The organism is Methanobrevibacter sp. TMH8 (genome assembly GCF_020148105.1).
Classification (GTDB): Archaea; Methanobacteriota; Methanobacteria; order Methanobacteriales; family Methanobacteriaceae; genus Methanobinarius.
Map to the genome: position 1 here is coordinate 1 of NZ_JAHLZE010000013.1, position 51,313 is coordinate 51,313.

Genomic DNA, 51,313 nt, shown 5'->3' on the forward strand with positions numbered 1-51,313 from the left:
ATAAAATAAATATAAAATGAATTAAAATATTTAAATATTTACTAGTAATTAAACAAATTAATCATAATTATATTCACTAATAACTTCATTTGATACATCAGTGTATTTTGTTTTGATTTCTTTTGAAAAATCCAAACTATCGAATTCTTTATAAATTTCATGCTTTGATTTTATTAAAACATGATAATGAAGCTGATAAATAATAAATAATAAATTCATTGAAGAATTTTTTCTGTATATATTTAATAAAAAGAATTCTTTTAAAAATAATATAAAAAAATATATAATATTAACATTACTTCTTATACTTTTGATATTTTTTAATGAATTTTCTATTTCAATCTGAGAATATCTATCTAATTTAATTAAATTTTTTTCAAAAGAATGTGTATCAAGGTGTAACAAGCCAAATTCAAAATTTTTCAATTTTAAAATCTTAGAATTAGGAATAATATTATAAAAAGCATGAATCTTAGAATTAAAAGTTATATGATCTTTTTTAAAAAAAGCGAGATGATAATTATACTTAATACCATTTACATCAGGAACTAAATAATTATGTAATAATTTTCCATGATAATAATATTTTAAAGGAACATAAACAACATCAGCATCATCTTCTCTCATAATTTCATCAAATTTATTTTTAAGTTTAAGAGGTACTCTCATATCTGCATCAATCAATAAAATCCACTTATTAGAACATTTTTCAAGGGCAAACTGTCTTGCTGGATCTGCATATCCACATCTTTCAAAATAATAGATTTTATCAGTATAATTTTTTGCGATATCTACTGTCTTGTCTTCACTATACATATCGACTATTATTATTTCATCAGCCCATTTTATTGTTTCTAAACAATCTTTAATATTTTCTTCTTCATTAAGAGTATTAATAAAAACTGAAATTTTCATGAATAAAAACCCCAAACTCTTTTTATTGAATAAACAATGTAAAAATATGAAATAATAATTATATTAAAAATAAAAGATATAATCTTCATTATTTTATTAAAAAAGTTATTTTGTAATCTCATACATAATTTTAAATCCATAAATGCAATATAATAATAATTAACCCCTTTTACTCTAGGTCTATGAAAAACAATGTCAGCATTTTCAGCACCAGGAAAAAGAAGATTTTTTTCTTTATATTCTAAATTCAAGTAATTTCCTGGAAAAGGTACAAATGAAAATATAGCATAAAAATCCAAATCATTTTCTTTAATGAACTTTTCAGTTAAATGATAATCTTCCTTTTTTTCAGCTGAAAATCCAAACATGAAAATCGAAGAAACATTAATATTATTTTCATTTAGTATCTTAAGAGCACTTTTATTTAAATTAACAGTTGTTCCTTTATTCAAATATTTTAATATTTTGTCAGATCCTGATTCTAATCCAATAAATACAGTAGTAAGACCAACTTCACGAAGTTCTTTTATTAAATCTTGATTTTTAACTATGTTATTAGCTCTTCCATTAATTGAAAAATTAACATTAATTCCATGTTTTTTAAGACATGAAATAAATTCAACTGTCCATTGCCTATCTTGTAGTACATTATCATCCATGAAATAATAAGAACCTAGCCCATATTTTTCTTTTAAAAAAACTAACTCTTTTACAACATGGTCAGGAGATCTTGATCTAATTTTTTTACCAAACATCTCTCGTGATACTGGTTGACAGAATTTACAGTTATAGAGACATACACGTGAAGCTAATATAGTAAAATGAGGTTCTTTAAATATAGCGCTAGGTGGATTATCAAATGGTAGACTATCCCTATCAATAAAACCTAAACTATTTAAATTTTCTATTTTTTTACCAACTATAATCTTTTCCAATTTTTTCCCTTCTTTTTTAGATTTTATGAGCTCTAAAAAAGATATTTCACCTTCACCAAGAATTATATGGTCAATTAATGGATTTTCCTCATATTTTTTAGTATCTGCATTTGGATCAACCCCTCCAACTACAATAGTAACATCTTTATTAATTTTTTTATTTATACGGATATATTTAATTGCATTTTTATAATTCATAGATATAATGCTGTAACCAACTAAATCATAGCTTTTTACAATCTCTTTAAACTCATTTTTCGAGATTAATCTCAAATCTATAAAATCTACAGTCTCTCCTTTTTCTTTTGCATATTTAATTATATAACCAATTCCATGATGAGTTCCAACATTTTCATTATTAATGTTCATTAATTTTTTATAAATATTTAAATACCAAGATTCAAAAGCAGGATAAACCATTAAAATTTTCATAAACAACACCAATAATTTAAATACTACTCATAAATTAAATTTAAAGTTCATCCCTCATCCTAAATGTTCTTTAATTTATTATTAAAAATATAATAATTATTAATAATTACAAATAATAATATAAAAAAATTAGCATATAAATTTTACTATATATAAAATATATCAATGATAAATATAAACAATATAAGTAAATATAAACAATATAACAAAATAAGATTAATATATAACTTAAGAAAAAATAAAAATAATCATGAAAAAATTTAAAATTAATATAATTAATAATTAAATGAAATGAATAAAATGAATAAATAATAAACAATGTATAATAATAAATAATTAATATGAATAATATAAAAAAATAATAGTATACTAATAATATAAATAATAAAAATAAAAAACAGCTAAATTAATTATAGCTTATTTCCAATAGCTAATATAATAATATAAATCAAACAATAAACTTTTTAAAGAAATTTTCAAATTCTTCATCATCCATAGGGTTGAGAGAAGATGTGAATTGATTATTCCATATGGAATTAGCTAATTTTTCATAATCTTGTGTTTCAATAGAATCTGGAAACTTTTCAACCACAGTTTTAGCTTCAAGTTCTGAAGATTGGATTAACTGGCTTCTTTTTATAGTTCCAATAACTTTAGAACCGATTCTTTCAGCAAAAGAATCGACAATTTTTTCTTCATTTTCAGTTCCTTTACAATTACAAATTATTCCAGACAGATTTCCTTTTAACTTTTTTATCCCTTTAGAAATGTTATTAGCTGCATAAAGAGACATATATTCTCCAGAAGAAACTATATAAACTTCATCAGCATAATCTTCCTTAAGTGGAACAGCAAACCCTCCACAAACAACATCCCCTAAAACATCATAAATAATAACATCAAAATTATTTTCAAAGGCCCCTAGTTTATCTAAAAGTTTCATAGCTACTATAACTCCACGACCAGCACAACCAACTCCTGGTTCAGGACCACCACTTTCAGTACAAAGAACACCAGCATAGCCAGAAAAGAGAATTTCATCAAGTTCTGGATTTCTTTTCTCTTTAATTGTATTAAGAATAGTAGGAAGCCTTTTACCATAAAGTGTACGAGTAGTATCAGCTTTTGGATCACAACCAATAACAATAACATTTTTACCATCATTAGCAAATGAAGCAGCTATATTAGCTACAGTTGTAGATTTTCCAATTCCACCTTTTCCATAAATAGCTATTCTTTTAGTTTTAGACATTAATTCACCAATAAAACATCAAAGTTGAAATTATAAATAATAAATAATAAATAGAAATCATCAAAATATTATAACAAGTAATACTAATAGTAAAAGACAATCCATAATAATAGACAAGCAATATAATAGCAATAGTAATAATATTAGTACAAAAACATTAACAATATAACATATAATTGAACAATAGAAATAAAATTTAAATAAAAAAGAAAATTATAAAAATAATAGAATTATTAATTATTCTTCTTTATAATTGACTAAAGATTTAATAATATCTCCTCTACTAACGATTCCAATTAAATTGTTTTCATCATCAACAACAGGAATACGTTTAATATCTTCTTTATCCATAATAATAGCTGCATCAGAAATATCATCATTAGGATGGATAGTAACAACAGAAGTAATCATAATATCTTTAACAAGAGTTAAAGAAGCTTTTTTTATCCCTTCAACATTTTCATCATACTCCTGTTTCATTCTAACAGGCATTTCAAAAACATCGAGAGGAGAAGGAAGAATAAGGTTCAGATTTGGAGTATGAACATCTAAGAGTTTCATAATATCCCCTTCACTAAGAATTCCAACAATTTTGTCATTGTCTACAACTGGAGCTCCACTAATACCATTTTCAACAAACAATCTCGCTGCATCAGTGATTTGATCTTCTTTATTGAGGACTAACACATTTGTTTCCATTGCATCTTCGATTTTAATCATATAAAGCACCTATCACAATTTTATATTAAGATATTTCTAATATTAAAAGATATATTCATGAATAATATGATTTTATTAATATTTAAATTTATTGATTTAAATAAATAAATTAAAAAAGCTATAAAAATATAAAAATATAAAAAAGAATTAATATTTAAAAAAATTTAGATTATTAGATTAAAAAATGGAAAATAAATTAAAAAATAAAAAACAAAGATAAAAAAAGTAAATATAAAAAATTTATAAAAAATAAAAAATTATAACAATATAAACAATTATTTTTGAATATTATCTCTTTTAATAAGCTTATAAACAAAATCATTTGGTCTAACTTTTTCATCAATAGCTATAGCTACATTCTGATTCTTCTTTGCAAATTCAACAAATTCTCCATTTATTTCCATAGATTCTATTGTTTGAGTAATAGAACCTGTAGTTTTTCCTTGAATCAGTAACTCATCACCAACAGTTAGATCATCCCATATTTGAAGTTCAGCTACTCCAATTTTAGAATAATAATTAACAACTTTAGCAATATCTTTTTTAGTGTATTGTGCTTGGTTTTCACTACTTATTTCATGAGGACGATGAAAATAAAAACCAGTATCAAAACCACGATTAAAAACTTTTTCTAAATCTTCAATCCAACTATCTTTATAAATAAAAAGTCCATTTTCAACTGCATCAATAGCTTCTCTATAAACCCTAGTTACTGCAGATACATAATCTGCCCCTCTTGCACGACCTTCTATCTTAAAAGCATCTACTCCAGTAGCTAATAATTGAGGAATATAATCAATCATTGCTAAATCATTAGGAGAAATAAAATTAGTTTTAGAAGATACAACCCCTTGTATACTATTAGCATTTGGATTAAGAAGATAATCTTCTTCAAATTCAATTTCAGAATCTGGAATTGTTTCTAAAATAAAAGAAGAATTATTATCATCTTCATAAAAAAAATCAGAATCATTATCTTGTGCCATATTTAATGTCCATTTTTTTCTACAAGGTTGTAAACATTCCCCGCAATTGGCACTTTTACCATATAAACCATAGCTTAAAAAACATCTTCCAGAAACAGCCATACACATAGCTCCATGAATAAATATTTCTGTTTCAATAGGAGAATTTTTAGCTATTTCAGCTATTTCCCATATATTTAGCTCACGAGAGAGAACAGCCCTAGTTACACCTAATTTTTTTAAAGTTTTAAGAGAATAACTATTTGAAATATTTTCTTGAACACTCATATGAGGATCAATACCAATATCATTAGCTAATTCAACTAATCCAATGTCAGAAACTATCAATGCATCAACTTCATATTCTTTAATAAGTTCAAGATCAAACTCTAATTTCTTTATATCTCTGTCTTTCATTATAGTATTAGTACAAAGATATAATTTAGAAGAATATTCTTTAGTTATATTAACTGCTTCCTCAACATCTTTAAGAGAAAAATTAGAAACATTTGCCCTCATATTATTATCAGCTAATCCAATATAAACAGAATCAGCCCCATTTTCAAGAGCTGCCCTCAAAGATATGAAATTTCCTGCTGGAGACATCAATTCAACCATAAAAACACCATAAATTTAATATTAAATCTATTTCTTCTTATCAAATTCAATATTAATATCCTCTATTCCATTTATAAAGCCTAAATCATTTATATTTTCTTTAATATTTTCGGTATCTGAAACTTTTAAATCATCTTTTAAACTAATTTTTACGGTCAAAATATTTTTTTGATTATCTAAACTCCAAAGATAAAATTTAACAATGTCATCTATACCTTCAATAGATAAAATATCTTTTTTAAGCTTATTTTGATCTACATTTCCTGGTGCTTCTAAAAGAAGAATTTTAAAGCTATAAAATAGTGTTTTAGCTAAATTATAAATCATCCATAAAGTAATAGCTATTGAAAGAAGTACATCCAATACTGGAATATTATAAAATATTAAGATTATTCCAACAATTAAAAGAGCAATCCAACCCATTAAATCTCCAATAAGATGAATAGAAACAGCTCTTTCATTTAAAGTTTTAGCACCTCTCAATTTCCATACACTTAAAGTTTTTAAAAATATTGCAAATATAGCTACAAAAACCATTCCAGAAGCATAAGGTTCAACAGGAGCAAATAAACGAGATATAGATTCAACCAAAATTAAAAATGAACCTATAATTACTATAGCTGATGTAATTACAGCTCCAAGAAGTGAAAATCTACGATATCCATAAGTAAATTTTTCATCTTCTTCTTTTTCAGAAAAGCGTTGAAAAAACCAAGAAAATCCAAGAGCTATAGTATCACTTAAACCATGGAGAAGATCAGCTAATATAGCCATACTGTTAGTATAAACAGCTCCAATACCAACTACTACCATGAATAAAATATTCAAGAAAAAAGCAAATGATATATTTTCAGCAGCTTTATGATACTCAAAATCATGCATATGACTATTGTCAGAAGCAAATTTTTGATTATTTTCTGAATTTTTAACTTTTTCTGATTCAATAGATTCAATTTTATCTTTCATAATAATCTATCTTTAATAAAAATTTATATAATTATAAATTATTTAATATATTTATAAATTATAATAATAAATTCCAGTAATTTACTAATATCCCCTCAATTTACTACCTAACAACTTTTTTATCAAAAAATAATATTAATCTGCTAAAATAACATTGGAAATACCATCTTCTTTTTGAACCTTAATGATATTGTCAGCTGCATTTTCAAGTTCACTATCATGAGTTACAATAATCATTTGAGGCAATGTTGACATTCCTCTTAAAAGATCTATTAATTCATGTCTACGATAGCTATCTAAATGAATAGTAGGTTCATCAAGAAGTATAGTTTCAATATTACCTTTAGACATTGCTTTTGTAATCCCAAGTCTCAAAGCAAGAGCAATAGCTATTTTTTCCCCACCACTGACCATATCTAATTTACTTTCGCCTTCAGGACCAAAGACAGAAATATTATATTCATCATCAATCTTTAAATCAGAATAATCAAAATTGAATTGTTCAAAGAAATTTTTAGTGTGTTTTTGAATAAGAGGTTTAGAACGGTTCCTAAGTTCTTTTTGGATTTTATCTTTTCCATAAAGTTCCCTAATTTCTTTAAGAAGTTTAAGATAATCTTGAACATTTTCTAATTTATTTTTTAATACATGATTTTGATTAATTTTAAGAGATAGATCTTCAATATTAGCTATGATTTCAGTACCTTTACCTTTAATTTCATTGATTTCTTTATTCAATTCTTTTAATTTTTCATCAGAACGTTCATAAGTGAAAACAACATTTTTATATTTATCTTCATTATATTTAGTAGCTTTAATATTATTATCGATATTATCGATTTTAGAACGTATAGAATCTAATTCATCTCTTTTATTTTTAATTTGAGATTCTAAAATAGGTATTTGTACTATTTCACCTTTTAATTGATTGAATTTCCTGTCTTTCTCTTTTAAATCTTCAATTCTCTCCCTTAAATCTTTTTCTTCAATATCTGGAGAAAGATAAACATCTTTAGACATTGCTACCTTTACTTTTTCAACTTCAACATCCATGTTTCTTATGACTTCTCTTAGTTTATCTTTAGTATCATATTCTTTTCCTAAAACATCTAGAGAACCTTGTGCATGAACATATTTATCATGACTTTCCTTTGAAGTTTTTTGTAATTTAGTTTGATCTTTAATTGATAAAAGCACATTATCAAGTTTATCTCTTGAATCTTCATAAGTTTTTAATTTAGTATCAATCTCTTTTACTTTTTCAATGTCTTTCTTATTAGTTTCATAAAGATGTGTATATTCAGATATACTTTCTTCAATTGATTTTATATCTTCAAGTTTCTTTTCAAAAACATTCTTTTGATTCTTGATTTTCTTCAATTCTTTACTAATTTTATCAATTGATTCTTTATTAAACTTAATTTTATTATTATAAGATTCAATTAAACTATTTTTTTTATCTTCAGAAATATTAGATTTACAAACTGGACACTGATTATCTACTTTTTCAATTTCAGCTAGAGGATCTTCTGCAGATTTTATCCCTTCTTTTAACCCTGAAATTTTTTGAGAATCAGAAGATGATTTTTCATCAAGTTCCTTAATTTTCCTTTCAGCTTCAACTTTAAAATCAACAACTTTTCTTTTAAGTTCAGTAAAGTCATCAACCTCAAGGTTTAAAGATTTATTAATTTCCTTAAAGAACTCTTCAATTTTATCATTGTTTTCAGTAATTTCTTTATCAATATTAGCTTTATTATTTTCAAACTCTTTGATTATAGCTAATTCTCCTTCTAATTTTGATTTTCTCTCATTTAAATCATTTAATTTCTTTTGAATTTGGAGATATTGATTATAACCTTCTTCTTCATTTTTAAGAATCTCTTTTTGTTTTTGGATATTGTCTAATTTTTCTTGATATTTTTCACGTTCTTTTGTTATTTGTTCAAGATTCTTTACAGATTCTAAAAAATCAAGATAGATTGGAAGTTTAATTGAAAACCTCTCTAGTTTTTTCATTTCTTGTTCTTTAGATTTCAAAGTTTCAAGTTGTTCTTGGAATTTTTTCTTATCCTCAAAGACTCTTTTTGTATTTTCATTTTCATTTTGAAGCTGAGTATTTAATTTATCAAAAATACTTTTAGAACTTTCCATTTCAGATTTTTCTTTTGCTTTTAGAGTTTTTAATTCTTCTAATTCTTTTATTTCTTTTTGAATAGTATTACCTTTAATCTTGAGGTCTTCTAAAGTAACTCTTTTACTTTTTAAATCACTGTCCAATTCTGATGATGAAGCTGTCCTACCTTCTAATTCTGATTTTTGATTTTCATAAATATTTATCAAGGGTAAACTATTTTTCCAAGCTTTTTCAAGCCCTTCAACACCAAGTAGCTTTCCAATAAGTTGTTTCTTCTCAGAAGGTGTTTTTCCAATGAGACTAGCTATTTCCCCTTGTTGAATATATATAGCATTTAAAAACAAATCCCCATCCATATCAAGAAGTGATTGTATTTCATTACTAACAGCCGTATCACCAGAGGAAATTCTTGTACTACCTCCATCAGAATCTTTAACAAGAAGTTCAGCTTTTGAAACACTTCCACGATTTCGTTTTACCCTATATTCTTTACCATTAACAATAAATTCTAAAGCAACAGACATGGCTTCATGAGAATTTTTATTTTTAGTTATTCTAACCAAATCATCAATTTTTTTACTAGAATGTTGTTTAAAGAGGGCAAAACTAATTGCCTCTAATATAGTCGATTTTCCAGCACCATTTTCACCAACTATAATACTAATCCCTGGTTCAAAATCAATAACAGTATTTTTATGAGATTTAAAGTCTTTGAGTGTTAATTTTGTAAATATCATCTTATCACATTATTAAATTATCAATCAGTTAAAGTCTATAGTTGTTTGTTTAGATTGATTATCTTCAGAAGTCTCTTCATCCATAGTATCTTTAAAAATTTTTTTATCTATATCATCTTCAGAACCTTTTTTATCAGTATTATTTCCAGAATTTTCTTTATTATCTTTTTCTTTAAATTGATTCATTTGTTTAGCTTCTTTTTCAGCTATTTTTTTATAATCTTCTTCATATTGGCCAAAATATTCTTCATAAAAATTATTAGATATTTTTTCAGATTCGTCAAACTTATCTTTTGATAAAGAATTAAAAAGATCAATAGCTAAATTAGTAATATCTTCATTTTCATATGATTTAAGTCGATCCATTAATAAATCTCGTGGTTCAAGAGAGTTATTGTCCCCAATTAATTTCTCTTCCTTGATTAGCTCATCAGTTTTGAAACTTGGTCTAAGCATTAAAGTAATCTTTGAAAAAGCTTCATTTAATTTCTTATAAACATCAGCACTGTTAAAATTCCCTTTTTCAACTGTAACATTAACAATTGGTTTATTTTTTAAAGTTGATATATGTCTTTCTAAAGCTGATATTTCTGAGTCAAGTTTTTTAAATTCAATATTATGATTAATAAATTCTCTTGGAAGTTCAATATTTATAGGTTGAATTTCAGGAATATCTCCCCTTATATCAACAACATAAAAACCTTTACCTTTACTTTTATAATCTCCAACTTCATTAGATCTCCATATTTCAGAAGAACCAGGATAAGCTAATTTACCTTCACCAAAATCATCTGTTATTCTATTATGAACATGCCCCATTGCATAATAAGTAAAAGAATCTGGAATATCAGCTAACTCAAGTTCATATTGGAATGGAAGATATTTATCAATTCCTTGATGAGAAACTAAGATTCTATTTGAAAATCCTTGACTTTTTTTAGCTAATTCTTCAAGATTAGATTTTAAAAAAGCATTTTGAGATTTGGGAATAAAAGGAGTTCCACCAATAAAAATATCATTATCCTTTAAAAACGAACTTTCTATAACAGGATTATTAGGACTTATAAGAGTTAAACCTAATCTTTTAAATAAGATTTGAGGAGGAACAGCATTTTGACGCATTATAGTATCATGATTTCCAGCAATTGCATAAAAAGGAATTCCTTCTTCTTTTATCTTCATCAATCCTTCTTGAAAAACTAAAAGAGCTTTTGGAGATGGTTTTGCCATTTCAAATAAATCCCCACTGTGGATTACAAAATCAACTCTTTCTTCAATGATCTTATTTACAATTTCATTGAAAACATTGTAAAAATCATTTTCTCTTTCAACTAATCCATATTGACGATACCCTAAATGAGTGTCAGCTAAATGAGCAAATTTCATATTTTTCCCTATGATTAATTGTTTTATGATAATTAATTTATAATTTAATGATTTATATCAAGTTAATATTAAGATATTATATATCTTTTCTAATATTTATAATGATTTAAAAGGGATAGTGAATATATCTCATTCAATTTACTATTTTTATATAAAAATCAGATAGTTAATTTTAATTTAATTTTAAATTTTAATTTAATTAATTTTCTAAATTATTTATTCTAAACTAAAATTTATTTGAAATTGAACTTTTAGATTAATCATTAAATTAATTATTAGATTAGATTAATTTTTAAATTAATTTTTAAATTAATCTTAATTAACCTTTAGATTAATCTTTAATTAAGCTTTAATTAACCTTTAAATTAACCTTTAAATTCAGAAATAAATTCTTTAATTTTTTTATTTTCCCATTCTTTATCAAAAAATTTACTATCAGCATGAAAGATAATTAAATATCTATAAATTAAACTTAAAACTGAAAATGCTACTACTAATTCAAATAAAAAGAAATTATTAAAAATATTAGAGTAAATATAGTATAAAATTGCAATAAATATAATAACTCTAGCCACTAAAAAATAAAACTTTCTTTTAGATTTATTTTTATCCTCATGGAATTTCGCATCAACTTCTTCATTAGTTGGAATCTCATCAGTTTTCATATATTTTTTGAGTTTTTTAATTCCACCATCATTTTTTCTAAAATTTCGTTTTAAATTATATAATATAAGATATCTAAACCCTAAAATTAAAAGAAAAATCACAGCCATATATAAAATAATAAAAGTAGGAGAACTTATAAAAGAAAATTCAGTAGGAGTTGATGAAATATTTTCCCCCATGAAACTAATAGAGTTCATTGAAAATAAAGATCTACTAATAAAATTAGCTCTGATTGCAACTACAATAAATATACCTAATGTAAATATAATTTGAAAATAAAACCTACGAGTTTCTTCAACTACTATTTTAGCTCTTTGATAATATGTATCCACTGTTATTTATCCCCTTTTCTATTATTTTTTTATATTCCTTTTGTATATTCCTTTTGTATGTTCTTTTGTATTATTGCTTAAAATGATTTTATATTAATTTTGAAAATAAAATATTATAAAAATTATTATTAAAGAATTTTATATTATAATTTATAGTATATTAATTTATATTATTATATAATATAAAAATTATAAAAATTATAAAATGTATAAAAAGTATAAATTTAAAAAATATAAGTTAATATAATATGAAAATAACTAATAATTTCCACCTAATTGTCGGAATTCTTCTTCTTGATCTTTGATATCAGAAACATCCTTTGCTTTAATTGATTGCCATTGATCAATTATATCAATATCTCCACCAACAGTTCTACCTGTAAATTCATCGATTTTCACTAGTGTTGGTACTTTTACCATAAGGCCTAAAACCATTGCCTCACCTACATTTAAAGAAGGTAGCTGTTTTACAAGGTCTTCACTAAGGCTTTCACTAGCTGATTGAACATGCCTTTGGTCTTGAGGTTCAACAAGTCGAAGAATAATCATGTTATTAGCTTGAGATAATGCATCAGGATCAACAGACTTAGGACTCTGACTTACAAGGCATAAACCTAATCCAAATTTCCTACCTTCCCTTGCAATTCTACTGATCCAATATTTAGAAGCAGGATTTCTATTTTTTGGAGCTAAGATATGAGCTTCCTCCATTATAAAGAAAACTGGAAATTCAAGAGGTTTTTCATACATACTGTCTTCTTTATTTTGCATAGCTACTTTTCTACTCTTTAGTGCATTTCTAAGGACATGACTAACAATAACTTCAGCTGCAGATTCATCAGCTTGGCCTAAATCAAGAACATTGGCTACACCTAATTTTAATTGAGATAAAATGTTTCCTCCATTGATATTAAGAAGATTATAATACTTATCTTGTAAATCATCCATCTTATTGATTACATCCATAATCTTTGATTTTTCTGAGGAATTAATCTCTTTTCCTCTAAACATCTCAGTATTATACCATTTATCAAGAACATCCCTCATAATCTCAATAAAATCAATTGTATCTGCTTCACCAGATTTAACAATTGCTTTAGCTTCTTTATAAGCTTCTCTGAAATATCTTTCTTGTATATAAGCAGAACTAGGAATGTTAGCTAAGCCCTTTATCTCAGCAAAAGACATGTAGATAGGATTAATTATTGGTTCAATTCGGTTAACTTCACCATTGTCAAATTCAGCTCCAACATATTCACTATGCATGTCAAATATAAGAATACATCCATTATGTTGAAGAAGACCATCAATAAGAACAGAAACAGTATTGGATTTTCCAGCTCCAGTCATAGCAAGTATAGCTAAATGTCTTGAAACCATATTATTTACATCAATTTTAACATCAACATCTTCTTGACTAATAAGACTACCAATTTTTAAACCATTATCGACTTTAAATATCTTACGTAAGACTTCTTCACTAGCTACTGATATTTCAGTTCCAGGAGGAGCAGGAGTTCTTGGAATTTTAAGATTATCATCAATATCCCCTAAAATTCGAACATTGCCTTTGATATAAAAATCTTCTCCTTCAATTTCTCTGATTTTTTCAATAGTATTAGGATCATAAATATCTCCATTAAGAGATACACTTCCTCTTACAAGAGATTCAATCATGCCTAATACAATTTTCCCATCATATTTTAAAGAAACATATTCTCCTACTTTAGGCATCTCTTTAGAAATAAAACTGACATCTATAAGAGAAGTTTCACCAACACATCTTCCTATTATCATTATAACACCATAAACAATATAATTAATAATATAAATTAATATAAATTAAATTAAAGCATTTCCCTACCTGATTTTTCATAGATTCCAACAATATTAGATAATTGTTCAATGTTTTTCTTTTTTATAACAACATCATGGTGAGCTTTTTTTAGAAGATAAGGATAACCTTCAGTACAATCCCTTGAAATAACACTGATAATTTCTTTAATTTTTGCTTCATCAGCTTTATATGGTAATTCAATCTTTAAAACATTTTTATTATCTTCTAATCTCACATAAAAAATAGTAAAATTTAAACTTTTAAAAAAATCATTTTCAATAGGAAATTCACGTTTAAATTGATCTGTTTCTGCAGAAAGATATCTTGGTGGAAAAGAATAACCTGTATCCTGAGTATATTTTGTGAAAATAGCTATATCAGGAATATTTGTATCAAAATTATCAAAATAATCAGTAGCTATTGAAGATTTAGAAATAGCTATAATCTTATCCTTATATTTTAAAAGATTAGCTAAAGCTAATAATTTTTCTATATTTTCAAGATAATTTTCAATATTCTCAATATAACTAAAACCATTTTTAGCTTTAATATCATCAAGTTTAGTTTTTAGATCATTTTTAACCAATTTACTTGAATATATCTCAACTTCATGATTTTCAATATTGTTGATTTCTTTATTTAATTCATCTTCAGCAAAATCCAAAACATCGAATCGAATATCTTGAGGAATTTGTTTTTCAAGAGGATAAGGCCTAATAAGATCTCCTAAAAGAGAACCATCATATAAATAATAATCAATATCGTGAGTTTTAATAGCTTTCAAAGCGTTTTTAACCTCAAATAAACCCATATAATTTCTTATTCTGTCCTTTGAAAATTTGCCATGAAGCATCGTGTTTATATCAGAACTTTCAATCTTAACTAATTCATTATTATAAATTAAGGTTTCAGCTGCAATTGCATAAAAATAAAAACTTAAAAACTTTTTTTCATGTTTGCTACCATCACCTGCAGCAATTGTCAAGCTATCTTCATATTTAGGAACTTCTTCATCTTTCCAAAACTTTGAAATAGGAAAATCTTTATCTTCATAATTCTCTATTTCTTCAACAATAGTTCCTTTCTTTTTTATAGCTACACTATAAAGTGATTCTAACATGATTTCCCTTAATTTTTTAATTATTTAAATTTATTAAAATAAAAATTTTTTATATTAAAAATATAATGAAAGATAGTAAAAATAATCAAATATAATTAAATTTAATTAAATATAATTAAATATAAAGTATTTAATGAAATAATAATTATTAAAAGGAATATAGATTATTCACACTTTTCTAATAGCAGATACTATCTCATTAATTTTAGCTTCAACATCATCTGTTTCTTCTACTATAGTCCCTGTAACAATAACATCTGCACCAGCTTTAGCTACTGTATAAGCAGCTTCACCATCACGGATGCCTCCACCAACAACTATAACCATATCCTCAGTAGCTTTTTTAGAATAAGCTACCATTTCTGGAGTTATATGTTCTTCTGCACCAGAACCTGCTTCAAGATAGAAAAATCTCATTCCAAGTGCTTCAGCTGCCATAGCATAAGCTGCAGGGATTTTTGGTTTGTTTCGTGGAACAAGTTTAGCATCTCCGATCCATCCAACAGTTCCTCCAGGAGAAATAACCATATATCCCATAGGTATAGTTTCGATTCCAGATTTTTTAACAGCTGGTGCTCCAAGTGCTTGAGCTCCTATAATCCAGTAGGGATTGTTTGAATTTAAAAAACTCATAAAGAATATTGCATCAGCATACTTACTTACATTACTGGTGTTTCCTGGAAAGATAATAATTGGAAGATCTATATTTTCAGAAAGAGCTTTAGCAGTATTATCTACATCCACTCCATCAACTGTTGAACCACCAAGCATAATACCATCAGTCCCACCAGCTATAGCAGATTTAGCTATTTCAACAGCACCTTCAGGAGTTTGCTCATCTGGATCAATTAAAGTCAAATGTACTTTGCGATTTTTTAAAATATCTCTGATTTGAGTTTCAACTATCATATTTAAATCCCTATAAATATTGTTAATAATATGAATTTGAAATTAGTTATATTTTAATGTTTTTATTTATTTAATTTATTTAAGAAGAAAGTTTAATATATCCTATTAAAATTATTACCAAAGGTGACTAATTTTTTCTTTTTCTTCTTTTATTATTAATAGGAATTTCACATAACCTAAAAAGAATATACAACAAAATAAATAAAAAAAATTAATATAAAACCCTAAATCTCAAAAAATAAAAGAAAAAAATTTTATGAATCGTCCTCATTTTTTTTAAAAAAAAAGTGAGACTAATAAAAAATGTAAAAAATGAGATATGAAAGTTAATTATATCTCAAATAAATTATTTATTTTTGTTTTTTGTTTAATGTTTTAGGCTAATTGATTTTTTGTTGTTAGCTAGTATTATTTCTTTGTTTTTGTTTTTGGGATCGATTTGGAAGTGTGCTATGCAGTATCTGTGATTTGCCCTGTCGGGAAAGTAGCTGACGATTATTGATATTTTCTTACCTGGTGCTATTGATTTGATTTTGATGTATTTGGTTTTGATTTTAACTCCATTTCTCATATGGAAAAGAGCTAAAACAGTAGCCTTAGATTTCAAACTTCCAGTATTAGCTATTGTAACTCTATATGTAGATACTCTTTTCTTAAAAGACAATTTTTTAATTGATGTGATTCCCAAGTTGGTTTTAGGGTTGACTTTTTGCACTTTTGAAATAGTTAAAGATTTGTAGTTGTTGTCTCCTGTGAATTTTACAGAGAATTTATGTTTTCCTCCTTTCAAACCAGCTACTTTGAAAACAGCTATTCCTTTATTATTTGTAGTTGCTGTATAAGTTCTCTTGTTAATAGTTAATGAAATCTTTTTACCTTTCAATATGTTTCCATCAGTATCTTTTAAAGTTACTTTTATGTTTGTTTTTTCACCTTGATTAATAGTTGGTGAAGAAATTATAAAGCTAACATTTTTGACACCAGCAATAACATTAAAATTACTACTATTAGTAAACCCATTGTAAGCATTGTTTCCTGCCCAAGAAACAGAAACATTGATATTTCCAGTACGTGTTGGTTTATAAGCTAAAATCCAACGACCATTACTATCTGTAGTCACATTATATGCAACACCATCAACAGTAACAGTAATTACAACATTATCTAAAGGATTACCATCATCATCAGTAACTATACCAGTAATATTAACAGTTTTACCAGTACGAGCATCATCTGGAACAACAATAGTTGAACTAGTATTACCTTTAGAAGCATTAAACTCCAAAAACACATACTGCTCATCCACTAAAGCATCAATAGCATGTATTCCTTCACCAGGAATAGTGAATTGATGAACAAATAGATCATCAGTAGTAGTATTGTAGCTTTCACCATTAAAAAGTCCAGTAATGACAAAGTAAGGTAAGTTTTCAACACCCTCATTAGTAAGAGTAGTATTCAAAACTAACAAAGCAAAATCCACTTTATCTCCAACACGAACATTATCCAAACTAGTGAGATTAGTAATATTCAAGATATAATGATTATTAGTATCAAAACCAATAACCTTACTACTAATATCATTTACTCCCCACCAATTATAATCAAAATTACTACCAGCATCAGTAGTTGCAAAATCTAAACCAACACTAGCAATTATACGATTATAATTAACAGTCAAATTAACAGGACTAGGACTCCACTCTGCAAAACCAATACCCGTGTTAACTGCAAAAATAGTATTACCTTTAACAAGAATATCACTTAAAACAACACCATTTAACTCAAAATAAAGACCAACATCATCACTTTTAAAAGTATTATTCAACAAAGACAAACCACTAAACTGATCATAGGAATAAATATACATAGCATAATCAATACCAGTAATATTATTCCCAATAAAGCTCAAAATAGTGTTGTTGCTGCTAGATGCAGACAGATAAACACCATCCCCTGTTCCTGTGATGTTATTGTTGGTAAAATTTATGGTGTTGTTACTGCTGTATACACCCAGATAAACACCATACCCTGAGTTTCCTGTGATGTTATTGTTGGTAAGATTTATGGTGTTGTTACTGCTGTATACACCCAGATAAACACCATACCCTGAGTTTCCTGTGATGTTATTGTTAGTAAGGGTTATGGTGTTGTTGCTGCTGTATGCAGACAGCTCAACACCATACCATGAGTTTCCTGTGATGTTATTGTTGGTGAGAGTTATGGTGTTGTTGCTGCTGTATGCAGACAGCTCAACACCATACCAGGTTCCTGTGATGTTATTGTTAGTAAGGGTTATGGTATTGTTATCGCTGTATACAAACAGAGCAACACCAGCCCATGTTCCTGTGATGTTGTTGATGGTGAGGGTTATGGTATTGTTGCTGCTGGATGCAGACAGAATAACACCATACTCTGTTCCTGTGATGTTGTTGTTGATGAGGGTTATGGTATTGTTGCTGCTGTATGCATCCAGAGCAACACCATACCATGAGTTTCCTGTGATATTGTTGTTGTCGAAAAATAGTGAATTATCACAGTACGCAACATTAAAACGCACACCATAAGAATTAATTGGATTATTAGCTGTGATATTATTATTTTTTGCTGAAATACCAACAGTGGAACCACTACTAGCATTCACATAAACAGCACCATAAGCACTGCTACTAACAGAAGAAATTATAGTATTATTCTCTAGCGATATACCAGATAAGTCACCACTACCATCGATATTAATACTAATATCATTTGTAGTAATATTATTACCTATAACTGATAAACCACCAATATTCGAGCGTATAGCTGTCTGATAGCCACTAATATTCAAATTAAGAATCTGAACATTCTTAGCTGTGATGTTAAAAAGAGTACCTCCAGTATTGCTTTTTATATTCACTTTGCCGTTTGATTTTATATTAACTTTCCTTGAAACATTCAAATTATAAAGAGAATCAATATAATCTCCTTCCTCAAGAACAATATCATCATCCCCTACACCAGTGTCTATGAAATTCTGAATATCAGAAGAACTACTACCACTATTAAAACTCGCAGCACTAACACTAGACAAACTAAAAAGCAACAAAACAGCTACAAGTAATAAAATAAATGGTATAATACATTTATTTTTTATAAACAATATTTTCTACCTCCTTTTTTTTATATTGATTAAAAATTATGTTTAAATAGTCATAATAAATTAAAGAGCATTCTAAAAAAAAAGAATCTTATTTTTATAACAATATAGTTGTAAAATTCTTAATATAAAGCACGATTTACCCTTTTTTATATACTATTTACGATATTTTTTTGATTAATAAAAATAATAATGTGGATTATATAAAACTACTCCCCAAAAAAGTTGCATTTATTAATTTCACATTAAAAAAAAGCATTTACTCAAAATTTTTTTTCTTTAAAGCTTTTATAAAATCTTTTATTAATCAAAAAAAGATTATTACAACTCACAATCATAATATTATACATAATCTTTTTTTCATTAATACAAAAAATATAAAAGAACTAACTATAGACTAATTAACTAATTAAAAAAAATCTGAAAAATATACATAATTATTCATCCCCTACATAAAACTTCCTTAACTCAGAAAAAAGACTTCGTTAAACATAAGTTAAACGCATAAAAAATAGAAAAAAATAGATAATTTACAAAAAAAGAACAAAAAATTATTTAAAATAAATATAAAAATATTATAAAAATAACAAAAAGTATTAATATTATACAAATTTTAAATAGAAAACATATTGAACACAATAAAAAAAGTTCAAAAAACAAGTTAAAAATCCAAAAAGATGTCGTTTAACTTATGTTAAACGAAGTAAAAAAAAATAATCCAAAAATAATAATTTCAGATAGTGTAATATATTCTTTCTATATAACTATAACTTGATAAACTGAGTATATAAATATTACGATTTTGTAATAAATATTTTCCAATAAAAACATGATCATGCCAATAATATATAAGAACAATTATATGAAAAAAGAGAAAAAGAAAAAAATTTTATAAATCAACCTCCTATCATAAAAAAATTAAATAAAATTAAATTAAAATAAATTAAAATAAATTAATTATTTAATTATAAATTAATTTTCATAGCATAAATCATAAAAATTATAAAAAATTATTAAATTAAAAATTTTCAAAATAATTTTTTTATTAAAATAAATATTAATTTTCTATAAAATATTTATTAAAAATAAAACCAGCAAATTCATAAAATAATTCAAAAAGTATAAAAAATACAAATGTTGAAATATTTAAAAAATCAACATAAGCTAGGGTAAAACCTGTAAAACTTTGATATAATCCTAATATAGCTAAGATAAAAATAGCTATCTTCATTGCAAACCTATAATCAAAAAATATCTTTAAAAATTTATTTTTTTCATAAAGAGTAATATTGTCATTACCCCACTCATCAATAAGAGCAGAAATCATACAAATAGCTAGAGTTATTATGCTGAAACCAGTTAAAATATTCCCATTTGTTCCAAATATGCCCCAAATAATAAACAATATTAAAAAAGTGAAAAGAGTAGCTACATGGTGAATTCCATCAATTTTAAGTGCTATAGCATTTCCAATTAAAATTCCGAGAAATATATAAGCAGCATCGATGTTATTACTAGCTAAATAAGCAATAGTTATCCCACAAAAAATACCTAAAATCACAGCTATAGATTTATTTGATTTTTCATCATATTCATCATCAGAAAATTTCATTAAAAATCCTGAAATTGAATATAAAAAGGCTAAAACAATTGAATTCAAAAGATTACCTCAAAATTATCACAAATTAAAATAATATTATAAAAATATATTATAAAAATATTATAAAAATATTATGAAAATATTATAATAATTATAAATGATTATATAAATTAAAAAATCACTTGTTAATTTTATCTAAAGCAGCTGCATAAATCAATGGGAATATAATAGTAATATCTCCAACTACAGAAACTAAATTTGAACCACATTTTGCTTTAGACCATGATTTAGCTTCTTCTAAAGGAGCTCCACTTAAACTACCTGTTTCACTCCTATCCATAGTAATTTGAATAGCTGCATCTACTCCACCTTTTAATAGATTGGAAGCAAGAGTATAATGTTTTGGAAGTCCACCTCCAAGAAGAATAGCCCCAACTTCATCTGCTCCAAAGACAATATCAGAAAGATCATGCATATCAGCTATAGCATCAAGTACAAGGTTGTTTTCTTGAGTAAACATCCAAAGCTGTAAACCAAACATACTGTCAATAATTCCAGGTGCAAAAATAGGAATATTGTTTTCAGCAGCTAACTTAAGTATAGAATTATCATCTTCAATTAGAAGACCTATTTCATACAATAAATCCTTAATAGAAATTATATTAGAATTTTCATTATAATTGGGTTTATTTGAATCAACCATATTAGTTGAATTATCTATATTGATTTTATTAGAATCATCAATAGAATTAGCTATTTTACTAAAAAGATTTATAATTTCCTTTTCAAAAACTTCAAAATCTTCAGATTTTGTATAAATATCTCCGATTCTACCCATTCCTGCTTCATTTAACTTTTCATCATCAAAACCATATTCCCTATAATGAGATCCTCCAAATGATTCTAAAAGATCATGAGTTATATTAGCTCCACTTGTTATTAAAACATCAATCTCTTTATTTTTTATCATTCTAGCTATAATATTTCGAAGTCCACCTGGAACAAGAGGTCCAGCTACACTCATGAAAACTTTCATATCATCATTAGACAACATATCAGATAAAAGTTCACAAGATCTTCCTACTCGACCTGCTCCTAAAACACCAGATGAATAAAATTCATTCATAAGGTCTAGAACACTCATATTTTCTTCAATATTCATTTGATTAACATTCATAAATAACACAATTAAAGGTTAATAAAAATAATATATTATAAATTTAACATTATTTTAAAAAATAATATTTTAATAATTAATATTTTAAAAAATAATATTTTAATAAATAATATTTTAATAATTAATATTATAATAATTAATATTATAATATAATTTACATTATGATTATATTTAAAATAATATATATCAATATCTAATCTTATAATAAATCTTATAATAGATATTAAAATAGATAATATATTTATGAAAATAATTAAAATCAAAAATTAGATATATATTAGATATATAAAACTATATTTCAACTTTATATCGAATTTCTTCAAAGGATGGAGCACAACAAGAACTAATATGGGAACAATTAATAGAATATGAAGAATAATTATTAAAAAGAGATTCTAACTCTTCAAAAACTTTATCAACTTTATCTTCTTCATAAATTCTAATAGTTCCAAGAAATTTAGGATCTCCAGAAATAATCGGTTGAATATTATTATTTTCTAAAATTTCAATGATTTTATCATTAATATCCATATTAAACCCCATTAAGCAATAAATAATAAATTAAGATTAAAATTAATATTTAATAATATTAATAATTACATCATAATATATAAAATTAAAAATCTAACAAACTAAAATTTAAGATTGATTATTAGATTTAATTACTGGAAAATCTTCTAAGTTTGTTATTGAGTTAACAACATCAGTTTTTGTGATGATGCCTTTAGGCACATCATTATCATCAACTAAAATTAATCTTCCAATATTTTGTTTATACATGATTTCAACAGCATTAGCTACTTTCATATTCTGATTAACAGTAACTACATCTTTTTGCATAACTTCTTTAACTTTTAAACCTTCTTTTGATTCAGCTAAAGCCCACACAATATCACTTAATGTTAATATTCCTAAGATTTTATTATTTTCAATTACAGGAGCACCATCTATAACTTCATTAGAAAGTAAGTTAGCTGCTTCTTTAATAGTGTCATTAGGATTTAAAAATAGAAGATCTAAAGTGGCAATATCTTTAACTGTTTTTTTAGGAATACTTCTTATTGTAGTAGTGTCTAAAAGAAGTATATTATCCATATCATCCCTACCAACTATTTCACCAATAATTCCAAGATTATTGACTGGAGTTGGACCAATTCGAACAGTATCGCCAAGATCTAAGTCTTTAATACTTCCTAAAACTTTAATAGCTGCTTCACATTCACCAGGGTTAGGAATACTAGTAAATTCAATTTTAGCTACAGAAACTCCTTCAAGACGATTTCCATCCTTAAACATTGGAACTTTAGATTCGTTATCAGTTACTGAAATGTTTAATGTGTGATAAGCTTCTATTGTAGGTTTATAACCCCCACGAGGTCCTGGAACTCCTTTAACCAAACTCAAACTCCTAAGAGATTGCATTTGATTACGGATAGTTCCCGGGTTTCTATTCATAACTTCAGCTATGTCTTCTCCCTTTATTGATTTACCATCTGATGTTTGATACAAATTTATAAGTGTTTGAAGAATCTCCTTTTGTACAGATGTAAGCATAACGCCACCAGCTAATATATTTTTATTTATTAAGAATTATCTTATATAATTAAGAATTTATCATTAATATTAATTATAAATTGTCTTTTAATAATATAAATATGTTTGTTTTTATAATAAAAAAATGGATATAAATATTGATAATTATGTAAACTCGAATAATATAGAAATAATTTAAAAAATAAAAACCAAAATAAAAACAAATGAAAGAAAAAATAAGGAAAAATAAAAAGGATAAATGAAAATAAAAAACTAAAATAAAGAAAAAATAAGGAAAAATAAAAAGAAAAAATAAATAAAAACTAAAATGAAGAAAAAATAAGGAAAAATAAAAAGAATAAATAAAAAGAAAAAATAAAACAAATAAAAGAAAAAGTAAGTAAATTAGTAAAAATTAATAAAATATATAATTATCTATAATTTATTTATCTATAATTTGTAATAGCTTTCTACTTCTAAATCACTTGGAATCTCAGTAGGGTATTCTTCATTTATACAACCTAAACACAGTTCTTCAGCTGGAATTCCAATTGCATCAACAAGGTCATCCAAATCAATGTATCCTAAAGAATCAACACCTAATTTATCTTTTATCTCTTCAACAGAATTATTAGCTGCAATAAGTTCTTTTTTAGTAGCCATAGCCACTCCATAGAAACATGGAGCAATTACAGGAGGGCATCCAATCATTAGATGAATTTCTTTTGCACCCGCTTCTCTAAGAACTTCAATTAATGACTCAGAAGTAGTTCCACGAACAATACTATCATCAATAAGAACTATTTTTTTGCCTTTAAGCTCAGATACAAGAGGATTCATTTTTAGCTTAACAGCTAACTCCCTTTCATTTTGAGTTGGCATTATAAAAGTTCGACCTACATATCTATTTTTAATTAAGCCTTCACCATATGGAATTCCAGAAGCTCTTGAATATCCAATAGCTGCAGGAATTGAAGAATCAGGAACAGGCATTACAACATCAGCATCCACAGGAAACTCTTCAAATAATTTTTTTCCAATATTCAATCTAACTTGATATACATTTTTTCCATCAATAGTACTATCTGGTCTGGCAAAATAGACATATTCAAACATACAATGAGAGTTTTTAGTCGTAGCAGCTTTTTCGATTATATGAGAATTAATTTTATCATTATCAAAATAGATAATTTCTCCAGGTTTAACATCACGGATGAAATTAGCTCCAATAACATCAAAAGCAACAGTTTCAGAAGCTACAATAAAAATATCGTCTTTTTCAGCAATAGCTAATGGTTTCATTCCAGCAGGATCACGAATAGCATATAAATCACCATTAACCATTATAACAAGAGAATAAGAACCCATAATAATATGAGATAGATTTTCTAAAGATTCAATCATATCATTATTTTTAGAAAATTCTTTTTTAATCAAATGACACAAAATTTCAGAATCTGTATCAGAAATAAATTCAACACCTTCATCTATCAATTCCCTACGTAGCTGTCCAGAATTGATAATATCCCCATTATGAGCAATAGCTATAGTATAATCATTAAAAGTAGTAACAAATGGTTGAGAATTTTCAAACTTTGATTGACCAGTAGTTGAATATCTTACATGACCAATGCCTACTTCACCATTTAGTTCATTGATCATATCTCCCCTAAAGGCATCAATCAAAAGTCCCATGCCACAATGATGATTCAAACCATTATGATCACCATTTGTATCATTTGTAATGTTATCACAATTAAAAGTAGCTATTCCTGCAGATTCTTGGCCTCTATGCTGTAAAGCATGTAAACCATAATAAATAAAAGAAGAAACGTCCTTAGATGAATCTTTAGAGTATATTCCAACAATACCACATTTATCTTTCAAGTCATAATCTCCGTAGTTTATTATTATAAAATTGAATTATAATATATATTATAATATATTAATTATTAATTAATTTAAAAATGGTTATTTTATTAAACTGATATCTATTAAATCATTTTTCATTTTAAATATATTTCATAAACTTAAATAATTTTTATAGTATATATCATTTAAAACATACATAGTTTTTATAATAATTATAACAGTTTATAAAAATCCATTAAGATTTATAAAAAATCATTAAATAGAAATAATTCATAATGAATTATATATTAATTATTTTTATTTTCTAATATAAATATTTTTAATTTAACAACATTTAATCCCAAAATTACAAAACCAATCTAAAAATACTAGACCTAATCCCAAAAGTTTCGGAATTGATTTGTAATATCATAATCATAGTCTTCATCTTCATCAATATATTTGTTATTACGACTATTATGATATTTATCATCAGATTTTTCATGATTATGTTCTTTATTATCATATTCACTTTTAGAACCATCATAATAATTGCCAGAATCTTTAGAAGAATCACTGTAAGATTCTTTATAAGAATCTTTATGGTAACTCTTATCAGAATCCCTTTTAGAATCATTATAATAACTATTAGAATATTTTTCATAATTATTATTTTCAGATTTTTGCTTTTTTTTATAGTAATCAATCATTTCTTCTTGAAGTTCATTATTATCATTTTCAACAAAAATAAGGGCCGTTTTTACAATTTTAAGCCAATCTACAGCATCTGATTTAGAAATAGTACCAATATAATCCTGACCAACAAGAACATTTTCAGGTCTAAATTTATTTGTTGCGATTACAACTTTATCAACATCTTCATCTGATAAAGCTTCATTAAAAATTTCAACCCAAAGTTCTTTAATTAGAAAAATCTCTAATAAATTTTTAGAATGCATATTAGAGTAACGAGATTTGAAATCAGTGAAATCAAGTTTAATTTCATCAATATGATTTTGAAGATCTTTTATTTCTTTATTTAACTCTTCATTTATTGTACGAAGATTTTTAGCTTCTTCAATTAACATATCATTTTCAAGAGATGTTTTTTCATTGATAGCTTGAGAATTTTCTAGATTTTTATTTAATTTAAGAATTTCTGATTTAACTTGGTTTACATTAGAAATATCAAAAATAGAAGCAAATCCTGCCCGAATTATTGAATTTTTTACCTCATTTTCAACATTTTTAATATCAGTTATTTCAATATCTCTGAGTTTTGGGAATTTTAGAAATTCAACATAATTCAAATCAGTCTTTAGATTATCATAAAACTTTGAAAATAGGATTTCTCCTTCTTCATCAGGATTAATAGCTATTAAAATTATATTTGAACCAAGAACAGCATTTTTAGCTATGTCAACATTGTTTGTAGTAATAATTGAAGAAATAATTATATTGAAATCATCAAAAAGAGAAATATTTTTTATAGCTTTTGAAAGAAATTCAGATTTTTCAGGACCATCAACAATAATTCTAACATCAACAGGCCGATTAATTAATTCAGTTTCTTTATTAATAGTTTCTTTATTAATGTTATTAACACCATTAGTATTTGTATTAGTATTATTATTAATATTATTATTAGACTCATTCAAACTAAAATCATTGAACGCTTCAATAAAATTATTAGTATCTATTCTTTTATCAATATCATTTTTAGAATTATTATTTCGAATATTTTCAGTTTTACTACTATTAATTTTATCAACATTTAAATTATCATCTGAAGGATCCCTAACACGATCATCATCAAAATTATCATAAAGAATCTCTGGAATTATATTATTCTCCTTGTTTTTCTCATTAAAATCATCAAAATTAGAATCAGAATTATAATTAGGATTATTTGAATAATTACGCTTTTTTTGATTATTATGATTATCGAAATCCATTTAATCGACCATATTATTAAATATATAATAGCTATAGATTTTAAGAAACCTAATTAATTATTGTATTTTATAATATAAAAATATAATTAATAAAAAAGATAACCTCTTTAAATTACAAATTTACATATTTTTAAAAGGTTTTCCATGTCCTGTGTAAATAATGGAAGCAGAAGAATTTTTAATAAAGTCAACACTTTGTAACATTTCTTCTTTATTTTCAAAAATCTTAGATGGAGAAGGAGAAAAATGATTCATCATTGCATCACCAACAAAAAATTTATCATTATCAACCATTAAACCTATAGAACCTTTAGTATGGCCAGGAAGAGAATATACTGTTCCATTAATACCAAATTTTTCAAGAGATTGTTTATTTTTAAGAAAAACATCAATATCAAACATGTCTAAATTAGATATAGGGTTTATCATTTTACTTGTAATTTTTAAAATCCTACCTACAAAATCATAAGGATATAATTTAGGTTCATTTCCATTTTTAACAATATCATAATCTACTTCACTCATTGCAATAGGTATTTCTAGTTCTTTTGATAAGTAATGTGCATTAGCTATGTGATCAATATGGTAATGAGTTAAGATTATTAAATCAACTTTTTCATTTTTAATATAATTATAAATAGATTTTCTATCAAATTTTATCCCAGTATCAACTAAGACACAACTATCCTCTTCTTTAATTAAGTAAACTTTAGCCATATTTCCAAAAATTTTAATTTCTGTCATTTTTAATCCCTTACACATTATAAAATTAACCTTTCATAAAATATATTATAAAATTAACTATTTAGAATACAAATTAGCTATTAATAAATTAAAAATAAACTAAATAATAAACTAAAAATAAAATGAAATAAGTAAAATAAAATAAAAGTAAAATAAAAAATAATAAAATTTATTAAAAAATATTGAAACTCTTAATAAAATAAGAGTTAAGATATTAATATAATTATAATAATTATAACAATATAATAAAAACAATTATACAAAAACAATTATACTAATCTTTGACCAGTAATTGTCTTTTTATTTTGCCAGCTGTAACTTCTGATTCTTTTTGATTTACCGAATCCACAAGAAGCACAGACTTTTTTACGTACGTGGTAAGCATTTCTTCCACATCTTCTACATCGTATATGGGTTTTTTTATTCTTCTTACCCATTGAAGGTGTTCCTTTCATGATTATCTCCTCCTTTTATCCTCTATAATTTGTAATCTTAATTAGCTCATATTAATAATATTAGTAAATAAGTATCTTATTAATTGTTAAATAAGTATCTTATTAAAATATATAATTTTAAAATACATATCAAGAATTAATTCGTTTTAAGTAATTAACATATAATCAATACAATCTTATTAATTAAAATAATCCTAAAATAATACATAATCCTATTTATCAATCTTAATACAATAAAATAAATATGATAATATATGTATACTTCATAGCATATGTATATAGTTCATAGCTATAGCTAATGAAGAATTTTAAAACACAAAACAATAAAATATGTATTTAATGAATATTTATTGATATGATTTATTTATATAATTTTAATAGTATGAATGATTTATGAGAATAGCTATTGAAAATTAATAGCCAAATCAAAATCTAAGGTGAAATATAAACTATATTGTCTCCTCTAATGAGCACAGTTCCTAGTCTTCTTGTTACTTCTCCTTTTTCTAATTCTTCAGCATCATTAAGAACTAAGTTCATATGTAAGTCGAAGCTTTTAAGTATACCTCTGAATTCACGATCTCCTTTTAATTTTATTAAAACTGGAGAGTTAGTTGCTTTGCCTAATGCATCAAGTGGTCTTTGAACATAACCTTGTTGTCCGCTCACGTTAATCACCTATTAATATATACTATAATAATTATGAATTAATCTATATTTAAATGTAACTGTTAATTAAATATAATCAATAAATTTTAATTAACAATCTTATCTTAATAAAATTCTATTAAATTCGATCAAAATTTTCTTAAAATCCAGAAAATATGCTATATATAAAGTAGATATCTTTTAAAAATTATAATAAATAATTATTTAAAAGACCATAATAGCTAATTTCCAATTTTAAATATTTAATGATAACTATATTATATAATCAACTTATATATAAATATTTTGATTAATTAGTAAAAAGTCATAAGGAAAATAAGTAAAAATTAGATAATATGGAAAATAATTAAAAAATAGATAAAGTAAATACAAAATAAAATTATTTAGAATAATTAAATAATCATAAATAATCATAATTATCACAATTGTCATAGAATAAAACAAATAATCATAAAATAAAAGTATTAAGAATGACATAATAAAATATGTAAAATATGTAAATATGAAAATTTTATAGATAAAAATAAAAATATACATAATAATATAGAGATATTAAAAATAATCTGAAATACATAGAAAAATAACAAAAATGAAAATAAAAGAAATTAATTAAATAAAAAAATAACTAGAGAAATAAAAATAGGATTCACATGAAATCCTGTTAAAATGATAATTAACATATTATAAAAGGTGCTTATTTTGAAGGTTAAACAAAGGTATCATCTTAAAAAGAAAAAATTAAAAGAATTAAAAAGAGATTTAGGGGAATATTCTGATTTAATCTCAAATAAATCTAGTGTTGAATTTTTAGAAGTTGATCCTAATCCATTTGTTCTTGTTGATGGTAAACCAGCAGTAATCATAATCAATGAAAAGCCATTTCCAACACTTAAAGCTGCTTTAGAAAATGATATTGGTGGGAAAAAAGTAACAGTTGATATGGGAGCTGTTAAATTTGTAACAAATGGTGCAGACATAATGAGTCCTGGAATTGTGGCCAGTGACAAAGATGTAAAATCTGATGATGTTGTTGTAGTAGTAGAAGAGACCCATAAAAAACCATTAGCTATTGGTATTGCGTTAATTTCTGGAGAAAAAATGGTTGAAAATGATTCTGGAAAAGCTATTGAAAATATCCATCATATTGGTGATGATATCTGGAATTTGGAAATTTAATTTTAATTAAGTAGTCTAATTTTTATTTATAAGGTGATATAATGGTAGAACTAAGATATAATGCTGGAAATGTATTTAATCCTTTAGTACACAAAATAGGAATAATAGCTTTAGGATCACATTTAGAAAATCATGGCCCTGCATTACCTATTGATACTGATGCTAAAATAGCTGCATACATTGCTCTTCAAGCTTCTCTTGAAAGTGGAGCTAAATTTCTTGGAATTATTTATCCTGCTCATGAAATTGAAGAAATAAATCATGGAATTCATTATTCTCTTGAAGAATTAGCTGATAATATAACTAAAACATTAAAAGCAGCAAAAAAGTATTTAAAAATTGAAAAAGTAGTTATCATCAATGCCCATGGAGGGAATCTTCCATTATTCCAATATCTTGATAAAATTGAAGATGATGCATTATTAGATATTGTTCTGCTTAATAATACTATTATTGAAAATGAAGGACCACATGGAGGTTCTGGAGAATTATCTATGGGAAAAGTTCTTGGAATCCTTGATGAAGAAGAAATTATTAATCAGACAAACCTTGAAGTTTATGGCGAAGTTGGATTAAGTCAATTTAAAGAAGCTAGAAAAAATGATCCAGGAATTGAAGAAGGTGCTTCAGAAATCGAAAATAATGGAGTTTATCTTGATATTAACTATGGAAAACAGCTGTTAAACTTAGCTATAAACTCAGTTTTACTTGATGTTGAAAAAATATTAGATTATTAAATCTTCGATTTAAAAATAAAAAATAGAAAATAAAAATATGAAATATAAAACAGAACTATGAAATATAAAATAGAAAAAAAATAAAGAATAAACTAAAAAAGAAAATCAAGTATTATTTGACTTTTTAGTTGTTTCAGAACCATCCGAATTAGAATCTGAAGATGAATCTTTATTATCATTACCATTATCATGGTTTACAGTTTTATTAGATCCACTACCTGAAGAAGAGTTACTAGTTGAAGTATCAGTTTTTTTACTTGGCAAATAATTTTGAGAATTATTTGAAGAACTAGTATTCACTTCTAATGCAAATGGATTAGAAGAATTATCATTAGTAGAATTAGTATCATTACCCAAATTTAGAAGATTAAAACCAGTAATATCTCCTGTAGAAAAAGCTACTACAGAACTTATTCCAAAAGCAACAATAGCTATTATAAAAACTACAACTAATTTAGCTGATTTACTTTCACTCATATAATCACCAATAGTATAATAAATAAACTATCTTAATAAATAAAAAATTAATATTAAAAATCTATTAAAACATAATATTGTCAATCTATAGATTTAATTTAATTAATTTATTATATCTTTTATATTCTATTTAATTATATCCTATTTAATATTTACACTATTTAATATTTACATTTTATATAAATTATAATTTTATTATAAATCAAAATTAATTAAAAAATTATAAATTTTATAATTAACATAATAAATTCAAAATGCATTTAATTTTTTTAATTTAATAATTTCTAATTTAATAAAAATCAAACAAAAAATTTAATTAATAGAATAATCATCATATTCTTTATTTATAGTCCTTAAATTTATTATAATATATATTAATAATCTTATTTATAATCATCTATAATATAATAGATATTTAGTAATTTTTAATATTATTTAGTCCATTTTGATAAGTTTTTGTTGAAAGTTCTAGAATAGATAAATCTAAGTATTTTAGAAAACAAGTCCTCTGATAATTTTTTCATCAAAGTTTAAAGGAACTCTAATGTTTTGACACAAACAGTATTTAAATTTTATTTTATTTAGATTTCCCAATATAAAAGATATAAATTTAAATTTTACAAAATTATAAATTCTATTTTTAAAAATATGTGTCAATTAATGCATATTTCATATAAAACAAATATTATACCTAGGTAAATTCTTCATAAAATCAAATTTTTTGTTTATATTATTTAAAAATATATGATAATCTATTATTTTTAAATTAATGATATAATTAAGGATTAAATAAAATTTAAAGTATTTATAAAACATTATTTCTTAAAAGTATTTTAAAGAGTAGAACAATGATAATTTAGCTTATTTAAAATATTCAAAATCATTCTACTAAGTATTTAATAAAATAAATATCCAAAATTCTTTTTAATCAAACTTTAGATATTTATAGAAAAGAGGTGATTTTGTTTAATCTTAAAATTATACATCAAAATTAAATAAAGCACATACAATCGTTTTTCAATGATTAATAAAATAATTTATTATTTATAAAATCATTTTAAATCTAAAAAAAGATTTTTATCAATTTAAATTTAAAATAACATCACTGAAGATTGATAATGATGAAATAAATAAAAATCTATCCCATCATGAAAAATTATATAGAAATTATAGAATAGTAAATATTTTATATTTAATATAATGAAATCATTAATATCCTAAAAAATCATTATAATTCATTCAATAGTAAATAAAAGGTTTTATATCTAAGTATAGGAACGATAAATGGAAATGTTTAAATATAAGATATATTAAATATAATTACATCACTAAAAAGTGATGCCAAACAAATAAAATGAAAAATAGGTGAAACAAATGAACAAGAGAAGATTAGTAGTGATTTTATTGTTAATAGTTGCAATTCTAGGTTTTACAATCTCAGTTGCATCAGCAGCAGTTGGAACTAAAACAACAAATATAGTAGATGGAAAATATAGTCAAATTAATATAGGTAAAGGAGACATAGTATATACTGCATATGACAGTAAATACAGTGGCCAATCTGGAAAATCAAGATTATTGACAATTTTGGGTATGAAAAATAATGATAAGTCTTATTCAAAATACCATAATATAATAAAAGTAAAAATTACATATAAAAATGATAAAAATAATAAAATATTATCAAAAATATATAAAACTAAGTCAAAAGGATTTACCCAAGTCGTTCCAAAAGGATGGACACCAAAAAAAGCAACAATAATGTATAAAACTGTTAATCCACTGCTTAAAACAAAAACACTAAAAGTTATTGATGGAAAAGTTAAAAAGGTTAATATTGGAAAAAATGACTATTTGAAATTAGCATATTCCACTAAACCAATTGGTATAACACAAGGTACAAGACAAATTTTATTAAGAATTCAAAATATAAAATTAGCTAAAAACTATCATGAAATAACCGTAGCAAAAGTCATATTTCAAAATGATAAAACTAAAAAAATAGTTTCAAAACTATTTAAACCATCTAATAATAAATATCTCTCTGTTATTTCATATACAGTTCCTAAAGGATGGACACCGAAAAAAGTAATAACACAATATAAAAGTTTAGCTCTCTAAGATCAATTGAATCATGAGTTTACTTTAATAAATAAAATTTCCATTTTTAATTATTTTTATTTTATTATTTTTATTATTTTAATTATTTTTATTTTTTAAATTATTTTTATTTTATTATTGTTAATTATTTTTATTATATTTTCATTGTTTTAAATTGTATCATGTAACTAATCATTATCAATTAATTACTCATCTTCTTTTTTAATTAATCAAATGAAATTATTAATAGTTTTATTTATTAAAAATTTTTAAAGAAATTCAAAAAAAATCATTAAATTTAAGTTATATATATTAAAATATGATAATATGAAAACAATATCAAAGTCATATCAAGTTGAATTAGAGATAAAAAAATCACAATTTATTTGTAGATTATTCCCTGCAAAGGATTCAGCTGAAGCAAAAGAGATAATAAGGACCATATCAACAAAATACAATGATGCAACACATAATTGTTCTGCTTATATTGTTATTGATGGAGAAGCTTATGATGATGATGGGGAACCGAGTGGAACTGCTGGAAAACCAATGCTAAATGTTTTAAAGAAAAATAATCTCAATAATATTGTAGCTATTGTAACAAGATATTTTGGAGGAATAAAACTTGGTGCTGGAGGATTAGTTCGAGCATATGGTAAATCTGTAATCGAAGCTTTATCAATAAGTGATATAGTTGAAATAGAAGAATATAAAACATATGAGTTATCATTTGACTACTTCAATATAAAAACAATTGAAGAATATATTAGGAATTATAATATAATTATTTTAAATAAAGAATTTAGCGAAAAAGTGAATTATAAAATAGCTATTAAAAAAGAAGAAGATATTGAACCTTTTAAAGAGAAATCGAAAAAAACAGCGAAAGTTGAGTTTTTAAATAATGAATACTTGAATTTAAATGCAAAAGACTAATATATTATTTATTAATTTAATTCAATATCATTAAAAACATTATTTACATAAATAGGTTAATAATATGAACAAATACTGAAAAAAAAGAGAAATAATATGAAAAATAATAATGATAATAATATGAAAAAATAATATGAAAATATAAAAAAATAATAAAAAAATAAAAATAAAAAATAGAATAAAATAAAAAATAATTAAAAATAATCAAATAAAAGAAATTAAAAAATTTAAATTATTCAATTAATTTAACTAGAACTATTTCCAGAGTCACCACCATCATTAGAATCATCTGCAGGAGGCTCGGGTTCCTCATTTGGAGGTTTTTCATTATTTGAACCTGATGAAGATCCTTGATTACTGCTTGAAGTCTTTTTTGTAGAAGTTGGTTTACTATCTGATGTTGATATTTCAGATGTTGTGTTATTTGTAGTATTATTAGCATCCATAACAGAAGTGTTAGTTTGATTTACATCAGTATTTGCACCACCATTACTCATCAATAAAATCACTCCAACACCTGCAGCAACAATAACCACTATAACAGCAGCAATTATTAAAGTAAGCTTGTTTTCATCCATTAAATCACCTTAAATAATAAATATAATATCAAATTTATTAATAATACCTTCAATATAGCTAATAACAATATTAGACAAATTAGTTTTAATAATATTTGATTTATTGCATTGTTAATATGATATTATTTTTTATATATAAATACCTTGTTATATCTTTTATATCTTTTTATAAAATTTATATCAATTAATTGATTAAATCAAAAATTAATACTATAAAATATAAAATATAGTGAATAAATAATACTAAGTATTATAATTAATCAAATTCCTTTATAATTTCATTTCTTCTTCTTTCTTTTTAGAAAGTTCTAAACCTAATTCACTAAGTTTGAATTTTTGAACTTTTCCACTAGCAGTCAAAGGAAACTCATCAATAAAAAAAACGTGTTTTGGAACTTTATATCTTGCTATACGTTCAATAGCATAATCACGAACATCTTCTTCTGTTAAATCAGATTCTTCTTCTTTTATAATGAAAGCTCCAACAATTTCCCCATATTTATCATCAGTAATTCCAGCTACTTGAGCATCTTTTACACCATCAATTGTAAAAAGAAATTCTTCAATTTCACGAGGATAAATATTTTCTCCCCCTCTGATAATCATGTCTTTTTTACGACCAACAATAGAATAATAACCTTCTTCATCAACCGTAGCTAGATCTCCACTATGTAACCAACCTTCTTCATCTATAACTTCATCTGTTTTATCAGGCATTTTATAATAACCTTTCATTACATTATAACCTCTACAACAGATTTCGCCAGTTTCACCAGGAGATAATTCTTCATTAGTTTCAGTATCTACAATCTTAACTTCAACTTCATCGAAAGCTATTCCAACAGTATTAGCTTTTCTTTCAATAGAATCATCTGCACTAGATTGAGTCATTCCTGGAGAAGATTCAGTTAAACCATAAACACTAGTAATTTCTGTCATATTCATCTTATCCATTACTTCTTTCATAGTTTCAATTGGACAAGTTGAACCTGCCATGATTCCAGTTCTAAGAGATGACATATCAAACATATCAAACATAGGATGGTTTAATTCAGCTATAAACATAGTTGGAACTCCATGAACAGCAGTACATTTTTCTTTTTGAATTGCAGATAAAACTAAAAGTGGATCAAACAATTCTACCATAACAAGTGTTCCACCATGAGTTAAAATAGCTAGAACACCTAACACAATACCAAAACAGTGAAAAAGAGGAACTGGAATACAAAGTCTATCTTCTTCAGTAAACTTCATACGATGGCCAATACCATATCCATTGTTTAAAATGTTTCTATGAGTTAACATAACCCCTTTTGGAAAACCAGTAGTTCCAGAAGTATATTGCATGTTTATAACATCTTCATTATTGAGAGAAGATTTGATTTTATTAAATTCATCATCATTTTGATGTTCACCAAGTAACATTAGCTCATTTGTATTATACATTCCCCTATGTTTTTCTTGGCCAACATAAATAACACTTTTAAGATGAGGATATTCTTCAGAATTTAATCTTCCTCTAGGATGTTGTTTTAACTCAGGAATAAGATCATTGACAATTTTAACATAATTAACATCATGGAATCCATCTATTATAGCTAATGCTTTCATATCAGATTGTTTTAGAATATAGTCTAATTCATGTTCTTTATAAGCAGTATTTACAGTTACAAGAACAGTTCCTATTTTAGCTGTTGCAAATAAAAATGTTAACCAATCTGGAACATTTTTTGCCCAAATACCAACATGATCCCCTTTTGTAATACCAATAGAAAGAAGACCTTTAGCTAACATATTTACTCTTTCATCAAATTCTTTATAAGTAAATCTTAAATCCCTATCTGGGTAAATTATAAATTCACGATCCCCTTGGGCTTCTACTTGCTTCTCAAAAAATTCACCTATAGTTTCTTCAGAAAAAACCATTAAATCACTTCATAATTTAATATAAATTAATAATTAAACACAATTATACAATCAATATAATAATATAACTAATATACTTAATATAATTAATATAATATAACTAACATACCTAAATAACACATTAAATTTTAATATAATTAATATAAACTAATATAATCTAATATAATCTAATACAATTTAATATAATTTAATATAATATCATAATTATAATAGATAATTATATTTTACAAAATTAAGGTTTTCCAATATCTTCTTCATTTCTTAAATGTCTGATCAAATTCTCTCTTATTTTATCAGGAATCGGTTCAGATTTTTTTTCAACAAAATCATAATGAACAATTACTGCTTTACCTTTAGCTTTAAGTTCTCCATCTTGCCATGCCTCATGACCAGTTGTAAAAGAAGAATTCCCAATACTTAGAACATAAGTACGAATTTCAACATCGGTTCCATAATACATTTGAGAAACAAAGTCAAATTCAGTTCTAACCATTATTAGTTTCCATTTTTCATAGCTAAGATCCAAATCAGGGGTGAAATATCTAAATATACCATTTCTTCCCATTTCGAACCAATCAGCTACAACAGTATTGTTAACATGCTTCAAACCATCAATATTACCGAATCTTGGAGTTACACAATCTTTAAACATAATATCCTCATTAATTTAAAAAAAATAGAAATTTTCAGCTCTTCAATAATTAGAGCGGAGTATATACAACAGCTAAAATTTTTGATATTTTCCCATTATAAGAATGAAGATGATGAGGAATTATAGAATCATAATAAATACTATCTCCTTTACTTACAATATAAGAATCTTGACCATATTTAACTTCGATTTCACCTTCAAGAACATAGATAAATTCTTCCCCTTCATGGGAAGAAAGATTGAATTCACCTTCATTTGTGTGAACATCAATTATAAATGGTTCCATATGCCTATCATTTTTACCTGCACCTAATGAATGAAAATCTAATGCACTAACATCAGTCTGATTCTCTTGACCTGAAAAGTAGACAACTTGTTCAGTTTTTCCATTTTTAACAACAACTGGACCATTTTGAGGAGCATCATCTAAAAAAGTTCCTAACCGAACTCCAAGAGACCTGGCTATTTTAGTAAGAGGAGTTAATGAAGGTACAGCATCACCTTTTTCTATACTATTTATAAGATCTAAGCTTAAATTAGTTTCTTTAGATAGGTCTTCTTTACTTATTTTTCGAGATTTTCTTAAATTCTTAATTTTTACTCCAATTTCATTCTTTTCAGCCATAATATCAACTTATAAAAATCATTAGTTACATTATATTTGTAAAATTATTATTATTATTATTATTATTATTATATTATAAAATAGATTAGTAGATAACAAAATCTAATAGATTGTTTAATTAATAAGTAAATCAACTATAATAAGTAAGTAAAATTATCTAATTAATTAAAAACAATCATTTTGTTTTTATTTATTATATTTACAAAAGATTATTAATTATTATTAAAATTTAAATTATTAGTTCTATTATTTACATTTCCATTACTATTATTTGAAGTATTTGTTGTGTTGTTAGTAACATTAGTAACATTTTGTACTTGAATAATAGCTTGGTTTGCAGTTAATGGAGTAAAATTACCATCTCCAACAGCTATTAACTCAGTAGTCCCATTATTTCCTGTAATGTTTAGCATTTTAAAAATTGTATTACCATCAGTAACAGATGCAACTACTGTGCTTGTACCAAAAGCAATGATAGCTATTGTTAATATAACTAAGAGATTTCCTTTTTTAATAGGATTCATCCAACCCACCAACATCCATAATTAATAATTATATTTAATAATTATATTAATAATATATTTTAATATATATTATATATTTCATTATCTATAATCCCATTATCAATAACAAATAATATATAATTATTATAATTATAATTCTTAAAATTATATAAAACTTAACAAACTTATATATCCTTATAATCCATTAGGTTTAGTATAACTAATAATTTAGTTTTAATATAATCTCACTATATTTCATGAATAAAAGTTATATTATTCAAAACTTTTATCATAATAATATATTTGTTTTATTAATATTTATATTTATATTTATATTTTTTTACTAATTATAAAAACCATTCTAATTTTTAAATGATATTTTTAAATAATTTAATAATTTTACAATTTAATAATCTAAATAATTTCAAATAATTTCTTATAATCCAAATAATCCAAATTATTCCTTTTATTTTTTATTAATTTTAATTCTCATTAATTTTAAATTATTTTCTAAAAATCTTGAATAAATCAAGATTCTTTTGAAAAATATTCAAAAATAATATAAATTTTTATAAAAATGTTCAGATAAAATTACTAATTTTAATAATAATGTTCTATAAATTCATAGAAACATTTATATATAACAAAAAACAAGATTAATATGTCGGAAAAAGGTTTCCGACTTCCTATAAGTGAAAGTATCGTGATATGAAAATGAAGTTATAATGGTCCAAATTCAAAAAAACTAAAAATAAATCAATATTTACATATTTAAATTATTAAAATCCCATATAAAAATTTAAATAAAACACTCCCCCCTTATTTTAAATCTATGATTTAAAATAAAATGAGTTATTTATAAACCCTAAATGATTTTTTGCAGTTTTTTTGGATTATTATTTCTTTAGTTAGATGCTTGTTTTAATTAATAAATAAAATTTGAGAATTTCATTAGAAATAGCTATCAATATTGAAAATATTTTAGTGAAATATTAAATTTTAGTTAATAAAACATAACTAACCAATTTAATCGATCTTTCACTTATTAAATTTTCAAAAATCGAATTAAAAAGATTCAAATTGAAAATGATTTGAATAAAATCGATATTGGAAATAAAAAATAAAGAAATAAATAAAATAATAAAATTTTTATTTTAATGTTTTAATAAAATTTTAACTTTTAATAAAATATTAACAAAATGAATATTCTGGATATATTTAAATAAAACAGAAAAATTATTTATAAAATAAATTAAAGTCACAGATCAATTTTAATTAAATAAAAAAGACTTTAAAAAAAAATCATGAGAATTAGATAACATGGAAAGTATATTAAGTTCAGGAGACACTGCGTGGGTACTTATTTCAACAGTTTTAGTACTTTTAATGAGTATTCCAGGTATTGCCTTTTTTTATGGTGGATTAGCAAAGAAAAAAAAATGTTTTGAATACCATGTTTTTAACTTTAATTGCATTTGCAATTGTAAGTATAATATGGGTTGCATACGGTTACCAATTTGCATTTGGTCAAACAATAAATGGTTTAATCGGATATCCTACAAATTTATTAATGAGTGGTTTAGGTGTAGATAATTTAACTGGATCAATTCCTTCATTTTCATTTGTTGCATTCCAATTAACCTTTGCAGCATTAACAGCAGCATTGATATCAGGAGCTGTAATTGGAAGAATGAAATTCTCCGCATGGATTGCATTTATAATAGTATGGATTAGTGCAGTTTATGTCCCAATTGCCCACTGGGTTTGGGGTGGAGGATGGTTAATGCAAATGGGAGCACTTGATTTTGCAGGAGGAACTGTTGTTCATATCTGTTCTGGTGTTTCAGCATTAGCTTTAGTCCTTCTACTTGGAAGTAGGAAAAATAAATCATTATTACCTCATAACTTAGGTTATACTGTACTTGGTGCAGCATTCCTATGGTTTGGTTGGATGGGATTCAATGGAGGATCCGCATTGGCAGCAGGAGGATTAGCTGCATCTGCATTACTTGTAAGTAATATTGCAGCAGCTACTGGATTAGTCACATGGGTAATTATTGATCAAATTAAAGAAGGTAAACCTACAGTTTTAGGTGCAGTATCCGGTGCAATTGCAGGTCTTGTTGCTATAACTCCTGCAGCAGGATTTGTAGATGTTGGAGGAGCATTAGTTATTGGTATTGGAGCTTCACTCGTTTCTTACTTCGCTATTTCATACCTAAAACCACGCTTTGGTTACGACGATGCATTAGATGTATTTGGAATTCACGGAATGAGCGGTATTTGGGGAGCAATTGCTACTGGAATATTTGCAGTCCCATTAATCAATGAAGCTAGTGGTTTATTATATGGTAATCCTGGACAAGTAACTATACAGCTTATAGCTGTTGTAGCAACTATTGCCTATGCATTTACAATGACTATAATAATTGGTAAAATTGTTGATTTAACCATAGGTCTTAGAGTAGACGAAAAACAGGAAGTCGAAGGATTAGATACTCACCTTCATGAGGAAACTGGATATAGATTATAGTTATAAATGAAATAAGTTATATTAGTATAAATTGATTATACTAATATTAACTAATATTAACTAATCAGATAAATCCCAATAAACAATTAGGAGATAAAAAATGAAAAGAGTTATAGCTATCATTCGACAAGAAAAATTTGAGGACGTTAAAAGCGCACTTGTTGATATTGGTTGCGAAGGTATGACAGTTAATGAGGTTAAAGGAAGAGGAAAACAATTAGGATTGAAAGAATCATACAGAGGATCTAATTATTGTATAGACCTCATTCCTAAAACACGTGTTGAACTTGTTATCAAAGAGGAAAATCTTGAGAAAGTTATAGAAACCATTGAAAATTCAGCTCGAACTGGAGAAATTGGAGACGGAAAAATATTTGTTTCTCCTGTAGAAGATGTAGTTAGAATAAGAACTGGTGAAAGTGGTAGAGATGCTATTTAATAGCATCTATACTTAAATCACTTTAAATAAGATTTAAAATAAGTTTTAAAAATTAGAAATACAAAATATTAGATATAAAATATTAGATATAAAATAATTTAAGGAAATTTAAGGAGATAAGTAATTATTATAGAATTATATATTCAGATTATCATATTATTAGCATTTGCATTAATTACTAATGTAATAATTAATAAAATAAGCAGAGGTAATAAAAAAGATTGTTAAATTATATTAAAGAATTAATTAAAAAATAAATAAATTAATAATTAAAAAATTAAATAATAAATAAAATATATAAATTAAAAATTAATATTTATAAAAAAATATATTTAAAAAAATAAATTAAATATATAAAAATTTAAATGAGTTAAAATAATATTGTATTTTTAAGTAAATGAATACAAATTATTTGAAACACTCATTTGATTCTTATTTTTATTCAAATAATCTAATCTTATATTTTTTACATATTTTGCTAAAGCTTTTGGTATTTTAAAGTAAATTCTTACACTAGTAGATTTACCAGGTTTTAAAGCTTTAAGATATGCAGTAGCAGTATATTTTTTAAGCTTAGGATGAACTTTACCAAATTTCTTTGGATCTTGATACCAAATTTTTATTTTAGTAGCTTTTGTAGATAAAGATCCTACATTTGATATTTTAACATCTAAAAAGCTAATGTATTTATTTTTATAATTTTTTTGACTTGTGTAACCTGCTGTAATTCCAGTTAAAGAAAGTTGTGGCTTGTTTGCTACATAGAATAAATAATACTTAGTCCCATTATTAATTTTTCCAGTACCATTACATGGTGTTCCAAATAAATCAAAACCAGTACATGTACCATCAAGATTTACTTTAATAAGATACCAACCACTTTTTTTATATGTATGAGATATCCAACCAGTACTTACTTTCTTAGTACCGTCACCAAAATCTATAGTTGCTCTTTTAACTTTTGTACCTTTCAAGTTAGTTACTAATCCTAATCCATCACCAGCAGTATTTATTACAGCTTTATATGAAATTTTTTTTCCTTTAGCTATTTGATAAGTATAAGCTTCATATTGTTTATATTTCTTAGGAATTTTATTTTTATCAATTGAATAAACTTCTTTATTAACATTCAAAGAAGTAAAACCATTTGATTCATCATTATTTACTTCAAATCCATTACTTCCATAACTACCAGCAGACGTGGTAGATATAGAGCATAAGATGAATAATGTAATTAATATTATAAAAATTCCAGCTTTAGTTTTATTAATATTCAAAATTATTGCCCTCCCTTAATAAATTAGAAAAAATTTTGAAAAAATATTTAGATAGTTTAAAATATTTAAAAAATATTTTAAAAATTTATAAAAATTCAAAAAAATTAAATAACATCTGAAATTTTATTTTCTAATGTAAATTATATTATTGATCCTATATAAAGTTATCTATTTTTAACATTATAATAATTTTAATAATAATGTGGATAATAATTCGAAATTGTTCATATTATCTCCTGACATATAAAACTTAATAATTAACTCATTAAGCTAAATCAATATTTTTAACTATATATAGTCCAAAATATTGTCTAAGTATAAGCCATATATTGAAATATTTTAATTATAATTCAAATGATTATCAAATGATTATCAAATAATATATAAACTACAAAAAATAAGATAAATATCAATGATTATTCTTAAAAAGACAAAAAGATCATGGGAGATGTATCCTATTGGAAGTCCAAAAGGGGCTTTAAATACAAAAAGAATTCCTGAATTTATAGGAATACTTAAATTTAATGAAACTCCCGATGATATGTCTATTAATAAATTTATAGCTAAATATCCTGATGAAGAGGAAAAATTACTACCCCCTGGAGAAGCTCTAAAACTACTTAAAAAACAAGCAGTATTTCTAGTTTCAAGAGATTCAAAAATGGAAAAATTTCTTAAATCTAATGATATTAAGGTTCGTTTTACCAAAATATGTAATCACTGTGGATTTGAAGGAAATATAACAATTATTAACACTAATTTTAGCTATGATTACCATGATCAAACTATTTGTAAAATATGTGCTGAAGACACTATAAAAAGGGAACTAAAACTTCATGGATATGATAAAAAATCTTATAAAAATTTTAAAAGAATTTTAGATAAAACTGGAGATTTAGATGAAGTTTTAAAAATAATGGATCCTAAATTTGATCCATTAGCTAATTCAAAATTAACATTATTTGATAAAATTACTGTAAAAAAATCAAAACTCCCTGAAATAGCTATAAATAGACTTAAAATTCCAAAAGATTTTAAAGAAGTTCTGGATATGGAAAATAATAAAAATCTTCTCCCAGTTCAATATTTAGCTATAAAAGAAGGGTTACTAAGAGATGAAAATTTACTTGTAGTATCAGCTACAGCGAGTGGAAAAACCCTTGTTGGAGAATTAGCAGGCATTCCTAAAGCAATGAAAGGTAAAAAGTTTATTTTTTTAACACCTCTTGTTGCATTAGCTAATCAAAAGTATAGAGACTTTAAAAAGAGATATGAACCGCTTGGACTTAAAGTTTCAATAAAAGTTGGAATGAATCGTATAAAAGCCAAAGAAGAATTAAAACTCCCTGATTCAAATGTTTCTACTGGAGATATTATTGTTGGTACATATGAAGGAATTGATTTTTTACTAAGATCTGGAAATTCCAAAGAATTAAATGAACTTGGAACTGTATTAATAGATGAAATACATACTTTAGATGATAAAGAAAGAGGAACTAGATTAAATGGAATGATTAAAAGAATTGAAAATATTTTTCCAAATACACAGATTATTGGATTATCTGCTACTGTAAAAAATCCTAAACAACTAGCTGATGAATTTAATATGAAATTAGTTGAATATGATCAAAGACCAGTTCCTCTTGAACGCCACCTTATTTATGTTAGAAATGAAATTGAAAAGAAAAATTTAATTAGAAAATTAATATTGAAAGAATTTCATAATAAATCTTCTAAAGGTTTTCCAGGACAAACAATTGTATTTACAAACTCTCGAAGAAAAACCCATCAAATAGCTGATTATTTAACTAGGAAAAGGATTAAAGCTACAGCATATCATGCAGGGTTATCCTATTTTAAAAAAGAAAAAATTGAAAAAGATTTTGCTAATGGAAAGATTTCAGCTGTGATTACAACAGCTGCTTTAGCTGCAGGTGTAGATTTTCCAGCATCACAAGTGATATTTGAAACATTGATTATGGGAAATGTTTGGATTACTCCAAATGAATTTTCACAAATGATTGGAAGAGCTGGAAGACCCAGTTATCATGACAGAGGTGTTATTTATCTTCTTCCTGAAGTAGCTAATAAATTTGATGGAGAAAGTGAAGAATCTATAGCTATTTCATTATTAGAAAGTGATGTTGAAAATGTTAACATTCAATATGATGAAAATGATTTTTTAGAACAATTGTTAGCTGACATATCCTCAAAATCATTGAAAAACATTCAAGAAATTAAAGATTTTTATAAAAATGTGAATATACCAATAGATATTGATAAAGCTATTGATGAAATTTATGATAAAAAATTTATTTCCATTGATAAAAATATTAAAAATAGAGTTTATTCTACAAAATATGGTAAAGCAGTGTCAATGTCATTTTTAGATATTGATAATGCAGAATTTATAAAAAAATCATTATTTAATTTGAAAAATTCTAAAAATACTTCAAAAATAAAGATTAAAACTAAAAAGAATATTAAAACTAATAATATTGAAACTAAAAATATTAAGAAAAAAAATAAAAAGGTAGATTTAAACTCAAAGATTATAAACATAGCTATTGAATTAGGATACTTTGAAAATGCATATCTATCACCAGTAGTACATAAACAGATTGTAAACATACTAAAAACAAATTTTTCTACTAGATTATTCTCAGATTCAACACTAGATATAATCTCATCTGGAGAAACAATTGGTAAATTAGATACTAAATTCCAAGAAGCTCTTTTAAAGATCCAAGTTGATTTTTTAAGATGTGAATGTAAAGAAAAACCATTTTGTGACTGTTTGCAACGAGGAATATCAGAATTTATAATTAAAGAAAGATTAAAGAAAAAAGATCCTATTGAAATTTCAAGGAAATTATTAAGAAATTATCAAATTCAAACATATCCTGGAGATGTTTTTTCATGGCTTGATAGTTTTATTAGAAATTTAGAAGCTATTGAAAGAATTGCTAAAGCGTATAATATGAAAAAACTTGTTGAAATATCTAACAAGCTAATAAAAAAAATTGAAAAAGGATAAAAAAAGATAAAAGATAAAAAGGATAATAATAAACTAAAAATCAATAAATATCAATACATAAATAAATTGTATTATATGATAATTAAAATATAATAATCAAAAAAAATATTTAGATTTAAGATTTTAGATTTAATCTCAGTTTTCTGAGAATAGAAAAATACTATTGATTAAGTTGAGAGAGATTTTAAATCAAATAATAAATTTCATATTCTCGTCAAACCTTTTAATTTTAAAAGAATATCTATTTAATAGAAATTCAAGTGTTTTAATCCTATTTGTTACTGAATTGTTAATTTTAATTATTTCTGAAATTAATAAACCTTGAAATCTTAAGATATATTGCATCAAAGATGCATTAATAATTTTCTTAAAACTAACATATATATTTATCTACAATTTTTAGATTATTATACTTTCAGAAAAAACAAAATAGAGAAAATAAAGAAAATAAAGATATAGAAAAAAATAAAGAAAAATAGAGAAAATAAAGAAAATAAAGATATAGAAAAAAATAAAGAAATTAATAAAAAGTTTTACCAACCTCTTTCTTGCATACGCTCATTTTCAGCTATTTCAGAAATTTCAACTCCTTTCATAGCTTCACCAAGACCTCTTGAAACATCAGCTAAAACTTCTGGTTTGTCATAATTTGCAGTTGCTTCAACAATAGCTTTTGCAAATTCAACTGGATTTTCAGATTTAAATATTCCAGAACCAACAAATACTCCATCAGAACCTAATTGCATCATCAAAGAAGCATCAGCAGGAGTAGCTACTCCTCCAGCTGCAAAATTTACAACAGGTAATTTTCCAATTTTAGCTACTTCTTTAACAAGTGGTAAAGGAGCTTCTATAACTCTTGCAAAATTTCTAAGTTCTTCTTCATTTTTACCTTGAATTTCACGAATTTCAGAAGTAACCATCCTCATATGGCGAACAGCTTCTACAATATTTCCTGTACCAGGTTCACCTTTAGTACGAATCATAGCAGCACCTTCATCAATTCTACGTAAAGCTTCTCCTAAATTTCTTGCACCACATACAAATGGAATTGTAAATTCTTTTTTATTAATATGATATTCTTCATCAGCTGGTGTAAGTACTTCACTTTCATCTATCATATCTACACCAAGAGTTTCTAAAATCTGAGCTTCAGCTATGTGACCAATTCTTGCTTTAGCCATAACAGGTATTGAAACTGCTTCAACAATTTCTTGAACTTTATTTGGATCTGCCATTCTTGCTACCCCACCAGAAGCCCGAATATCAGCAGGTACTTTTTCAAGAGCCATGACAGCTACAGCCCCTGCATCTTCAGCAATTACAGCTTCTTCAGCATTAACAACATCCATTATGACTCCACCTTTAGTCATTTTTGCAAAACCTTCTTTTAAAATATCAGTCCCTTTTTTCATAATATTCACCTAAATATTCACTTAAATATTCATTTAAATTTTTATTATAATAATAAATACAATATAATTAAATTTAATAATATTAAAACAATTAAATTCGTTTTTAAACTTTTAATTATTATTAATTATAATAATCTTCTATAAAATATGATTATACTATATTAAACCCTTAAAATCATATTAAACCATATTAAACATAGACTATATTAAAATTTTTTTATATTAATTATTTTAATTATATTAAACCCTATAAACCTATATTAGACCATATTAGATTTTTCATATTATTTAATATTAAAACATATTAAACTCTACAAAATCAATTAAAAATTCATTCAAAATTCATTCTAAATTAACTACAAATTCATTTATAGATTCATTTATAAATTAACTATAATATTAAAATATATATAAAATATAAATTAAAATTCATTTATCAATTTTTAATAAATTTATTTATAAAGTTTTAATCATAATAAGTTTTTTTCTTATTAATAATAAAACTTTCTAAAACAAGAAAAATTCAATAAAAGTAAGAAAAGGTTTAATAATGATAAAGATAAAATTTATAAATAATATTAAATATTGGTTTATATAAATTTGCTAAATCAATCTAATTTAATATTAATTATACTAATTATAATATTACTAATTATAAAATATTAATTATAAAATACTAATTATTATACTAGTTTAATAAAATTAAATTATTAACTATCGATATATAATTATATTATTTATTCTAATGTGATAAAATGGCAACAGGAACACTAATATTCTCACATATTATCCCCGTAATTTTAGGATTTCTCGGAGTTATATTGTTAATCTCAGGAGTTATGGATGATGAAAGAAATATAACAATAATAGGTGTTGTTTTATTTGTTATAGCTGCTTTCAGCCCATTTTTAGTCCTAAATTTAATGGTATGATATTTAATGATATATTTATTTGATCATTCTTTATAATTACCATTAAATAGTTTTATTTGTATTATTGTTTTTGTTTGTTACTGTAAATTCAATAGACAATATACATTCTATGATTTTTTTCTTTATTAAAATATCTTCCATTTTTTTAATTTTTCAAATATTACTCTTCATTAGCTATCTCTTTTTTTAAATACTATTTTTAACATATAATATACTATAAAAAAAATTCATATATGAATTTGTTTTAGAAGAATATTATAGAAGAATAGATTATAAATTATCAAAAAAATTGATAAAGCCATAAAATAATCATTCAAACAGGAAACACAAAAAACAATAAGTAATAAAAAGAAGGGATTAAAAATGGACAACAAAAACCAGATAAAAATATTTAAAGATCAAAAAATAAGATCAAAATGGAACAATGAAGAAGAAGAATGGTATTTTTCAGTGATAGATGTTGTAGGAGTTCTTAGTCAGAGTAAAAATCCTAAAAATTATTGGAAAGTGTTAAAACATCGACTTAAAAAAGAAGGAAGTCAGGTGGTTACAAATTGTAACCACCTGAAAATGCTTGCTCCTGATGGCAAATATTACAAAACAGATGTAGCTAACACAGAACAAATATTGAGAATCATTCAATCAATACCATCCCCAAATGCAGAACCTTTCAAAAGATGGTTAGCAAAAATAGGTAAAGAGCATCTGGATGAAATAGCTGACCCCCAATTAGCTATTGAAAGAGCTATAAGTAATTATCGTAAGAAAGGATATAGTGAAGAATGGATTACTCAACGATTAAAAACAATAGAATTGCGAAAAGAACTAACAGCTGAATGGGATAGGGCAGGAGTTGAAGAAGGTCTAGAGTATGCCATATTAACTGACGAAATAACTAAAGCATGGTCTGGAATGACAACAAATCAATATAAACAGTTTAAAGATATTAAAAAAGAAAACCTTAGAGATAACATGAGCGATGTTGAATTAGTATTAAATATGTTAGCTGAGGTTTCCACTACTCAAATATCTAAGTCTACAAACCCTGAGGGCTTTGAAGAAAGTAAAAAAATAGCTAATGAAGGTGGAACAGTTGCAGGTAATGCTAGAAAAGACTTGGAAACAAGAACTGGTGAATCTGTATTAACAAGAGATAATGCTAATAATCCAAAATTATTAGATAAAAATAAGAAAATTCAATAAAATTTCAATTCTATAAACTATAAAAACTAAAACTATTTAAAAAAAGAAAAAAATAAGCTGATTTAATAAATAAACCAACTTTTTAAAACATTTTATATTTTTTACCATTTTCTTCTGTATGTTGCAAAACCTAGAATAGCTAATATTAAAAATACAACAATTGGAATTCCAGTTTTTTTCATAGCTGCAGCTCCTGCTGTAGCTGGATTGTCATTAGTTTCATTGGTATCGTTTGTATCATTGTTGTTTTTTGTTACTGTAAATTCAATAGATACGATACCTTCGTTGAAATTATCGCCTCCACCTACTATAACAGTAATTGTATGTGTTCCATTCGTAAGTTTACTAGCTGGCACAGTTAGTGTTGCAATACCATTACTATCTGTAACTTTATGACCTACTGTTTTTCCATCTAAAACAAAATCAACAGGATGACCACTTACAGGATCTCCATCCTCATCAGTCGCATTAGCAACAATAGTAACAGAACCATCATCATTTTCAGTAACAGTAATAACTACACTAATATTACCTTTTTTCACGTTAAAACTAGCACTATTTGTAAATCCATTGTATACATTGTTTCCTGCCCAAAAAACAGAAACATTGATATTTCCAGTATATGTTGGTTTATAAGCTAAACTCCAACGACCATTACTATCAGTAGTCACATTATAAGCAACACCATCAACAGTAACAGTAACTTGAATATTAGCTAAAGGATTACCATTATCATCAGTAGCTATACCAGTAATATTAACTGTTTTACCAGTACGAGCATCATCTGGAACAACAATAGTTGAACTAGTATTACCTTTAGAAGCATTAAACTCCAAAAACACATACTGATCATCCACTAAAGCATCAATAGCATGTATTCCTTCACCAGGAACAGTGAATTGATAAACAAATAGATCATCAGTAGTAGTATTATAGCTTTCACCATTAAAAGTACCAGTAATGACAAAGTAAGGCAAGTTTTCAACACCCTCATTAGTAAGAGTAGTATTTAAAACTAACAAAGCAAAATCCAGTTTATCTTCAGGACGAATGTTATCTAAACTAGTGAGGTTAGTAATATTTAATATATAGTGATTATTAGTATCAAAACCGAAGATTTTACTACTAATATCATTTACTCCCCACCAATTATAATCAAAACTACTACCATCATCAATAGTTGTAAAATCCAAACCAATACTAGCAATTATACGATTATAATTAACAGTCAGATTAACAGAACTAGGACTATACTCTTCAAAACCAATACCTTTGTTAACTGCAAAAATAGTATTACCTTTAACAAGAATATCACTCAAAACAGCACCATCTAATGCAAAATAAAGACCAACATCATCACTTTTAAAAGTATTATTCAACAAAGACAAACCACTAAACTGATCATAGGAATAAATATACATAGCATAATCAATGCCAGTAATATTATTCCCAATAAAGCTCAAAATGGTGTTGTTGCTGCTGTATGCACCAGATCAACACCAGCCCATGTTCCTGTGATGTTGTTGTTGGAGAGGGTTATGGTGTTGTTGCTGCTGTATGCATACAGAAAAACACCATACCATGAGGTTCGTTTGATTTTGTAGTAGGAGAGTCTTATAGTGTAATAGATGATGTATGCATACAGAACAACACCATAACATTTTAATGTTATGTTATTGTTGATATTAATAAATTAATAGTTAACTCTGTAGAAAAA

General features: G+C 24.9%; 39 protein-coding genes and 1 pseudogene. 9 read left to right on the forward strand and 31 right to left on the reverse strand.

Translation table 11 applies throughout. The annotated features are described in order from the left end of the window. Nucleotides 1–57: 57 nt before the first annotated feature. The 22 genes from KQY27_RS02990 to KQY27_RS03095 all read right to left on the reverse strand — a co-directional run bounded on the left by KQY27_RS02990 (nt 58) and on the right by KQY27_RS03095 (nt 29,050). Nucleotides 58–915 (reverse strand): glycosyltransferase family 2 protein, encoded by an 858-nt coding sequence (locus tag KQY27_RS02990; RefSeq protein ID WP_224425097.1) that lies wholly within the window; start codon nt 913–915, stop codon nt 58–60. Further along, complete coding sequence (locus KQY27_RS02995) at nt 912–2,282, reverse strand: radical SAM protein (protein ID WP_224425098.1); 1,371 nt, start codon at nt 2,280–2,282, stop codon at nt 912–914. The genes KQY27_RS02990 and KQY27_RS02995 overlap by 4 nt, the downstream gene beginning before the upstream one ends. 448 nt (nt 2,283–2,730) lie before the next feature. Beyond that, entirely contained in the window at nt 2,731–3,534 is an 804-nt protein-coding gene (gene cfbC, locus KQY27_RS03000; protein WP_224425099.1) for a Ni-sirohydrochlorin a,c-diamide reductive cyclase ATP-dependent reductase subunit, read from the reverse strand. Nucleotides 3,535–3,771: 237 nt separating this feature from the next. Beyond that, on the reverse strand, nt 3,772–4,254 hold the full coding sequence (locus KQY27_RS03005; RefSeq protein ID WP_224425100.1) for a CBS domain-containing protein: 483 nt from the start codon (nt 4,252–4,254) through the stop codon (nt 3,772–3,774). Nucleotides 4,255–4,529: 275 nt separating this feature from the next. Continuing rightward, nucleotides 4,530–5,837 carry a U32 family peptidase gene (locus KQY27_RS03010; protein ID WP_224425101.1) on the reverse strand — a complete coding sequence of 436 codons (1,308 nt, stop codon included), beginning with the start codon at nt 5,835–5,837 and terminating at the stop codon, nt 4,530–4,532. A gap of 27 nt (nt 5,838–5,864) precedes the next feature. After that, on the reverse strand, nt 5,865–6,803 hold the full coding sequence (locus tag KQY27_RS03015) for a cation diffusion facilitator family transporter (RefSeq protein WP_224425102.1): 939 nt from the start codon (nt 6,801–6,803) through the stop codon (nt 5,865–5,867). Nucleotides 6,804–6,938: 135 nt separating this feature from the next. Next, nucleotides 6,939–9,677 carry an AAA family ATPase gene (locus KQY27_RS03020; protein ID WP_224425103.1) on the reverse strand — a complete coding sequence of 913 codons (2,739 nt, stop codon included), beginning with the start codon at nt 9,675–9,677 and terminating at the stop codon, nt 6,939–6,941. 24 nt (nt 9,678–9,701) lie between these two features. Beyond that, nucleotides 9,702–11,063 (reverse strand): DNA repair exonuclease, encoded by a 1,362-nt coding sequence (locus KQY27_RS03025; RefSeq protein ID WP_224425104.1) that lies wholly within the window; start codon nt 11,061–11,063, stop codon nt 9,702–9,704. A gap of 365 nt (nt 11,064–11,428) precedes the next feature. Further along, nucleotides 11,429–12,061 carry a 2TM domain-containing protein gene (locus KQY27_RS09325; RefSeq protein ID WP_224425105.1) on the reverse strand — a complete coding sequence of 211 codons (633 nt, stop codon included), beginning with the start codon at nt 12,059–12,061 and terminating at the stop codon, nt 11,429–11,431. Nucleotides 12,062–12,319: 258 nt separating this feature from the next. Then, the gene (locus KQY27_RS03035) at nt 12,320–13,858 is read right to left on the reverse strand and encodes an ATP-binding protein (protein ID WP_224425106.1); all 1,539 of its coding nucleotides are present in this window, start codon (nt 13,856–13,858) and stop codon (nt 12,320–12,322) included. A 50-nt stretch (nt 13,859–13,908) separates the two neighbouring features. Next, nucleotides 13,909–15,018: a DNA double-strand break repair nuclease NurA gene (locus KQY27_RS03040; RefSeq protein WP_224425107.1), complete on the reverse strand. Its 1,110-nt coding sequence runs from the start codon at nt 15,016–15,018 to the stop codon at nt 13,909–13,911. Between the two features lie 168 nt (nt 15,019–15,186). Beyond that, nucleotides 15,187–15,927, reverse strand: a complete 741-nt coding sequence (locus KQY27_RS03045; RefSeq protein WP_224425108.1) for a geranylgeranylglyceryl/heptaprenylglyceryl phosphate synthase — start codon at nt 15,925–15,927, stop codon at nt 15,187–15,189. Between the two features lie 367 nt (nt 15,928–16,294). After that, complete coding sequence (locus tag KQY27_RS03050) at nt 16,295–19,069, reverse strand: right-handed parallel beta-helix repeat-containing protein (protein WP_224425109.1); 2,775 nt, start codon at nt 19,067–19,069, stop codon at nt 16,295–16,297. 1,054 nt (nt 19,070–20,123) lie between these two features. Next, on the reverse strand, nt 20,124–20,726 hold the full coding sequence (locus KQY27_RS03055) for a hypothetical protein (protein WP_224425110.1): 603 nt from the start codon (nt 20,724–20,726) through the stop codon (nt 20,124–20,126). A gap of 118 nt (nt 20,727–20,844) precedes the next feature. Next, complete coding sequence (locus KQY27_RS03060) at nt 20,845–21,843, reverse strand: deoxyhypusine synthase (protein WP_224425111.1); 999 nt, start codon at nt 21,841–21,843, stop codon at nt 20,845–20,847. Nucleotides 21,844–22,134: 291 nt separating this feature from the next. Next, nucleotides 22,135–22,374, reverse strand: a complete 240-nt coding sequence (locus tag KQY27_RS03065) for a hypothetical protein (protein WP_224425112.1) — start codon at nt 22,372–22,374, stop codon at nt 22,135–22,137. A 108-nt stretch (nt 22,375–22,482) separates the two neighbouring features. Next, the gene (locus KQY27_RS03070; protein WP_224425113.1) at nt 22,483–23,397 is read right to left on the reverse strand and encodes a CBS domain-containing protein; all 915 of its coding nucleotides are present in this window, start codon (nt 23,395–23,397) and stop codon (nt 22,483–22,485) included. Between the two features lie 429 nt (nt 23,398–23,826). Beyond that, on the reverse strand, nt 23,827–25,263 hold the full coding sequence (gene purF / locus KQY27_RS03075) for an amidophosphoribosyltransferase (RefSeq protein WP_224425114.1): 1,437 nt from the start codon (nt 25,261–25,263) through the stop codon (nt 23,827–23,829). A gap of 359 nt (nt 25,264–25,622) precedes the next feature. Further along, nucleotides 25,623–27,182: a hypothetical protein gene (locus tag KQY27_RS03080; RefSeq protein ID WP_224425115.1), complete on the reverse strand. Its 1,560-nt coding sequence runs from the start codon at nt 27,180–27,182 to the stop codon at nt 25,623–25,625. A 120-nt stretch (nt 27,183–27,302) separates the two neighbouring features. Continuing rightward, a complete protein-coding gene (locus KQY27_RS03085; protein WP_224425116.1) occupies nt 27,303–27,926 on the reverse strand; it encodes an MBL fold metallo-hydrolase in 624 nt (207 codons plus the stop codon). Between the two features lie 269 nt (nt 27,927–28,195). Beyond that, nucleotides 28,196–28,387, reverse strand: coding sequence for a 50S ribosomal protein L37e (locus KQY27_RS03090; RefSeq protein WP_342765737.1), 192 nt, complete (start codon nt 28,385–28,387; stop codon nt 28,196–28,198). 426 nt (nt 28,388–28,813) lie between these two features. Beyond that, nucleotides 28,814–29,050: an LSm family protein gene (locus KQY27_RS03095; RefSeq protein WP_042704005.1), complete on the reverse strand. Its 237-nt coding sequence runs from the start codon at nt 29,048–29,050 to the stop codon at nt 28,814–28,816. A 699-nt stretch (nt 29,051–29,749) separates the two neighbouring features. Between KQY27_RS03095 and KQY27_RS03100 the strand changes: the two genes are divergently transcribed. Beyond that, complete coding sequence (locus KQY27_RS03100; protein ID WP_224425117.1) at nt 29,750–30,226, forward strand: RNA-binding protein; 477 nt, start codon at nt 29,750–29,752, stop codon at nt 30,224–30,226. Between the two features lie 41 nt (nt 30,227–30,267). Then, nucleotides 30,268–30,963: a 2-amino-5-formylamino-6-ribosylaminopyrimidin-4(3H)-one 5'-monophosphate deformylase gene (gene arfB / locus KQY27_RS03105; protein WP_224425118.1), complete on the forward strand. Its 696-nt coding sequence runs from the start codon at nt 30,268–30,270 to the stop codon at nt 30,961–30,963. A gap of 105 nt (nt 30,964–31,068) precedes the next feature. On the opposite strand, the gene KQY27_RS03110 is transcribed toward arfB, so the two are convergent. Then, nucleotides 31,069–31,440 (reverse strand): hypothetical protein, encoded by a 372-nt coding sequence (locus KQY27_RS03110; protein WP_224425119.1) that lies wholly within the window; start codon nt 31,438–31,440, stop codon nt 31,069–31,071. Between the two features lie 1,374 nt (nt 31,441–32,814). On the opposite strand from KQY27_RS03110, the gene KQY27_RS03115 reads away from it, so the two are divergent. Together KQY27_RS03115 and KQY27_RS03120 are read left to right on the forward strand one after the other, a co-directional pair. Further along, the gene (locus KQY27_RS03115) at nt 32,815–33,561 is read left to right on the forward strand and encodes a hypothetical protein (protein WP_224425120.1); all 747 of its coding nucleotides are present in this window, start codon (nt 32,815–32,817) and stop codon (nt 33,559–33,561) included. A 306-nt stretch (nt 33,562–33,867) separates the two neighbouring features. Continuing rightward, a complete protein-coding gene (locus tag KQY27_RS03120; RefSeq protein ID WP_224425121.1) occupies nt 33,868–34,476 on the forward strand; it encodes a YigZ family protein in 609 nt (202 codons plus the stop codon). A gap of 245 nt (nt 34,477–34,721) precedes the next feature. On the opposite strand, the gene KQY27_RS03125 is transcribed toward KQY27_RS03120, so the two are convergent. The 5 genes from KQY27_RS03125 to KQY27_RS03145 all read right to left on the reverse strand — a co-directional run bounded on the left by KQY27_RS03125 (nt 34,722) and on the right by KQY27_RS03145 (nt 38,781). Then, nucleotides 34,722–35,054, reverse strand: coding sequence for a hypothetical protein (locus tag KQY27_RS03125; RefSeq protein ID WP_224425122.1), 333 nt, complete (start codon nt 35,052–35,054; stop codon nt 34,722–34,724). A gap of 270 nt (nt 35,055–35,324) precedes the next feature. Continuing rightward, entirely contained in the window at nt 35,325–36,980 is a 1,656-nt protein-coding gene (locus KQY27_RS03130) for an AMP-binding protein (protein WP_224425123.1), read from the reverse strand. 232 nt (nt 36,981–37,212) lie between these two features. Then, a complete protein-coding gene (locus tag KQY27_RS03135) occupies nt 37,213–37,632 on the reverse strand; it encodes a thioesterase family protein (protein ID WP_224425124.1) in 420 nt (139 codons plus the stop codon). 49 nt (nt 37,633–37,681) lie between these two features. Next, nucleotides 37,682–38,257 carry an XRE family transcriptional regulator gene (locus KQY27_RS03140; protein ID WP_224425125.1) on the reverse strand — a complete coding sequence of 192 codons (576 nt, stop codon included), beginning with the start codon at nt 38,255–38,257 and terminating at the stop codon, nt 37,682–37,684. A gap of 212 nt (nt 38,258–38,469) precedes the next feature. Continuing rightward, complete coding sequence (locus KQY27_RS03145) at nt 38,470–38,781, reverse strand: hypothetical protein (RefSeq protein WP_224425126.1); 312 nt, start codon at nt 38,779–38,781, stop codon at nt 38,470–38,472. Between the two features lie 1,299 nt (nt 38,782–40,080). Between KQY27_RS03145 and KQY27_RS03150 the strand changes: the two are divergent. Together KQY27_RS03150 and KQY27_RS03155 are read left to right on the forward strand one after the other, a co-directional pair. Beyond that, nucleotides 40,081–41,293 (forward strand): annotated as a pseudogene (locus KQY27_RS03150) (ammonium transporter). 100 nt (nt 41,294–41,393) lie between these two features. Beyond that, nucleotides 41,394–41,732, forward strand: coding sequence for a P-II family nitrogen regulator (locus KQY27_RS03155; protein WP_224425127.1), 339 nt, complete (start codon nt 41,394–41,396; stop codon nt 41,730–41,732). A 389-nt stretch (nt 41,733–42,121) separates the two neighbouring features. Here the strand turns inward: KQY27_RS03155 and KQY27_RS03160 are convergent, their stop codons facing one another. Continuing rightward, complete coding sequence (locus KQY27_RS03160; RefSeq protein WP_224425128.1) at nt 42,122–43,009, reverse strand: hypothetical protein; 888 nt, start codon at nt 43,007–43,009, stop codon at nt 42,122–42,124. A 412-nt stretch (nt 43,010–43,421) separates the two neighbouring features. Between KQY27_RS03160 and KQY27_RS03165 the strand changes: the two genes are divergently transcribed. Beyond that, entirely contained in the window at nt 43,422–46,046 is a 2,625-nt protein-coding gene (locus tag KQY27_RS03165) for a DEAD/DEAH box helicase (protein ID WP_224425129.1), read from the forward strand. 533 nt (nt 46,047–46,579) lie between these two features. Here the strand turns inward: KQY27_RS03165 and pdxS are convergent. After that, nucleotides 46,580–47,461: a pyridoxal 5'-phosphate synthase lyase subunit PdxS gene (gene pdxS, locus KQY27_RS03170; RefSeq protein ID WP_255596609.1), complete on the reverse strand. Its 882-nt coding sequence runs from the start codon at nt 47,459–47,461 to the stop codon at nt 46,580–46,582. Nucleotides 47,462–48,216: 755 nt separating this feature from the next. Here pdxS and KQY27_RS03175 point away from each other — a divergent pair. Beyond that, entirely contained in the window at nt 48,217–48,393 is a 177-nt protein-coding gene (locus KQY27_RS03175) for a hypothetical protein (protein ID WP_224425130.1), read from the forward strand. Between the two features lie 363 nt (nt 48,394–48,756). After that, nucleotides 48,757–49,596 (forward strand): Bro-N domain-containing protein, encoded by an 840-nt coding sequence (locus KQY27_RS03180; RefSeq protein WP_224425131.1) that lies wholly within the window; start codon nt 48,757–48,759, stop codon nt 49,594–49,596. Nucleotides 49,597–49,697: 101 nt separating this feature from the next. On the opposite strand, the gene KQY27_RS03185 is transcribed toward KQY27_RS03180, so the two are convergent. Further along, the gene (locus KQY27_RS03185) at nt 49,698–51,059 is read right to left on the reverse strand and encodes an Ig-like domain repeat protein (RefSeq protein WP_224425132.1); all 1,362 of its coding nucleotides are present in this window, start codon (nt 51,057–51,059) and stop codon (nt 49,698–49,700) included. Between the last annotated feature and the right edge of the window lie 254 nt (nt 51,060–51,313).

What these genes read in the sequence shown, in the direction of transcription:
- KQY27_RS03165 (WP_224425129.1), top strand. Translation starts at nt 43,422, where the DNA reads ATGATTATTCTTAAAAAGACAAAAAGATCATGGGAGATGTATCCTATT.
- KQY27_RS03025 (WP_224425104.1), bottom strand. Translation starts at nt 11,063, where the DNA reads ATGAAATTTGCTCATTTAGCTGACACTCATTTAGGGTATCGTCAATAT.
- KQY27_RS03155 (WP_224425127.1), top strand. Translation starts at nt 41,394, where the DNA reads ATGAAAAGAGTTATAGCTATCATTCGACAAGAAAAATTTGAGGACGTT.
- KQY27_RS02990 (WP_224425097.1), bottom strand. Translation starts at nt 915, where the DNA reads ATGAAAATTTCAGTTTTTATTAATACTCTTAATGAAGAAGAAAATATT.
- KQY27_RS03040 (WP_224425107.1), bottom strand. Translation starts at nt 15,018, where the DNA reads ATGTTAGAATCACTTTATAGTGTAGCTATAAAAAAGAAAGGAACTATT.
- cfbC (WP_224425099.1), bottom strand. Translation starts at nt 3,534, where the DNA reads ATGTCTAAAACTAAAAGAATAGCTATTTATGGAAAAGGTGGAATTGGA.
- KQY27_RS03180 (WP_224425131.1), top strand. Translation starts at nt 48,757, where the DNA reads ATGGACAACAAAAACCAGATAAAAATATTTAAAGATCAAAAAATAAGA.
- KQY27_RS03110 (WP_224425119.1), bottom strand. Translation starts at nt 31,440, where the DNA reads ATGAGTGAAAGTAAATCAGCTAAATTAGTTGTAGTTTTTATAATAGCT.
- KQY27_RS03020 (WP_224425103.1), bottom strand. Translation starts at nt 9,677, where the DNA reads ATGATATTTACAAAATTAACACTCAAAGACTTTAAATCTCATAAAAAT.
- KQY27_RS03010 (WP_224425101.1), bottom strand. Translation starts at nt 5,837, where the DNA reads ATGGTTGAATTGATGTCTCCAGCAGGAAATTTCATATCTTTGAGGGCA.
- KQY27_RS03125 (WP_224425122.1), bottom strand. Translation starts at nt 35,054, where the DNA reads ATGGATGAAAACAAGCTTACTTTAATAATTGCTGCTGTTATAGTGGTT.
- pdxS (WP_255596609.1), bottom strand. Translation starts at nt 47,461, where the DNA reads ATGAAAAAAGGGACTGATATTTTAAAAGAAGGTTTTGCAAAAATGACT.
- KQY27_RS03175 (WP_224425130.1), top strand. Translation starts at nt 48,217, where the DNA reads ATGGCAACAGGAACACTAATATTCTCACATATTATCCCCGTAATTTTA.
- KQY27_RS03085 (WP_224425116.1), bottom strand. Translation starts at nt 27,926, where the DNA reads ATGACAGAAATTAAAATTTTTGGAAATATGGCTAAAGTTTACTTAATT.
- KQY27_RS03015 (WP_224425102.1), bottom strand. Translation starts at nt 6,803, where the DNA reads ATGAAAGATAAAATTGAATCTATTGAATCAGAAAAAGTTAAAAATTCA.
- KQY27_RS03070 (WP_224425113.1), bottom strand. Translation starts at nt 23,397, where the DNA reads ATGCTTACATCTGTACAAAAGGAGATTCTTCAAACACTTATAAATTTG.
- KQY27_RS03060 (WP_224425111.1), bottom strand. Translation starts at nt 21,843, where the DNA reads ATGAATGTTAATCAAATGAATATTGAAGAAAATATGAGTGTTCTAGAC.
- KQY27_RS03130 (WP_224425123.1), bottom strand. Translation starts at nt 36,980, where the DNA reads ATGGTTTTTTCTGAAGAAACTATAGGTGAATTTTTTGAGAAGCAAGTA.
- KQY27_RS03005 (WP_224425100.1), bottom strand. Translation starts at nt 4,254, where the DNA reads ATGATTAAAATCGAAGATGCAATGGAAACAAATGTGTTAGTCCTCAAT.
- KQY27_RS03045 (WP_224425108.1), bottom strand. Translation starts at nt 15,927, where the DNA reads ATGATAGTTGAAACTCAAATCAGAGATATTTTAAAAAATCGCAAAGTA.
- KQY27_RS03065 (WP_224425112.1), bottom strand. Translation starts at nt 22,374, where the DNA reads ATGGATATTAATGATAAAATCATTGAAATTTTAGAAAATAATAATATT.
- arfB (WP_224425118.1), top strand. Translation starts at nt 30,268, where the DNA reads ATGGTAGAACTAAGATATAATGCTGGAAATGTATTTAATCCTTTAGTA.
- KQY27_RS03140 (WP_224425125.1), bottom strand. Translation starts at nt 38,257, where the DNA reads ATGGCTGAAAAGAATGAAATTGGAGTAAAAATTAAGAATTTAAGAAAA.
- KQY27_RS03115 (WP_224425120.1), top strand. Translation starts at nt 32,815, where the DNA reads ATGAACAAGAGAAGATTAGTAGTGATTTTATTGTTAATAGTTGCAATT.
- KQY27_RS02995 (WP_224425098.1), bottom strand. Translation starts at nt 2,282, where the DNA reads ATGAAAATTTTAATGGTTTATCCTGCTTTTGAATCTTGGTATTTAAAT.
- KQY27_RS03145 (WP_224425126.1), bottom strand. Translation starts at nt 38,781, where the DNA reads ATGAATCCTATTAAAAAAGGAAATCTCTTAGTTATATTAACAATAGCT.
- KQY27_RS03035 (WP_224425106.1), bottom strand. Translation starts at nt 13,858, where the DNA reads ATGATAATAGGAAGATGTGTTGGTGAAACTTCTCTTATAGATGTCAGT.
- KQY27_RS03080 (WP_224425115.1), bottom strand. Translation starts at nt 27,182, where the DNA reads ATGGATTTCGATAATCATAATAATCAAAAAAAGCGTAATTATTCAAAT.
- KQY27_RS03120 (WP_224425121.1), top strand. Translation starts at nt 33,868, where the DNA reads ATGAAAACAATATCAAAGTCATATCAAGTTGAATTAGAGATAAAAAAA.
- KQY27_RS03135 (WP_224425124.1), bottom strand. Translation starts at nt 37,632, where the DNA reads ATGTTTAAAGATTGTGTAACTCCAAGATTCGGTAATATTGATGGTTTG.